This is a genomic window from Shewanella sp. A32 (genome assembly GCF_029167175.1).
GTDB lineage: Bacteria > Pseudomonadota > Gammaproteobacteria > Enterobacterales > Shewanellaceae > Shewanella > Shewanella yunxiaonensis.
Genome location: NZ_JARFTS010000002.1, coordinates 57353 through 115023, shown reverse-complemented (window position 1 = coordinate 115023; position 57671 = coordinate 57353). Strand labels below are relative to the sequence as shown.

At 50.1% G+C, this 57671-nt stretch carries 51 protein-coding genes and 1 pseudogene (2 of these 52 running past the window's edge); 20 read left to right on the top strand and 32 right to left on the bottom strand.

Going from position 1 to position 57671, the window contains the following annotated elements; all coding sequences use genetic code 11:
• The 3 genes from PY479_RS02450 to PY479_RS02440 form a co-directional block, all read left to right on the top strand.
• Positions 1-580, top strand: partial view of a hypothetical protein gene (locus PY479_RS02450; protein ID WP_275482769.1) — the 3' portion only. The gene continues 71 nt to the left of window position 1, outside the view; the window shows 580 of its 651 coding nt (coding positions 72-651); its start codon lies beyond the left edge, outside the window; the stop codon is at positions 578-580.
• A gap of 6 nt (positions 581-586) precedes the next feature.
• Positions 587-916, top strand: coding sequence for a hypothetical protein (locus PY479_RS02445; protein WP_275482768.1), 330 nt, complete (start codon positions 587-589; stop codon positions 914-916).
• A gap of 73 nt (positions 917-989) precedes the next feature.
• The gene (locus PY479_RS02440) at positions 990-1778 is read left to right on the top strand and encodes an ion transporter (RefSeq protein WP_275482767.1); all 789 of its coding nucleotides are present in this window, start codon (positions 990-992) and stop codon (positions 1776-1778) included.
• 31 nt (positions 1779-1809) lie between these two features.
• Here PY479_RS02440 and PY479_RS02435 read toward each other — a convergent pair whose 3' ends face one another.
• Positions 1810-3291, bottom strand: coding sequence for a CYTH and CHAD domain-containing protein (locus tag PY479_RS02435; protein ID WP_275482766.1), 1482 nt, complete (start codon positions 3289-3291; stop codon positions 1810-1812).
• 230 nt (positions 3292-3521) lie between these two features.
• Between PY479_RS02435 and PY479_RS02430 the strand changes: the two genes are divergently transcribed.
• The 4 genes from PY479_RS02430 (at position 3522) to putA (ending at position 9625) form a co-directional block, all read left to right on the top strand.
• Entirely contained in the window at positions 3522-4202 is a 681-nt protein-coding gene (locus PY479_RS02430) for a TIGR00153 family protein (protein WP_212595494.1), read from the top strand.
• Between the two features lie 19 nt (positions 4203-4221).
• Positions 4222-5490 carry an inorganic phosphate transporter gene (locus tag PY479_RS02425; RefSeq protein WP_212595493.1) on the top strand — a complete coding sequence of 423 codons (1269 nt, stop codon included), beginning with the start codon at positions 4222-4224 and terminating at the stop codon, positions 5488-5490.
• Between the two features lie 152 nt (positions 5491-5642).
• On the top strand, positions 5643-6191 hold the full coding sequence (locus PY479_RS02420; RefSeq protein ID WP_212596505.1) for a TIGR04211 family SH3 domain-containing protein: 549 nt from the start codon (positions 5643-5645) through the stop codon (positions 6189-6191).
• Between the two features lie 242 nt (positions 6192-6433).
• Positions 6434-9625, top strand: a complete 3192-nt coding sequence (putA, locus tag PY479_RS02415) for a bifunctional proline dehydrogenase/L-glutamate gamma-semialdehyde dehydrogenase PutA (RefSeq protein ID WP_275482765.1) — start codon at positions 6434-6436, stop codon at positions 9623-9625.
• A gap of 63 nt (positions 9626-9688) precedes the next feature.
• Here putA and PY479_RS02410 read toward each other — a convergent pair whose 3' ends face one another.
• From PY479_RS02410 to PY479_RS02390, 5 genes are all read right to left on the bottom strand, one after another.
• On the bottom strand, positions 9689-10936 hold the full coding sequence (locus tag PY479_RS02410) for a dicarboxylate/amino acid:cation symporter (RefSeq protein WP_275482764.1): 1248 nt from the start codon (positions 10934-10936) through the stop codon (positions 9689-9691).
• A 216-nt stretch (positions 10937-11152) separates the two neighbouring features.
• Positions 11153-11647, bottom strand: coding sequence for a NifB/NifX family molybdenum-iron cluster-binding protein (locus tag PY479_RS02405; protein WP_275482763.1), 495 nt, complete (start codon positions 11645-11647; stop codon positions 11153-11155).
• Between the two features lie 197 nt (positions 11648-11844).
• Positions 11845-13569, bottom strand: a complete 1725-nt coding sequence (cydC, locus tag PY479_RS02400; protein ID WP_275482762.1) for a cysteine/glutathione ABC transporter ATP-binding protein/permease CydC — start codon at positions 13567-13569, stop codon at positions 11845-11847.
• Positions 13566-15365: a cysteine/glutathione ABC transporter permease/ATP-binding protein CydD gene (gene cydD / locus PY479_RS02395; RefSeq protein ID WP_275482761.1), complete on the bottom strand. Its 1800-nt coding sequence runs from the start codon at positions 15363-15365 to the stop codon at positions 13566-13568. The genes cydC and cydD overlap by 4 nt, the downstream gene beginning before the upstream one ends.
• 194 nt (positions 15366-15559) lie before the next feature.
• Positions 15560-16609: a DUF3626 domain-containing protein gene (locus PY479_RS02390; protein ID WP_275482760.1), complete on the bottom strand. Its 1050-nt coding sequence runs from the start codon at positions 16607-16609 to the stop codon at positions 15560-15562.
• A 207-nt stretch (positions 16610-16816) separates the two neighbouring features.
• On the opposite strand from PY479_RS02390, the gene PY479_RS02385 reads away from it, so the two are divergent.
• On the top strand, positions 16817-18217 hold the full coding sequence (locus PY479_RS02385; RefSeq protein ID WP_275482759.1) for a DEAD/DEAH box helicase: 1401 nt from the start codon (positions 16817-16819) through the stop codon (positions 18215-18217).
• A 75-nt stretch (positions 18218-18292) separates the two neighbouring features.
• Here PY479_RS02385 and PY479_RS02380 read toward each other — a convergent pair whose 3' ends face one another.
• From PY479_RS02380 to ggt, 4 genes are all read right to left on the bottom strand, one after another.
• A complete protein-coding gene (locus PY479_RS02380) occupies positions 18293-18979 on the bottom strand; it encodes a 2'-5' RNA ligase family protein (protein ID WP_275482758.1) in 687 nt (228 codons plus the stop codon).
• A 31-nt stretch (positions 18980-19010) separates the two neighbouring features.
• Positions 19011-19892, bottom strand: coding sequence for a VIT1/CCC1 family protein (locus PY479_RS02375; RefSeq protein ID WP_212595484.1), 882 nt, complete (start codon positions 19890-19892; stop codon positions 19011-19013).
• A gap of 153 nt (positions 19893-20045) precedes the next feature.
• The gene (locus PY479_RS02370; RefSeq protein WP_275482757.1) at positions 20046-22733 is read right to left on the bottom strand and encodes a pitrilysin family protein; all 2688 of its coding nucleotides are present in this window, start codon (positions 22731-22733) and stop codon (positions 20046-20048) included.
• 394 nt (positions 22734-23127) lie between these two features.
• A complete protein-coding gene (gene ggt / locus PY479_RS02365; RefSeq protein WP_212595482.1) occupies positions 23128-24912 on the bottom strand; it encodes a gamma-glutamyltransferase in 1785 nt (594 codons plus the stop codon).
• Between the two features lie 366 nt (positions 24913-25278).
• Here ggt and PY479_RS02360 point away from each other — a divergent pair, with 366 nt between their 5' ends.
• Complete coding sequence (locus tag PY479_RS02360) at positions 25279-25791, top strand: GFA family protein (protein ID WP_275482756.1); 513 nt, start codon at positions 25279-25281, stop codon at positions 25789-25791.
• Here the strand turns inward: PY479_RS02360 and PY479_RS02355 are convergent, their stop codons facing one another.
• Both PY479_RS02355 and PY479_RS02350 read right to left on the bottom strand, forming a co-directional pair.
• Positions 25792-26496: a DUF3581 domain-containing protein gene (locus tag PY479_RS02355; RefSeq protein WP_275482755.1), complete on the bottom strand. Its 705-nt coding sequence runs from the start codon at positions 26494-26496 to the stop codon at positions 25792-25794.
• 106 nt (positions 26497-26602) lie between these two features.
• A complete protein-coding gene (locus tag PY479_RS02350) occupies positions 26603-28432 on the bottom strand; it encodes an ABC transporter transmembrane domain-containing protein (RefSeq protein ID WP_275482754.1) in 1830 nt (609 codons plus the stop codon).
• A 107-nt stretch (positions 28433-28539) separates the two neighbouring features.
• On the opposite strand from PY479_RS02350, the gene PY479_RS02345 reads away from it, so the two are divergent.
• On the top strand, positions 28540-28869 hold the full coding sequence (locus PY479_RS02345) for a DUF2956 domain-containing protein (RefSeq protein WP_228730407.1): 330 nt from the start codon (positions 28540-28542) through the stop codon (positions 28867-28869).
• On the opposite strand, the gene PY479_RS02340 is transcribed toward PY479_RS02345, so the two are convergent.
• From PY479_RS02340 to PY479_RS02330, 3 genes are all read right to left on the bottom strand, one after another.
• Positions 28866-29174 (bottom strand): winged helix-turn-helix domain-containing protein, encoded by a 309-nt coding sequence (locus PY479_RS02340; RefSeq protein ID WP_275482753.1) that lies wholly within the window; start codon positions 29172-29174, stop codon positions 28866-28868. The two genes, PY479_RS02345 and PY479_RS02340, sit on opposite strands and share 4 nt — an antisense overlap.
• A 239-nt stretch (positions 29175-29413) precedes the next feature.
• Complete coding sequence (locus PY479_RS02335) at positions 29414-29845, bottom strand: universal stress protein (protein ID WP_212596499.1); 432 nt, start codon at positions 29843-29845, stop codon at positions 29414-29416.
• A 92-nt stretch (positions 29846-29937) separates the two neighbouring features.
• Positions 29938-30321 carry an STAS/SEC14 domain-containing protein gene (locus PY479_RS02330; protein ID WP_212595436.1) on the bottom strand — a complete coding sequence of 128 codons (384 nt, stop codon included), beginning with the start codon at positions 30319-30321 and terminating at the stop codon, positions 29938-29940.
• A gap of 162 nt (positions 30322-30483) precedes the next feature.
• Here PY479_RS02330 and PY479_RS02325 point away from each other — a divergent pair, with 162 nt between their 5' ends.
• Positions 30484-31914 (top strand): coniferyl aldehyde dehydrogenase, encoded by a 1431-nt coding sequence (locus tag PY479_RS02325; protein WP_275482752.1) that lies wholly within the window; start codon positions 30484-30486, stop codon positions 31912-31914.
• A gap of 182 nt (positions 31915-32096) precedes the next feature.
• The gene (locus PY479_RS02320; RefSeq protein ID WP_212595434.1) at positions 32097-32312 is read left to right on the top strand and encodes a hypothetical protein; all 216 of its coding nucleotides are present in this window, start codon (positions 32097-32099) and stop codon (positions 32310-32312) included.
• A gap of 73 nt (positions 32313-32385) precedes the next feature.
• On the opposite strand, the gene PY479_RS02315 is transcribed toward PY479_RS02320, so the two are convergent.
• The 4 genes from PY479_RS02315 to PY479_RS02300 form a co-directional block, all read right to left on the bottom strand.
• Entirely contained in the window at positions 32386-33225 is an 840-nt protein-coding gene (locus PY479_RS02315; protein ID WP_275482751.1) for a cobalamin-binding protein, read from the bottom strand.
• Between the two features lie 154 nt (positions 33226-33379).
• Complete coding sequence (locus tag PY479_RS02310; RefSeq protein WP_275482750.1) at positions 33380-35299, bottom strand: methyl-accepting chemotaxis protein; 1920 nt, start codon at positions 35297-35299, stop codon at positions 33380-33382.
• A 353-nt stretch (positions 35300-35652) separates the two neighbouring features.
• On the bottom strand, positions 35653-36357 hold the full coding sequence (locus PY479_RS02305; protein WP_275482749.1) for an LrgB family protein: 705 nt from the start codon (positions 36355-36357) through the stop codon (positions 35653-35655).
• Positions 36350-36718 (bottom strand): CidA/LrgA family protein, encoded by a 369-nt coding sequence (locus PY479_RS02300; RefSeq protein WP_275482748.1) that lies wholly within the window; start codon positions 36716-36718, stop codon positions 36350-36352. The genes PY479_RS02305 and PY479_RS02300 overlap by 8 nt, the downstream gene beginning before the upstream one ends.
• Positions 36719-36943: 225 nt before the next feature.
• Between PY479_RS02300 and PY479_RS02295 the strand changes: the two genes are divergently transcribed.
• The 3 genes and pseudogenes from PY479_RS02295 (at position 36944) to PY479_RS02285 (ending at position 38652) form a co-directional block, all read left to right on the top strand.
• A complete protein-coding gene (locus PY479_RS02295) occupies positions 36944-37486 on the top strand; it encodes a glutathione peroxidase (protein ID WP_212595423.1) in 543 nt (180 codons plus the stop codon).
• A gap of 90 nt (positions 37487-37576) precedes the next feature.
• Positions 37577-37843: pseudogene (locus PY479_RS02290) on the top strand (IS3 family transposase); the annotation flags it as partial.
• Between the two features lie 20 nt (positions 37844-37863).
• Entirely contained in the window at positions 37864-38652 is a 789-nt protein-coding gene (locus PY479_RS02285; RefSeq protein WP_275482747.1) for a methyl-accepting chemotaxis protein, read from the top strand.
• A 108-nt stretch (positions 38653-38760) separates the two neighbouring features.
• Here PY479_RS02285 and cobO read toward each other — a convergent pair whose 3' ends face one another.
• From cobO to PY479_RS02255, 6 genes are all read right to left on the bottom strand, one after another.
• On the bottom strand, positions 38761-39366 hold the full coding sequence (cobO, locus tag PY479_RS02280; RefSeq protein ID WP_275482746.1) for a cob(I)yrinic acid a,c-diamide adenosyltransferase: 606 nt from the start codon (positions 39364-39366) through the stop codon (positions 38761-38763).
• Positions 39367-39387: 21 nt separating this feature from the next.
• Positions 39388-40179 carry an adenosylcobinamide-GDP ribazoletransferase gene (locus tag PY479_RS02275; protein WP_212595420.1) on the bottom strand — a complete coding sequence of 264 codons (792 nt, stop codon included), beginning with the start codon at positions 40177-40179 and terminating at the stop codon, positions 39388-39390.
• Positions 40179-41234, bottom strand: coding sequence for a nicotinate-nucleotide--dimethylbenzimidazole phosphoribosyltransferase (cobT, locus tag PY479_RS02270; RefSeq protein ID WP_212595419.1), 1056 nt, complete (start codon positions 41232-41234; stop codon positions 40179-40181). Before cobT ends, PY479_RS02275 begins: the two co-directional genes overlap by 1 nt.
• Before the next feature lie 22 nt (positions 41235-41256).
• Positions 41257-42297 carry an iron ABC transporter permease gene (locus tag PY479_RS02265; protein WP_275482745.1) on the bottom strand — a complete coding sequence of 347 codons (1041 nt, stop codon included), beginning with the start codon at positions 42295-42297 and terminating at the stop codon, positions 41257-41259.
• Entirely contained in the window at positions 42284-43123 is an 840-nt protein-coding gene (locus tag PY479_RS02260; RefSeq protein ID WP_275482744.1) for an ABC transporter ATP-binding protein, read from the bottom strand. The genes PY479_RS02265 and PY479_RS02260 overlap by 14 nt, the downstream gene beginning before the upstream one ends.
• A 103-nt stretch (positions 43124-43226) precedes the next feature.
• Positions 43227-43889: a histidine phosphatase family protein gene (locus PY479_RS02255; RefSeq protein ID WP_212595416.1), complete on the bottom strand. Its 663-nt coding sequence runs from the start codon at positions 43887-43889 to the stop codon at positions 43227-43229.
• Between the two features lie 246 nt (positions 43890-44135).
• Between PY479_RS02255 and metH the strand changes: the two genes are divergently transcribed.
• The gene (metH, locus tag PY479_RS02250; protein ID WP_275482743.1) at positions 44136-47849 is read left to right on the top strand and encodes a methionine synthase; all 3714 of its coding nucleotides are present in this window, start codon (positions 44136-44138) and stop codon (positions 47847-47849) included.
• A 218-nt stretch (positions 47850-48067) separates the two neighbouring features.
• On the opposite strand, the gene PY479_RS02245 is transcribed toward metH, so the two are convergent.
• From PY479_RS02245 to PY479_RS02230, 4 genes are all read right to left on the bottom strand, one after another.
• A complete protein-coding gene (locus PY479_RS02245) occupies positions 48068-48340 on the bottom strand; it encodes a hypothetical protein (RefSeq protein WP_275482742.1) in 273 nt (90 codons plus the stop codon).
• Positions 48341-48473: 133 nt separating this feature from the next.
• Positions 48474-49622, bottom strand: coding sequence for an energy transducer TonB (locus PY479_RS02240; RefSeq protein ID WP_275482741.1), 1149 nt, complete (start codon positions 49620-49622; stop codon positions 48474-48476).
• Positions 49623-49729: 107 nt separating this feature from the next.
• Entirely contained in the window at positions 49730-50080 is a 351-nt protein-coding gene (locus PY479_RS02235) for a diacylglycerol kinase (RefSeq protein WP_212595414.1), read from the bottom strand.
• Between the two features lie 30 nt (positions 50081-50110).
• Positions 50111-50650, bottom strand: a complete 540-nt coding sequence (locus PY479_RS02230) for a phosphatase PAP2 family protein (protein ID WP_275482740.1) — start codon at positions 50648-50650, stop codon at positions 50111-50113.
• A 334-nt stretch (positions 50651-50984) separates the two neighbouring features.
• Here PY479_RS02230 and PY479_RS02225 point away from each other — a divergent pair, with 334 nt between their 5' ends.
• Positions 50985-52247 carry an MFS transporter gene (locus tag PY479_RS02225; RefSeq protein ID WP_275482739.1) on the top strand — a complete coding sequence of 421 codons (1263 nt, stop codon included), beginning with the start codon at positions 50985-50987 and terminating at the stop codon, positions 52245-52247.
• 77 nt (positions 52248-52324) lie between these two features.
• On the opposite strand, the gene PY479_RS02220 is transcribed toward PY479_RS02225, so the two are convergent.
• A complete protein-coding gene (locus tag PY479_RS02220) occupies positions 52325-52900 on the bottom strand; it encodes a TetR/AcrR family transcriptional regulator (protein WP_275482738.1) in 576 nt (191 codons plus the stop codon).
• Between the two features lie 88 nt (positions 52901-52988).
• Here PY479_RS02220 and PY479_RS02215 point away from each other — a divergent pair, with 88 nt between their 5' ends.
• The 3 genes from PY479_RS02215 (at position 52989) to PY479_RS02205 (ending at position 54632) form a co-directional block, all read left to right on the top strand.
• Positions 52989-53600 carry a glutathione S-transferase N-terminal domain-containing protein gene (locus PY479_RS02215; RefSeq protein WP_275482737.1) on the top strand — a complete coding sequence of 204 codons (612 nt, stop codon included), beginning with the start codon at positions 52989-52991 and terminating at the stop codon, positions 53598-53600.
• A gap of 17 nt (positions 53601-53617) precedes the next feature.
• Positions 53618-54286: a glutathione binding-like protein gene (locus PY479_RS02210; RefSeq protein WP_275482736.1), complete on the top strand. Its 669-nt coding sequence runs from the start codon at positions 53618-53620 to the stop codon at positions 54284-54286.
• A gap of 70 nt (positions 54287-54356) precedes the next feature.
• Positions 54357-54632: a hypothetical protein gene (locus PY479_RS02205; protein ID WP_275482735.1), complete on the top strand. Its 276-nt coding sequence runs from the start codon at positions 54357-54359 to the stop codon at positions 54630-54632.
• A gap of 64 nt (positions 54633-54696) precedes the next feature.
• On the opposite strand, the gene mtgA is transcribed toward PY479_RS02205, so the two are convergent.
• Both mtgA and PY479_RS02195 read right to left on the bottom strand, forming a co-directional pair.
• Positions 54697-55404, bottom strand: a complete 708-nt coding sequence (mtgA, locus tag PY479_RS02200) for a monofunctional biosynthetic peptidoglycan transglycosylase (RefSeq protein ID WP_275482734.1) — start codon at positions 55402-55404, stop codon at positions 54697-54699.
• A 153-nt stretch (positions 55405-55557) separates the two neighbouring features.
• On the bottom strand, positions 55558-57671 hold the 3' portion of the coding sequence (locus PY479_RS02195) for an EAL domain-containing protein (protein WP_275482733.1). 427 nt of this gene lie beyond the right edge of the window; only the last 2114 of its 2541 coding nucleotides appear in the window; its start codon lies beyond the right edge, outside the window; it ends in the stop codon at positions 55558-55560.

The following is a 57671-nucleotide window of genomic DNA, read 5'->3' as shown; positions in this document are numbered from 1 at the left end:
GCGCGTAGGTGATATGGTGACGCTGGACGATAGCTTTGCCCTGCCCCCGCAATTGCGAGGGCAGCAGTTCAGAGTAGAAGCGGTAAACACCTACGAGTATGAACATAGCCAGGAACCCGAGTTTGTGCTGAAAGGCAACTCGGGTGACGCTGTTTATATGGGGCTGGAGCAGGATGACGAAACCTGGCTGGCATTTTCCATTAAATTGCATCGCTCGCAAGTGGAAGCGCTGTTTGATCTGGACGCTTTTGCTGAAATCTTCGAAGAACCCGGTAAAGCCACACTCAACACTATGCCGCTCACCGCTGCCACAGAACCCTATGCACAGTGGTTGGCAGATGCATACCATCAGGTTGCCTTTGCGCAATTTGGATATTTTCATCGACAGGATTATCGTCATGGTAAACCGTCGCAATTTATGGAAAATAACCCAGGTGACGCATTTGAAGCCTACGAGTTACTGGATGGCGATGAAAGCCGAGCTATCGATATCGAAGTCTACCAAGATGGAGATACCGATGTGTTACTGACCCTTTATCGCCCATTAACAGACATTCGTGAATATTGGCCAGGAGACTAGCGCCAGATGAGTAAAGACCACCCGTTTCCAGAAAAATGGCTGCAAAACCAAAAAGCTGCCAAAGCAACTCAGGTAGCGTTTGACCTGGATGAGCGCTTTCAGTACTCCATCCGCAAAGCCGCACTGGACCGGGGGGTCAGTCCCTCTGATCAAATTCGCATGATCCTCGGATTAGACGTAGCAAAACGGCCCAAACGGCCACGCTTGACCGTTTCGCTGAGTACAGAGGATTACGTTCAGTTGGCGGAAAAATATGGTCTGCCAGCGGAAGCCCAGTTAGAAATCAAAAGACGGGTACTGGAAGATCTGGTTAACTTCGTCGACGACAATGCATAATCCATAGATTTACAGAGCGCGGTAGCTTTTTTACCCTGTGGTTACCGCAAGGACTTCCCCTCAGGGATTTACCATGAAACTGAAAGGACGCTGGGCTAATAACATTCAATTGTCACCATTTGAACTGGTGATGATGTTGCTATCGCTGTTTTCAGTGGTACTCATCTTGTGCATGGTGTTGCTGCCCATGGACAAAGAAACCCGCAAACTGTTGTTCTTCCTTGACACCAGCATCTGTTGCATCTTCCTGATTAATTTTTTCGTTGGCCTGATAAAAGCCGATAACAAACCCCTCTTTTTAAAAGAACACTGGATTGATTTTGTTGCCAGTATTCCGGCGATCGAACCGCTGCGATTTGCCCGGTTATTTCAGATTTTACGCGTTATTCGTCTGCTACGGATGAGCCGCTCTATTTTGGGCTCATTGTTGAAACAACGGCGCCAGACCACGCTGGCAAGTCTGTTGTTGGCGATGGTCACTATCGTGGCGTTTTCCTCGGTACTGGTACTATTAGTAGAAAATGGTGAACCCGGTTCGAATATTAAAACCGCAGAAGATGCCATCTGGTGGTCGCTGGTCACCATCTCTACCGTGGGATATGGTGATTTTTACCCGGTAACGACTGTGGGCCATATTATTGGTGGATTGGTGATCCTCTGCGGCGTGAGCTTTTTCGGGGTAATTTCCGGTTATATGGCGTCACTTTTTGTCGCGCCGGATGAGCAGGAAAACCTTGAAACACAGCGGCAGCAATTTAAACAGCAGATGGATGATATGCTGCTTCGCATAGAACAAAATCAGCAGCAGATGTTGCAAGAAATTACTGAGCTTAAACAACAACTCGACCAACAACATAAATAAGGCGGCACATAGCCGCCTGCACCATTGGGCATTAACGCCAATACGGTATTTTTTGCAGCGCCGCTAACCGTGAATGCTCCATCGCAAAACGCAGACTTTGTTGCTTAACGGCTAATGCTTCCGCAGCATCAGGAACCAATTGCTCGGCGCAATGGTAAGCCCCGAGGATCACAATCCCATCGCTCAGATCCTGCCATGGCGCACGAAACTGATCCCGCGCTTTCTCTGGATAAAGACTACCAAAGGCCAGCCCGACCAGAATGGCCTCATCCAGGGTATTAGCAAGTGCCAGGTACGCTGCGGTGGACAACGCTTCCGGCATTGCCGATAACAATTGCTGCCAGGAAGTCTCCTGCAAACGATCGCTTAATTGTTGCAGGTTGTCGCCTACATCTAGCAATACCTCACTGCCCTGCAATTCGATCAGCAACCGTACCAACGCCAACTGTAGTTCACCATATCGATTGTCTTGCCAAAGTGATTGCAGCTGTTGTTCGAAGTCCATGCGCTGCAACGTCTGTTGGGCAGCCGCTTTTATGGTTGCCAACTGTGGCAGCTCATTCAGTTGTGCCCGATCAGAGCATAAGCAGGCGAGATAACGTCCTTCATCGATAAACGCTAACTGCTGTTCCAGCCATTGAAAATCCTTCAGCGTAATCTCGGAATGCAAACCAAATTGCGTCAACGTCAATCGCAATAATCTGATGCAGGCACGTAAGCGCTGCCATAGTGCGGGTTGTTGAATAGTGTCGGTTAAGCTCTGCTGGATCATATCTTCCAGCAGCTGCCATCGTTCAAGCGCAGTTTCCAATACGGTAATGAGACTGGCATTAATATCACCGCCTGCTGGCAACTGAATAAACTGCAGCGCCTCTAACGCTAACGGGCTACTTTGATTGGCCAGCCGGTAACCACGCTGAGCCTTACTGGCTTTGCCAAGCCGCACCGGAACTTGCTGCGCCACTTTCTGTGCCAGCGGTAATAAGTCCGCCGTCACCCCCGAAATCAGCTCAAATTCCACTTCACACAGTGGCTCACTGTCGCCATTGGCAGCAATAGTCCCTTGATCCAAGGCGACCTCTATCAGGCTCTGACCTTCGGTTATCATCCAGCGACAACGTTGAAAGTCAGTACTGAACAGACACCGCAACTGTTGTTGCAACACTGAAATGTCTTGTGTGGCAGGCCAGATGTCAGCCGGGAACAGCGCTAACTCTGGATGGGTACCGCTGATATCAACGTTATATTCTGGTCGAGAATGTAAGCCGCCAATCACCCTGCCAGCAGTCTTAATCGTCTGTTCGTATTTGCCGTCACAACCTCGCACCCGTAATCCCATATCCAACTGTCTTAGTGCCAGCCGTGGTGTATCAAAGTAACTGTTGCTGAGTTGGCGACACCCTTTGGCATCACTCCCGGGCAATTGATCAAGATAATGAGTCAATAACGCTTTATATTGCGGCAGAATAAAAAGTTTCAGCTCAATTTCAGTATGATTACTGTCATGTTCCATCAGTTAAACGGCCTGTTTTGTCATTAAAAATTCACTTATATGTCATCAGGATGTCTTAATGTCACAATGCTGTCATAAAAGTGTCTTACTATTTTGCACCGGGTGTTATATAACCCGTTAATATAAAAGCTGTGATGTTTTCGCTGAAAACACAGTTTCAATACGCGGACGCTTAAGGTACCATTCCGCCCGCGTTTCCAATAGTGGAATGAGCTCATAGGTAAACGGCTATGCCAGTAAACTCTATTTTAGGCGTGTTTGCAAAATCGCCGATCAAGCCTCTGCAGGAGCATATAGACAAAGTTTTTGACTGTGCTTCTCTGCTGGTCCCCTTTTTTGAAGCAACGTTCGCAAAGGATTGGGACAGCGCGGTTGCCATCAGAAAGAAAATTAGTCAGGAAGAGAAAGACGCTGACAACCTCAAACGTGAAATACGTCTTACCCTACCCGGCGGATTATTCATGCCGGTTGAACGTACTGACCTGCTGGAACTTCTAACCCAACAGGACAAAATCGCCAATAAAGCCAAAGATATCTCCGGTCGCATCATCGGCCGGGAATTGCTGGTTCCCGAAGCCATTCAGACTCCTTTCCTCGCTTATCTGCAACGTTGTCTCGACGCAGCAGCGCTGGCCAAGGAAGCGATTAATGAATTGGACGATCTGCTGGAAGCAGGTTTCCGTGGCCGAGAAGTGGATCTCGTAGCCAAAATGATTAGTGAACTCGATGTCTTGGAAGAGGACACTGACGAGCTGCAAATCCAGGTGCGTCGACAGTTATACGCCATCGAATTGGAGTTAAACCCCATCGACGTCATGTTCCTCTACAAAATTATTGAATGGGTGGGAGACCTGGCAGATCTTGCCGAACGTGTGGGTTCCCGCCTAGAGCTGATGCTGGCTCGCGTCTAATAATAAAGGTATACACAGCATGGTTGATGTATTGATCACTAGCGGTCCCTGGCTTATAGGAACTGCGGCCGTAGTCGGCTTTTTGATGGCCTGGGGTATTGGGGCCAACGACGTAGCAAATGCGATGGGGACTTCGGTAGGGGCAAATGCCGTTACCATCAAGCAGGCAATTGTTATTGCCATGATCTTCGAATTCGCCGGGGCTTACCTGGCGGGCGGTGAAGTAACCAGCACCATCCGTAACGGGATTATTGATCCTTCCTACTTTACCGAATCGCCTCAGTTGTTGGTGTATGGCATGATCGCGTCATTGCTGGCAGCAGGTATCTGGCTAGTCGTGGCATCGGCCCTTGGTTGGCCAGTGTCAACCACCCACTCTATCGTCGGTGCCATCGTCGGTTTTGCGGCGGTGGGTGTCGGACCTGATTCGGTGGCGTGGAGTCAGGTAACCGGTATCGTAGGTTCCTGGATCGTCACCCCCGCAATTTCCGGCTTTATTGCCTTCTGTATTTTCCAAAGCGTTCAAAAACTGATTTTCAACACTGATAACCCGCTCGCTAATGCCAAACGTTATGTTCCTTTCTACATGGCTTTCGCAGGCTTTGTCGTGTCATTGGTGACTATCACTAAGGGGCTTAAGCATGTCGGTTTGAAGGTATCGGCTGGTGAGGCTTATCTACTGGCGATATTGATTGCCGTGCTCATTGGGATTGCGGGTAAAATTGCGATCTCCCGCTTGCAACTCTCCAATGCCCCTGGCAAACAGACTAACTTTAATAACGTTGAAAAAGTATTTGCCATTCTGATGTTGATGACCGCTTGCTGTATGGCATTTGCACACGGTTCTAACGACGTTGCAAATGCTATCGGCCCATTGGCAGCAGTCGTTTCAGTGGTCAACAGTGGTGGTATTATCACGGCTAAATCTCCCTTGATTTGGTGGATTTTACCATTGGGTGGTTTCGGGATTGTGCTCGGTCTGGCGATTTTCGGTAAGCGCGTAATGCAGACCATCGGTAAGAATATCACCCACTTAACACCGAGCCGCGGCTTCGCCGCTGAATTAGCGGCTGCCAGTACCGTGGTGATTGCCTCTGGTACCGGGTTACCTATCTCTACCACACAAACACTGGTAGGTGCGGTACTCGGCGTTGGTATGGCGCGCGGCATTGCCGCAATTAATATTAACGTGGTGCGCAATATTGTGGTGTCATGGGTGGTTACACTGCCTGCCGGAGCCGGATTATCCATCCTGTTTTTCTTCACCATCAAAGGCATTTTTAACTGATTTATTCCGTGCAACCCACGGTAAATCAGCATGATAGAGGGACGTCAGATGACGTCCCTCTTGCATTGGTAAGCACAAATCCATAGCATGTTGGCAATATTTTGCGACAGAGAAGAATTCCCGTGCTGAGAGTATTGATACTAGTCGGAGCTATGCTCCTTTCCCCGTCCCTGTTGGCCGAAGGCCAGACCCGTTATATCTCTGACGATATTTATATTTTTATCCATGGAGGTCCGGGCAACCAGTACCGAATTCTCGGCAGTATTGAAGCCGGCGAAAAAATTACCCTGTTGCCGGAAACTGATGGCGATTATGCCAAAATTGTCGACCCCAAAGGTCGTGAAGGCTGGGTACGCACCGATAAACTGCAAACGCAGGTATCAATGCGCTACCGTATGGCCGATATGGAAAAACAGTTAGCCGATGCCCAGTCAAAACTGCAGACAATTTCCAGCCAGAACAGTGATGTCAGCACGCAGCTAGATAACCTGCAAAGCAAACTGAATAAAACTCAGGCCGACCTGACAAAAGCGACCACTGAACGTGATAATGCTATCGCTAAACTCGAAAACATGCAGGACAATGCACGCTTTCACATGTGGCAACAAGGTGGCCTGATTGCCGCTGGCGGTCTGATCCTTGGGGTGATCCTGGTCTACTTGCCACGACCACAGCGTCGCCGCCGCAATCGCTGGATGTAAGCCGTACATATTTACTGACAGGCCGCTGCTTTCAAACAGCGGCCTTTTTGTTTGCCTAGTACCTGCAAGTGCTCAAACCAGGTGTTTAAACAATTGTCACATTTGATTTCCAGATAGTGCCGCAGATCACATTTTGTTTGTATAATCGGCCCGCGCACGCGCCTTCTTAATGGTATACAACAACGATAAGCGCCCTTTGCGTCTGAGATGTTCCGCAGCCCTTAACTGCCTAACCGGCTTAGATGGAAACGATAATTATGTTTAAAGCGAGTGAAGTACTGGCTGGCCATTATGATAATGCCACTCTCGACGACCTCTTTTCTGCCATCAGTGACAACTATATTGTCGACGAAGCGCAATATCTGTCAGATCTGATAAAACTTGTTCCCGCCGACGATACCACCATCGAACGCGTTACCCGTCGCGCCCACGAGCTGGTCACCAAAGTTCGTCAATATGATAAAAAAGGCATGATGGTCGGCATTGATGCTTTTTTGCAGCAATACAGTCTGGAAACTCAGGAAGGTATCATTCTGATGTGTCTGGCTGAAGCATTACTGCGGATCCCCGATAGCGAAACCGCCGATGCACTGATTGAAGATAAACTGTCCGGCGCCAAGTGGGATCAGCATCTGTCTAAAAGCGATTCCGTACTGGTTAACGCCTCCACCTGGGGACTGATGTTGACCGGTAAAATCATCCAACTGGATCGCAATCTGGATGGCACGCCCAGTCACTTGTTAAAGCGTCTGGTCAATCGCCTCGGCGAACCGGTTATCCGCCAGGCGATGTATGCGGCAATGAAAATCATGGGCAAGCAGTTTGTCTTAGGGCGTACGGTAAAAGAAGCGCTGAAGAACAGTGAAACACGCCGCAAAGACGGCTATACCCATTCTTACGACATGCTGGGTGAAGCAGCGCTGACGCGGCAAGATGCACAAAAGTATTTTGCTGATTATTCCCATGCTATTAGTGAATTAGGCGCACAGCAGTACGATGAAAACGATGCACCACGGCCCACAATTTCCATTAAGTTATCAGCGCTGCATCCGCGTTATGAAGTGGCAAACAAAGACCGAGTAATGACCGAATTATATGCCACAGTGGTTAAGCTGATAGAACAAGCGCGCGCGCTAAATGTGGGGATCTCAATCGATGCCGAAGAAGTCGATCGCCTCGAATTATCACTGCAACTCTTTCAGCAACTGTATCAATCCGAAGCCGCTAAAGGTTGGGGATTACTGGGCTTAGTCGTGCAGGCCTATTCAAAACGCACGCTGCCGGTGTTGCTGTGGATCACCAAGCTAGCGAAATCTCAGGGCGATGTCATTCCCGTTCGCCTGGTAAAAGGTGCCTACTGGGACAGTGAACTGAAGTGGGCGCAGCAAGCGGGGGAACGCGGTTATCCGCTGTATACCCGCAAGGTAAATACTGACCTATCCTATTTGGCCTGTGCCCGTTATCTGTTATCCGAGCGCACTCAGGGGGCTATCTACCCTCAGTTTGCCACGCATAATGCGCAGACGGTGGCCGCTATCAGTGATATGGCCGGAGATCGCGCATTTGAATTTCAACGTTTACACGGTATGGGGCAGGAACTATACGATACCGTATTGGCAGAGAATCGCCGCCAGGCAGTGCGCATCTATGCGCCGATTGGCGCCCATAAAGATCTGCTGCCCTATTTGGTGAGACGCTTATTAGAAAATGGTGCCAACTCCTCGTTTGTGCATAAATTGGTGGACCCTAACACGCCGATAGCGTCGCTGATCACCCACCCGATGATTACTGCCCGTAGTTATGCTTCACTGGCAAACACTAACATCGCTCTACCAGCGGATCTCTACGGCAGTGAGCGTAAAAACTCCAGAGGGTTGAACATGAATATCATCTCTGAAGCTGCGCCGTTCTTTAAGACACTCGAACCGTTCCTGCATCAACAATGGCAAGTCGGGCCCTTGATAGGCGGAGAAACCCTCGGCGGAGAATCACAATCGGTCGTTAGCCCCTATAACACCCAAGAGCAGGTCGGCCGCGTCGTCTGGGCCGATGGTCTGGCGGTAAAGCAGGCGGTCACTAACGCCGTTGCCGCTTTCCCGCAGTGGTGTCGGACGCCGGTCGCCACTCGTGCTGCGTCGTTACAAAAGCTGGCCGATTTATTGGAAGAAAACCGTGAAGAGCTCATCGCACTTTGCACCCGCGAAGCCGGTAAAAGTCTGCAAGACGGCATTGATGAAGTCCGCGAAGCGGTAGATTTCTGTCGCTATTATGCACTTCAGGCGAAAAAGCTAATGGCAAAACCCGAGCTGATGCCTGGCCCTACTGGCGAACTGAACGAACTGTTTTTGCAAGGCCGCGGCGTCTTTGTCTGCATCAGCCCGTGGAACTTTCCATTGGCAATTTTCTTAGGACAGATTGCGGCAGCACTGGCCACAGGCAATACAGTGGTGGCAAAGCCTGCCGAACAGACTTCGATTATTGGTTATCGGGCGGTACAGCTGGCGCATCAGGCTGGCATTCCGGCAAACGTGCTGCAACTGTTACCTGGCAAAGGCGCGGAAGTTGGTGCAGCGCTGACAGCTGATGCGCGGATTGGTGGTGTTTGCTTCACCGGTTCAACCGCTACCGCTAAAGCGATTAACCGCACCTTAGCTAACCGTGATGGAGCGATTATCCCGCTGATTGCTGAAACTGGCGGTCAGAATGCCATGGTGGTGGATTCGACCTCACAGCCCGAACAGGTTGTGAACGATGTTGTGGCCTCAGCCTTTACCAGTGCCGGTCAGCGCTGCTCGGCATTACGAGTTCTCTATGTGCAAGAAGACATTGCCGAGCGCGTCATCGAGCTCCTCAAAGGCGCAATGGATGAGCTGACACTTGGGCATCCTGGAGAATTGAAAACCGATGTGGGGCCAGTTATTGATGCCACGGCTAAAGCCAATCTCAATGCGCATATTGAACACATCAAACAGGTTGGCAAGTTGATTAAGCAGGTTGAATTACCCAGCGGCTTTGCCCACGGGCATTTCGTTGCGCCCACCGCCGTCGAAATCAATTCCATCAAAGTGTTGCAGAACGAAAACTTCGGTCCAATACTGCATGTGATCCGCTACAAAGCCAGTGAGCTGCAACAGGTAATTGATGATATCAACAGCACCGGCTTTGGCCTGACACTGGGTATTCACAGCCGTAACGAGGGCCATGCGCTGGATATCGCCGATAAGGTAAATGTGGGCAACGTCTATATCAACCGCAATCAGATTGGCGCGGTAGTGGGCGTGCAACCATTTGGCGGTCAGGGATTATCCGGTACCGGACCCAAAGCCGGTGGCCCACACTATCTGCCACGCTTTATGACCGAGAAAACCCGTACCAACAACATCACCGCAATTGGTGGTAACGCCACCTTGTTATCACTCGGTGATGCGCAATAAGCCCCGCAGTAACAACAAAAAAGCCACCGTTTAAGGTGGCATTTTTGTTTTAATAATCAATCATTAATCAGCATCTGCGATAATCACCGGCTTCGCTTTAGCAGGTGCATATTTATCCATAATCACGGCACAGGCGGCATCCCCGGTGATGTTAAGTGCGGTACGGATCATGTCGAAAATTCGATCCAACGCGAACAGCAATGGCAAACCATCAATGGGAATACCCGCAGACAATAAGACAGCTACCACCAGGAAGGTTGGCCCCGGCACCCCGGCCTGCCCCACAGCGCCTAACGTGGAGGTAAGAATAATCGCGGCATAGGCGGTCATATCCAATGGGACGTGGTACATCTGTGCGAAGAAAATGGCGACCAGCCCATAGTAAATGGCGTTGCCACTCATGTTCACGGTAGCGCCAAGCGGCAGCACAAATGACGCGGTGGCATTACTGACCTTCAGATCCTGCTCACAGGTTTGCATATTCACGGGCAAGGTGGCCATTGAGGATGCAGTAGACAATGCCATTACCTGTGGCTTTTTCATCACCATAATGAATTTTAGTGCTGACACTGGTGACATCAGTTGCACCATTGCCGGGAAAAACAGGAAGGTATAAATCACGATCCCCAGCAGATACACCCAGAACAGGTTTAGCACTACGCGCATGGCATCGAAACCGAAGCTACCAACCGCATCAGCCATCAATCCAAATACCCCTAATGGCGCAATCAGCATCACCTTAGTGATCATCCACACCAACGCCTCCAGCACCGTCGCTAACGCCGATTGTACCTGCTTGGGGCCATCGCCTTTCACTTTGGTCAGCGCAATGCCAAAAAAGATACTGAATACCAATATCTGCAGGATGTTACCGCCGGTGAGCGATTCAAATACGTTGGTGGGGATCATGCCGATAATCGTATCGACAGCCCCCGGTAGAGCGCCCTGCTCTGCAGTCACCGCCTCAAGCCCTTTAGCATGCGCGGTAATGTCAGTGCCCATGCCAGGTTCGAAGACATGCCCTAGCACCAGAGCTAATACAACCGCGAGTGCGGAGGTACCGATAAAAAAGATAAACGTACCAAGGCCGATTTTACCGGCAGAGGGGGTGTTTCCGAGACTAGCGGAACCCGCGATAATCGCCACCAACACCAGCGGGATCACCAGCATTTTAATCAGATGGATAAACAGCGTTCCGAGAGGCGCAAATATCGATGCACCATCCCCCATGGCCCAGCCAACTATGGCACCAAGGATCATGGCAAACACCACTTGCACGCCAATATTGCCTAGCCAATGCTTTCTTTTCATTATTGTTATCTTCCTGTTCTGGCCTTCGGGGAACCCCGGAATGGCAAACTGTAAAAACAAGTTAAGTTACCACAGAAAATTCCGCAGATGCATAAAAAGGCCGGCACGAAAGAGGAAAATTACATTTTCGGGCCGGCAACAGAGAAGAGATAACAGAAAATGACAACTTACAAGCGAATGGCGTTTTGCCTCATCACTAAATCGATCGTCCTCGGACTATTTCTGCGGTCTAAATCCGCTGAAGTGAGCTTCGCTAACATATTGCTTCGATTGCAATAACACACTCTGGGTCGTGTTGTGATGGTGACAGCCGCCGCTACCATGACAACCACACGGCTCACCACAGCCGCCCTTGGCCTGATGATGCAGCGAAGGTCTGGCGCTGCTGGTATCTAACAATCGCAAACTGGTATCTTTTGCCGCTAACAACAGTTGCTCCAGTGAACTATTGCGCTCTTTAGGCCGGCAAACACTGATCCCAGCATCCAGCAATTTGCCAAGCATACGCTCACCTATCTGATTGACGATAACCACCTGCGCTCCTTGTTGCTTGATATGATTCAGCATGGCGCTTTTATCCGCACAGTTACCGCCCAGCGCCGGATTATCGATTAACTGTTGCAACTGCCCTTGAGCATTAAAAAATGCCAGTTGCTGCGCCTTGGTAAAATGGCCAGCTAAGTGACCGCGTGTCATCGGGATAACAATCATCGACTTCTACTCCAAATGCTTCAGTGCTGCTCAGTCACAGCATTTAATTTATTGGCATATGCCAATAAATGCATTATTGGAGATCTGGGGAGGCAGTTCTGTGATCTATGACGAATTTACCGAGGTGATTTGAAGATAGCGCTTCAGTAAAAAAGGGATGCAGCTGACATCCCTTTCATTGAGGAGGATATGACTTACTAGTCACGCAGTTGACGGTATAACGCCGCATACGCCGGGGTGCTACTCAGCAATTGTTCGTGAGCACCGCTAGCGACAATCTGCCCGGCGTCCAGCAGATGGATCGCATCCATCTGTGCCATCCCCGTCAACCGGTGACTGATCATCAACAATGTCTTGTCTTTAGCATGTGCCAACAATAACCGCAGGATCTCCTGCTCGGTACGTCGATCCAGGCCTTCGGTTGGCTCATCCAGCAATAACAATGGCGTGTCCCGCAACAATGCTCTGGCGACGCCGATACGCCGCTGCTCACCACCAGATAACTGCCGGCCACCTTCACCAATCCAGGCATTCAATCCTGGTTCCTGCAGCAGATTAGCTAATCCTACTTGTTGCAACACCTGGGACAGTCGCTCGTCACTGACTTTTTCCGGCAGTGCTAGCTGTAGATTTTCGCGTAAAGTTGCACTGAGCAGTGCCACACGCTGACTGACCACAGTCATCGAAGCGCGCAGACTTTGCTCGTCATAACTTTCTAGCGGTAAACCCGCCAATTGAATGGTGCCGTGCTGTGCCTGCCACTGACGGGTAATTAACGACAACAAGGTGGATTTGCCACAACCGGTCTTACCCAGTAGCGCAACTTTGCTACCCGCCGCGATCTTCAGTGACAGATGTTGCAGCACCGGCGGAGTTTGTGAGTAACTAAAGCCTAAGTCGCTAATCAGTATCTCCCCATTGGCCGCTCTGCCATGACTCACCGCCGGAAAGTTGATATCTGGCGTTTGCTCGGTAATATCGGCCACTCGCCGGGCAGCCAGCATGGTGGCGGACAATTGCTGAAATGCACCGGCCAGAGGCATCATCAGTTCAAAACTGGAAAGGACACAAAAGACCACTAACGCCAGCAATGGTCCTGGCGGTATCGCGGAGCCTACGCCACTGGCAGCGTACCATAACATCAGCAACACCAGGCTGCCGTGGAACAGGATCAATAGCCCCTGACTTAACCCCGTAATCGTGGCCATGCGCTGTTGGCTATTCAGCCAATGTTGCTCCACGCGCGCCAATGCTTGCCGATAATCGTTCGCCGCCCCAAAGAGGGTCAATTCGGCTTGGCCTGACAACCATTCCAGTAAACGGATCCGGTAATGGCGTCGCTGCTCAATGATCTGTCGTCCTGGTGCTTTTCCTAGCTGATAAAACAGTGATGGCAACACGATGGCTGCCAGCAACAAACCACCGCACAGCAGAAACGCCAGGTGCAAATCAAACCAGCCGACAAACGCAAACAGTAACAACAGCATCAATACATAACTGGCGAGCGGAGTCATTAACCGCAGATACAGATGATCCAGCGTATCAATATCCGCTACCAGCCGATTCAATAGATCGCCGCGACGCATACCACTCAGGTTGCGTTCACTTAGCGGTAGCAGCGATTTCCAGGCCCAGCAACGCAGTTCGGTAAGAATACGGAAGGTGGCTTCATGCGTCAGCACCCGGTCGCCGTAACGACTAGCGGTACGCATAATCGAAAACATACGTACGCCACCTGCCGGGGTAAAATAGTTCATGCCGACACCCGCCAGCCCGGCAACCGCCGTTGCGGAAAGAAACCAACCCGAAAGTGACAGCAAACCAATACCGGCAATCAGGGTCAGCACGCTCAGCAGCAGCCCTAAGGTCATCATCAACCAGTGGCGACGGAACAGCATTAAAAATGGTAGTAACAGTTTCATGCCTGCACGCCTCCCGCGATTTCCACATCATCCAGCGATAGAGCTAACGGTAGTTGTGCCAGCATGGTTGCCAGTAGTCCTGGCTGTTGTGACAGCTCAGCAAAATTGCCCTGCTGTACCAGCTTTCCATGATCCAGCACTAAGATTCGATCCATGCGATCCAGCTGATCGAGACGATGCGTCACCATCAGACAACTGCGCTGCTGCATAGCCTGCCACAGTGCATCCAAGACCCATTGCTCATTCTGACTATCGAGACTGGCACTGGGTTCATCGAGCAGATACAGCTCAGCATTGCGCGCTAAAGCACGCGCTAATGCAATACGTTGCGCCTGCCCCACAGATAAACCACCACTGAATTCCTGTACGATGTGCGCTAAGCCTGCTGGCTGTGCCCGCACAAAATCCGCGACTTTGGCTCGCTCCAGCAGCGTCCAGAGCGCGGCATCATCCAATTCGGGTTGGCCTAAGCGCACATTGTCAGCAATCGAGCCCTGAAAAAGTTGGGGATTCTGTCCCAGCCAGGCGAGCTGCTGGCGCCAACTTGCGGGCGCTATCTGATGCAGTTCAATGCCGTTAACTTTGAGGCTGCCCTGATAAGGTAAAAATCCCAGTAACGCATTAAGCAAACTGGTTTTACCCGCCCCACTTGGTCCCACCAATGCCAGCTTTTCGCCTGCTCGCATTGAAAAGCTCAACGGACCAACCAACGGTTGCCCATCCATGCTGAACACTTGCAGATCGCGCGCTTCGATGCTGAGCACACTACCTGTCAGCATTTCATGTCCCTGATTGAGTGGCTCGGGAGCTTCCAGCAGCGCCATCAGCGATTCTGCCGCGCCAATGGCCTGCGCCTTGGCATGGTAGTGTGTACCGAGATCACGCAGTGGTTGATAGAATTCCGGCGCCATAATCAGTATGAACATGCCGGCGAATAAACTGATAGGTACGCCATAATGGCCGAAATTCAGTTCACCCAGATAAGAGAAACCAAAGTACACTGCTACCACGGCAATCGACACCGCTGCAAAAAACTCCAGTACCGCAGAGCTCAGAAATGCCAGTCGCAGCACCGTCATAGTACGCTCGCGGAAATCTTCGGAAGCCTTGGCAATCGCTTTTTCTTCGGCAGCCGCACGGTAAAACAGCTTGAGTGTCGATAGCGCCTTGAGGCGATCCATAAAATGCCCACTCAACTGCTGCAACGCACTGAAATTTTTTCGGTTAGCATCAGCAGCGCCCATCCCCACCAGGATCATAAACAGTGGAATTAACGGCGCAGTGGTCAGCAGGATCAACCCTGCCGCCCAGTTCAACGGAAAGGTACAGCAAAGAATGATCAGCGGAATAAATCCGGCCAGCGTCATCTGCGGCAGATAGCGGCCATAAAAATCCTGTAGATCCTCAATCTGCTCCAGCACAATACTGGCCCAGGCACCTGCTGGTTTACCGTTAACCCAGGCAGGCCCCAAACGACCCAACTTGTCCAGTACCGCGGCCCGCAGAGTACTGCGCAGACGCCGTCCGGCAGCAAAACCGGCGCGCTCTCTTCCCCAGGCCAATGCCCCGCGCACGAAAATCAGTACGGCGAAACCAATAAAATAAGGAATGAACTGCTGCCGCGGCAGATTATCGATGATCAGCCCCTGCAGCATAGTGGCCAGTAACCACGCCTGCACCACCAACGCTACGCCATTGGCAACCCCGAGCGTCATGGAAAGTTTCAGATAAGGGCCACAGGCCCCCTTTTGTAGCCTTAGCCATCCGGCCAGTTGTTTTTCCAGGGATTTATCCATGAATATCCAAACTATTTACAGCGAAAGAGAGGAACACGTAATCGGTGTCAAAAGCATCATGCGATAGCTTGACCGAAGCGTTTAAATTCGCTAGGCAGTATCGCAGGCATTGCCATGAGAATAAACCATCTCATCACTCTTTTTACGGGGAATTTTGTACGGTGAGATTGCCGCGATGTCAGGGATTTTAGGGATCAGGCGCCCACGGCACCAAAACGTACCAGCACGTGCCACAGCAGTTTGAACTGCTGTAATAATTCCGCTTCGTTACCCAGTCCACGCCAACGTTCTGGTTCACGCCGCACCGAGACTTCTGCTTCACCGAGAATTGCTGGCGTCAACAAGCCATCCCGGGCGACTTTGGCAGCCAATTGCGGCATAGAGGCCCCTCGGAAATCTGCCGGCACGTCGGCCGCTTTCATCACAAAGCCCTGATGCCAGCAAAGACGCAACTGATAGCGATCACACAGACGTTGCATTAACACCTCGATCGCGGTGTCTTTATACGAGGGGTCTGCCACCAGCACATCCATGTCCTGCGCCAACGATAATTCGCCGTGACACTGCGCTTCAATGTAATGATCCAGATCCCGGCTCATTGGCCGCAAAAAGCGGGCGTCAACACCACGGGGCAACTCGTCACACAAATAGTCCACCAAGGCGGGCGGTCGTAGTGCATTAACGCCCAAAGCCGCGTCGCGTTCAAAAGATTCGTTGAACAACGCCGCGAAAACATCTTCAAAACAGGCAAGAGTGCCCTTTGCTCGCGGTTCGCGACAGGAGTCTAGGTAGCAGAAGGTACATTGGCTCAGCAGTTCCGGCGATGACAGCAGATAACAACTGCCAAAGCGCGCTGAAGGACCACTCTGGTGTAAACCGATATCCAGTGCACCATATTTTGGCCGCAACTTGGCACCGACATAACAGTGACCGAAAAGCTGGTTTTCCCAGTGATCACGGGCACCGCCAAGCTGCGGTGACAATTTGCCATTAGATACGCGGGTTTCAAACTGGCTGCGATACTCGCCATCAGACAGCAAACCGGCGATCACCGGCCAACCGCGATAATCGAGACGATCGGGATGAAAATGAAAGGCAATACGACCATGTTGCGCTAAATTCAGCAGACCGTGATTGAGTCTGGGCGTGGCAATCGCGGACATCTGCTGCACATTACGGATCAGCCCGATAGCGTTATCCCGCCGAGCCTGTGCCTGAGTGCCGATAAAATCAATTGCTGTCATTGCCCTTATCCTTTGGTTGCAACAGCATCAAGATACTGCAAATTTCCGGGTATTGGCAGCCTGAACTGTGATCTGGTTCAGCAAGCTGACAGCCGCGGATGAATTATGCGCTGCTCATGGTACTACCAGCGCTTTTGCTGTACACTTGCCGCCCGCCTGAAATGGCTCCAGCTTCCGGCTTACATGCCACCTAATTGAGACTATTGCATGAGTTTTGCCTCTCTTGGCTTATCTACCCCGATTCTAAATGCGGTTATCGAACAGGGTTACAACGACCCGACCCCGATTCAACAACAGGCGATTCCCGCCGTGCTGCAAGGCAATGATGTCATGGCTGCCGCGCAGACCGGTACTGGCAAAACGGCAGCGTTTACTTTGCCCATTTTGCAACTGTTGAGTGGTGGCGTGCGACCTAAAGCCAATCAAATCCGTACACTGATCCTGACACCTACCCGGGAACTGGCGGCACAGATTGCTGACAATGTCCGCGATCACGGTAAAAACCTTAGTCTGCGCAGTGCGGTGGTGTTTGGCGGAGTTTCCATTAATCCACAGATGCTGGCACTGCGCCGCGGCGTGGATATTCTGGTGGCAACCCCGGGACGCTTGCTGGATCTGTATCAGCAAAACGCCGTCAAATTTGACCGTCTGGAAATTCTGGTGCTGGATGAAGCCGACCGCATGCTGGACATGGGCTTTATTCACGACATCAAAAAAATCCTGGCGTTACTGCCTGTGAAACGGCAAAACCTGCTGTTCAGCGCCACTTTCTCCGATGATATCCGGGCACTGGCCAAGGGGCTGGTAACCAATCCAACCGAGATTTCGGTAACACCGCCTAACAGTACTGCCGAGCAAGTCACCCAAACCTTATATCCGGTTGATAAGTCGAAAAAAACGGCGCTGCTAATCCAGCTGATCCAACAGCAGCAGTGGTCACAAGTACTGGTATTTTCTCGAACCAAACACGGTGCTAATCGTCTGGCTAAACAGTTGGAGGCGGCACAGATCAGCGCTGCGGCGATTCACGGCAATAAAAGTCAGGGCGCTCGTACTCGCGCGTTGGCCGATTTTAAAAATGGTGCAGTAAAAGTGCTGGTCGCTACCGATATTGCGGCACGCGGCCTGGATATCGACCTACTGCCACAAGTGGTGAATTTTGATCTGCCTAACGTGGCCGAAGACTATGTACACCGTATTGGTCGTACCGGCCGCGCCGGAGCCTCTGGGCATGCCGTATCACTGGTCTGTGATGAAGAATTGAAACAACTGGCTGATATCGAAAACCTGATTGGACAGCATATTCCCCGCGAAACAGTTGCGGAATTTGCGCCTAACAAGCCGCTACAGGAAACCCGTTTGCGTGCTAATGGCCCGAAAAAGCCCAAGAAACCGAAAAAGCCCAAACAGCCAAGAGAAGCCCAAGCAGGCGAAGCCACTGCTGAACGTCCGGCAAAGACCAAACCACCCCGCCATAAACCGGCCAATGATGGGCAACCGCGTCCCAATGCGCCCAAGCCTGGAAAACCCGGCGAACAACGGCGGCCATCAGGTAATCGCAGTGGCAATAATCCCCGCCGCAGCAATCACAATCCCGCCCGAGACTGATCGCCAGCGAACAAGGTGTTGTCCCGAGTTATCGGGGCAATACCTGATACATCAATAACCAATGACGGGTAGTTCTCAGCGCAACAAGGCCGTATCCAGCAGTGTTGTCTGTTGTTGCTGTTGGTACCAGTTATTGAATACCAGTGACAGTTGCGTCACCGCATGACAACCAAAAGCATAGTCACGATATTGCGTCAGATAATCCAATAGTCGCTGAGGTTGCTGCAATGGCGCGTTAAAACGCACTAAAGTGGCATGAGCGGTGGCGATTTTGTAGCGACTGTCGATACTACAAGGCAAACCGGAGTCACGGTAGGCTTGACGCAAGCGTTGTCGAAGTTGCGATAACTGGTCGGTATCAGCCACAAAGCCTTGCAACAAAATGCAGCTTGGTGATGCGGTAATTCCGCGAAATACCACCTCGAAACGCTCTACCTCTGCCAGAGCCTGCTGAAATACCTCACAGTAGGCAGCAACGTTAAGATCCCGCAGTTGCAATCCAGCAATGCAGGAGATAATCGACAACATCGTCAAATGCATATCCGCAACTGGCTGCCGGTATTGCCGCGGCTCCAATTCGCTAATGCCTTGTAAAAACTGATTAATCTGTTGCAACAGCGGCACACTCGACTGCAGATACGACAGCGCCGTAATCCCGCGCCTGTCATCGGCGGGATTATTGATGAGGGCGTCAGTCTGATAGTTGCCGCTGCCAATGGCGGCGGTGGCCTGTTGCCACATGCTTTGATAAATTGCCTGCATTACTTAATTGTGATCCAATCAATCGGTATGTTTATACATCAACGCCGAGAAAATACTTCACCGCATAACCAATAAAGAACGAGATAATTGCTACCCCGAAGGTGATCGATGACATCTCTATCACGCGGCTTTTAAAACTCAGATCTTTGGCAACAGAGATGTAAAAGGTGTACAGCACAATCGCAATCAGTGCTAACGCAAACATCAGCGACAATGCCGCTAGCATCGATTGCAACACAAAAAATGGCAGCACCAGTATCGCCGTGGTGATGATATAGGACACTCCGGTATAGGCTGAATACGACAATGCGCTGATATCCGGATTGGGATTTTCTTTCGACTCCAGATAAGCCGAGCCTGCCATCGACAGCGAGGCGGCAATCCCCATGATCAAGCCAGTTGCCCCCACCACCAGCGTTTTATCAAATGCCAGCGCAATACCACTGAGCGTCCCGGTCAGTTCCACCAGGGCATCATTCATCCCCAAGACGATGGCACCGGTATACAGCAGCTTTTTGTCATGGAGCATATCGATCAGCTCCAGTTCATGGCTGACCTCTTGATGATAAATCGTCTTTGCTTGCGGATAGGTATCGAATAACTCTTTATAAAACTGCTCCGCTCCAAGCTCTTTTTTCTCCAGACTTTTCAGCGCAAAAGAGGTGCCGAGCAGTTTCACCAGAAAGACATACCACATCACCAGCCAGTTCTGTGGCGCTAATTCCCGTTGTGTAATGCCCACCCAAAACTGGTAATGCTGCTGTTCTTCTCTGGCAATTTTTTCAAAGATTTTCTTGTTCTTATCTTCCTGTTGCAAGGCGGCCAACACGGTATAAATAGTGAAATCATTAATTTCATTCTGTTGTTGCCGCAGCGCTTTTTGCAGGTCGGCCTGGCTGAATCCCTGAGTCATCTCGTTCACCAACGCGTAGTTTCATTTACGTACTGCGGTTGTAAACCCCTAAGTCACAACCTGTCAGCGTTATAGTCTTGATTTTGAGGCGAGATGGCAGAGAGATAAAGCGCCTTTGTACAAAAAGGCGCTTTAGAGACCATATTATGCGACTTAGGCCTGCGGCGCAGGGCCTTTAACCGCAATAACAAAGTCATCCGGGCGGAGGTATTGTGCATAGGCCTTGCGGACGTCTTCTGCTGTCAAACGGAAATAGGCTGCAGCGGCTTTGGACATGGCATCCAGTGGTTTACCTTCTATCGACAACTGCAACAATTGCTCAGCAATCCCATCGAAGCTGGATTCACCCAAAGGGATCTGTCGCAGCATAATGCCTTTCGCTTGCTTCAGTTCGGGTTCAGTCACTGGCGTTTGCTGCATCTGTTGCAGATTTTTCACCACCAGCGCCTTAGCTTTCATCACTTTGTCAGGATCACAGCCATAATAAACCCGATAGGTACCACGATGTTTATCCAGCGAAAAACCGGAAGCGACGGTATAAACCAAGCCATTTTTTTCACGCAGATCTTTCACAAAACGCGAGGCATAAAAACCACCGCCGAGCACTTCGTTCCCCAGATTCAGCGCAAAGCGCGCCGGGGCATTCTCGGTGACGGGCACGGTCTGCACCAATGCAACACTGTCCTGCACGGCTGACTTATCCGGCGTATTAAACTGCGCCGCCTTATTGTTCGGAACCGCGGGATAATCAACATTCGGTTTAGCGCCGGTGCTATGCCAGCTTCCAAAATACTGACTGACGACCTGTTTTACCTGTGCCGGGTTCACATTACCGACGACTACCAGTGTGGTCATATCCGGACGGAAAGTCCGCTGATAATACTGAGTTACATCCTGATAAGTCAGCTGCATCAAGGAGTTCGGTGTTGGATGTCGCAGACTCGGGTCGGTCTTAGGATAAAGCGCCTGTAACAGATGTTGACGATTCAGATAATCGGGCGACTGCAACTCCCCGGCAGTACTGGAGGCTTGTTGCTGCTGCACAATCTTAAATGCCTGCTGTGGCAACGCCGGATGTAGTTCGTTATCTGCCAGCAATTGCATACCTTGGGTGAAATTTGCCGCAGGAACCGACAGCGAAAAGCTGCTGCCCGCCACCGCCTCAGCCGAAATATTATCCAGCGCCTGCTGATACTGCAGGCGATTGAGATCTTGTGTACCAAAGCGGAATAAACCGTCGAGAATATCGCTGATCCCTTCCTGTCCTGCTTTAGCCTGCATATCCTCATTGGTTTTCACTTCACCAGTCACTAACACTGTATCGCTGACGGTTTCCGGCTGAACTATCACCCGTAAACCGTTAGGCAAGGTGAAATCATCAGGATGCAAATCGGAGCTTGGCACCGACAGCTTGGCGAACGCCTGCTGTGCCCAATCGGGCAACACCACCGGTTTATCGGGTGCACTACTGAAGTTTTCCGCCCCCCCAAAACCCTTGCTGGCAACTGGCTTACCGGAACTCTGCGGCGTTAAGGTAGTGCTGATCATCGCCTCCGTCTTAAAGGTCCGTGCGGCTAACGCATTGACTGCCGCGGGTGTGACTGCCGCAATGGCATCACGAATAGCATCCGGAGATGTCAATCCTTGTTCAACCAGCGCATCAGACCAGGCGTTTGCCAGGCCATTGACCGAGTTTTTGGCAAATTCCAGACTGGCGATGGCATTTTGTTTTGCCGCTTTGACTAATGCAGGGTCAATCCCCTGCGTAGCGGCGATATGCAGAATACTGTCGATACGATGCCCCAGTTTGATGGCGTCGGCTCCCTTCGGGAAAATCCCGATGGCGTAGCCAATCCCGGCATGAGGCAGGAACTCGGTGTCGAAGCCTCCTGCCAGCGCACTACCATCCATTCCCATGCCATACAGAGCGGCACGTTGAGAACCCAACGCCTGACTCAACACCAGCGCAGTAGCATATTCACTGGAGGTTAATCCAGGCATACGAAACGCCCGGATCTCATACCCATAAGGCGTGTCGGTATCCAGACTAATCTGTTTCGCTGTTACCGGCTGAAAATGGAATGCTGCTTTCGGTGGTAATGCCCCTGCCGGAATATCACCAAACAACTGTTGCACTTCTGGCAAGACTTGCTGCGGGTCAACATCACCGGCGATCACCAACACCGCATTGTTGGGCACATACCAGGTATCACGAAACTGCTTGAGCGCAGCGGCAGTGGTTTTATCAAAAGATAGCCGCGTTCCTAAGGGGGAATGCACATAAGGGGTACCAGCGAACAACGACTGACGAATGTCGGTCATCGCCTTAAATATCGGACTGGACATATCGCTGGAGACTTCCTGCTCAATGGCACCGCGCTCATCGTTCCATTCCGCGGGGCTCATATCCACACTCTTCATCCGGATGGCATGAATACGCAACGCGACATCCAAATCCTGCTTGGGCACCGTGAAAAAGTAGCGGGTCAAATCCTCACGCGTTTCGGCATTGAAATGGCCTCCCATATTGGCTGCCAATGCGGAAATCTGATCTTTGTTCAGCCCCGGACTCCCCCGGAACATCATATGCTCCACCGCATGAGCGGTACCCGGAAAGCCATCTGGCACTTCATTGCTACCGACCAGGTAATTCACCTGCGTGGTGACTACCGGTGCCAATTTATCCTGAACAATCACCACTTGCAGGCCATTTTTTAACGTGGTGCGGGTGATTTCCTGATGTTGCTGTTGAGCCTGTGGTTGAACTGCGGCCAGCGTTGGAAAGGTAACGGAGCCAAACGCCAGCGCGATGGCTACCGCTAGTCTAAGTGATTTATGCATAACTCTTCCTTTATGGGAACTGATGCAGAATAGGGAGGTGAAGCACCAGTTACCGTACCGTATTTGGTGGTGACCACGTTTAGGTTTGATGCAGACGGTTGCTGCGGACACTCTGTCACCACAAGACGCTCACGCACTGGCTTAAGGGGTAAGCAACAACTTACTCACGGCACGACCCAATATCGCCGCATCTATCGCTATCTCATTCGGACCTATTTCACTGCATTCACAAACCAATGAAGATTGTTTTAGGTCCATGTTATCTACGACCAATACAATCGCCGTCAGTTCAGCCAAGAAAAAATTTGTTGTGATTTCTAAGGTAAAGGCGCGCCGGTTAAATAAAAAAAGCCCGGGTCATCATGCCCGGGCTTCAATGCCAAAATTGCTGCGGTTAGTAGCCGACAGCAGCACCTTGTGGCCGACGTGCATCGTTAGCGCCGTAGATATAGCCTTCACGGATTTTACCGGAGACAGAAGCATCGCTGACGTTAGAGTGTTCATCACCGCTGACCACGCTGGGTAAACCGATCATAATTGCTTCCGCAGCCCCCCACTGGCCTTTTTCAACCATGTTGTAGCCACGTTCTTTGAGGATTTTCAGCGTATCAGGTGAAATACCACGCTTTTCATAGAGCACAACATCAGGCAACCACTGCTGATGAATACGTGGTGCATTCACAGCTTCCTGTAAGTTCATCCCATAATCGATCACGTTCATCACGGTGTTCAGGGTGATGGTGATGATCAATGAACCGCCTGGAGAACCAACCACCATAAAGGTTTTTCCATCTTTGGTGACAATGGTAGGCGACATAGAGGATAGAGGCCGTTTGCCCGGAGCAATGGCGTTAGCCTTACCCTGTACCAGACCGAACATGTTTTTCTCACCGACTTTCGAGGTAAAATCATCCATCTCATCATTCAGCCAGAAACCATAACCTGGAGCCATCACACCGGCACCAAAGCGACCATTGATAGTGTAAGTGGTCGACACTGCATTACCGGCCTTATCCAGCACCGAGTAGTGTGTGGTCTGCGGCTTTTCATGAGGAGGCACCCCTGCCGCTAATTCACTGGAAGGGGTGGCTTTTACTGGATCGATAGTTTTACGGATCTCAGCGGCATATTCCTTACTCAGCAATTTCTTCATCGGGACTTTCACAAAATCTGGATCGCCAAGCAGACTGTTACGGTCCACAAACGCATGACGCATCGCTTCAGCAGTGAAGTGAATAGCGTCTGCAGAACCATAGCCCATGGATTTCAGATCGTAGCCTTCCAGAATATTCAGAATTTGACACATGGTGGTGCCACCTGAGCTTGGCGGTGGGGCTGATATAAAGTCATAGCCACGATAAGAACATCTGACGGGTGTACGTTCCTTAGCCACATAGTTGGCAAAATCTTTGGCTGTTAAATAACCCCCATTGGCTTTTGAGGCTTTCTCGATTGCTTTAGGAATATCGCCTTTATAGAAGGCATCCGGGCCATTTTTCGCAATTTTTTCCAGTGTGTCTGCCAATGCAGACTGCACCAGCCGATCGCCCGGTTCTAACGGCGTACCATCCGCATGCAAAAAGATTTTGGCAGCCTGTTTGTCACCACGCATCTTGCTTAAGCTGGAGTCGATCACATCCGTATCACCGCGAGTCAGGACGAAACCTTCACGCGCCAATTTGATCGCCGGCGCCATAATTTGTGCGCGAGTCAGTTTGCCTGAGCCATATTTGGTCAGCGCCAATTCCATACCGCGCACCGTACCGGGGACGCCTACTGCGCCCCAACCTAACGTGCTGGCATGTGGAATAAGATTGCCGTCTTTATCCTGGTACATCTTGGCACTAGCAGCTGCCGGCGCCATTTCACGAAAATCAATAAAGTGATCCGAGCCATCAGCAAGATGCAGTGTCATAAAACCACCGCCACCGATGTTACCGCAGCAAGAGTTGACCACCGCCTGGGCATAGCCCACTGCGACAGCGGCATCTACGGCATTACCGCCCATTTTAAGAATTTCTACCCCGGCTTCTGAAGCAAAACGCTGAGAAGACACCACCATGCCATTTTTGGCTTCAACAGGTGGTAATGAGGCAGCAAGAGAGTACGTAGTAACGAAGGGCGAAATAGTGGACAAAGCCAACAGCGAAGCCTTTAACAGGCGTTTTTTATAATACATTCCTTATTCCTGGCATTGATCTCAGATAGCCAACCCTATGGCAGTGCGTTCAAAATAGCAATAAGCCATTATTCATTTAAACTGTAAATGGCAAAATCTACTTAATATCTACAGCTAATCCACCAAATTTTTAGTGATCATTTAGCTTTTGAAACGATTGGTTAGTGCACTGCCGTTGGTTAAATGAACGAATACACATTACCTTAGTGCCTGACCGCTGAGTTTTCGGTTTCTCGAAAATGGCAACAAAACTCATTGGCAGAGAAATGCACGGTGTTGGACCAAAGTCAGGCTTGTATTTGCCGTCGGCAAATGAGTAAGTTGGATGCTAGATCCTGTCTATCAAAGTGAGAAAAAGGACGCGCCATGCCAACACAATATCCTATAGCCGGTGGTTGTGACTGTGGCTTTATCCGCTATCAACTGCAGTGCCAGCCTTTAGTAGTCCATTGCTGCCACTGCACTTGGTGCCAGCGTGAAACGGGTTCCGCTTTTGCACTCAATGCCATGATTGAATCTGATCAGGTGGAGTTATTGAGTGGTGAGCCAATGATTGTTGACACCCCGTCCGCCAGCGGTCAGGGACAGCAGATTGCCCGCTGCCCAAAGTGCCAAGTCGCGCTGTGGAGCCACTATGCGGGTAGTGGTCCACTGACAACATTCGTGCGCGTTGGCACCTTAGATACCCCGCAGCAGTTGCCGCCGGATGTACATATTTTTACTTCGACTAAGCAGCCCTGGGTACTATTGCCGGAATCAGTGCCAACTTTTGCCGAATATTACGATCGCCAGCAGGTGTGGCGTGACGACAGCTTAAAACGCGCAGAAATACTGCGACCCAAGATCAAAGCGTATCGACAGTCGCTGAATAACGCGTAATTACAACCGCGCTTCGCTGCGACGTTGGTATTCAGTGATCATGCCGTTAAGACCATTCTGTTCATAAGGGCGTAAACCACTGAGCACCATAGTTTTACGACCAGTACCTACCTGCTGCTCACCGCTCAGCAATGCAAACTCTAACAACACGTCACCGCGCTTGCCATCGACCTGTAACTGCTTGTTGACCAGTTCCAGTGTCATCTCTTCAAATGCCAGGATGTCTAATTCAAAACTCATGGTTTCATAAATAACCAGCGGCCGTTCCGGGTTAATCATCACCTGATATTCCTGCATTAGCGGCACCAGCACATGAATAAAATTGAGACCGGAAAACGCCACATAACTGCGAATAAAGGCTTCCAACTGCTTTTCACAGTATCGCTGCTCGCCTTCGCGGCTTACTTTCAGATAGCTTTTGCCCTTTTCGTCTTCGATGCACACCTGCTCACCACAAGCATCGGGGAAATGCAGAGGTACTGCATCGCCAACCATACCTTCAAAGCGAAATTGCATCTTGCTACTGAGCCCGTACTTATCCAGCACTAAGGCAAACAGCAGATCTCCAGGAACGCAAAAACGCTTGGCATCTTCATCATGTAAGGGGTTAAAGTCGCCGGCAATATCCTTGGCAAAGTCACTAGCCTGTTTACGGCTGATTACAATGTTATTATTTTCTTTTTTAAAATAATTAGTTAGAAACATCTATCGTCAATACTCTATTGCTGGCTGGTGTGATTAAACGGGAAACTGCCGCACAGTCTATACGCAAACAGCAAAATAACTCACCCGATGACTTGGCCAACCGCCATTACTGCAGTATCGAGGGAGTACCAACGGCCTCGGGGGCCAGCAATTGCAGAGTGGCAAATTCTCGATATAACGGGCTTTGTTCCAACAGTTGCGGGTGAGTCCCACTGGCAACTAGCTGCCCTTTCTCAAACACCAAAATGCGATCCGCGTTTAATACCGTCGCTAACCGATGCGCAATCACTAAGGTGGTGCGCCCGGCCATCAGTCGGTCTAAGGCCTTTTTCACCATCACTTCACTGACCGCATCCAAGGCACTGGTGGCTTCATCCAGCAACAACAAAGGCCGATCTGCCAGGATTGCACGGGCAATAGAGATCCGTTGTTTCTGACCGCCAGACAAGCGCACTCCGCGCTCTCCCAGATATGTGTGGTAGCCATCGGCAAATTCACGGATAAATTCATCAGCATGGGCGGCTTCGCATGCGGCAATGACTTCAGCCTCACTTGCTTGTGGACGTCCATAACGCACATTTTCCAGCACACTGTCCGCAAAGATCACCGACTCCTGAGGAACCAGCGCAAACTGGGCACGCAACTGTGTTAGCGAGACTTTTGAAATATCCACACCGTCCAGGGTTATAAACCCCGATGTGGGCAGGTAAAAACGTTGCAGCAACTGAAACAGGGTGGTTTTACCGGCACCACTTGGGCCGACTAAGGCGACGCGCTCTCCCGGTTTCACCGTAAAATTCAGTTGCTTCAACACTGGATCTCCCACCTGATATGCAAATTGCAGATCGTGAGCGGCCAATTCCCCGCTAAGTGGTTGTGGTAAGGGTAGCGGACTGAGCGGCTCCTCAATCGTGACCGGAGTATTAGCCAGCTCTAACAACCGCTCCGTCGCCCCGACGGCACGTTGGATATCGCCCACGACCTCACTGATAGTCGCCACCGCGCCTGCCACCATCACAGCGTAAAACATGAAAGCAGAGAGTTGTCCGGCAGAAATCCGTCCCTGCATGACATCATGCGCCCCCACCCAGGTAACAAAGACAATGGCAGCGATACTCAGTAACATCACGCCAGAGATCAGCAGTGCCCGATAATAAATCCGGCCACTGGCCGCTTTTAACACTTCAGCCAAATGCTGGTCAAAACGCACTTTATCGCTGGGTTCATGCCCATACGATTGCACGGTATGGATCTCGTGCAAGGTTTCATCCACAAAGGCACCTAAATCCGCAACCTTGTCCTGACTGCTACGAGCCAGCCGCCTAACTTTACGTCCGAGCACACCAACCGGCACTAATACCAACGGCACGGCCAGCAATACCAAGGCGGTCAGCTTCCAACTGGTCACGCCCATCATTACCAGCCCCCCAATCACAGTGACAGATGAACGCAATGCCATCGACAAACTGGAGCCGACAACGGTCTGCAATAAGGTGGTGTCGGCGGTAAAGCGAGAAATCACCTCACCGGTGCGCAATCTGGCAAAGAAATCGCGGCTTTGTGACAACAGCTGTTGATAGACTAAACGACGGATATCATTGCTGACTTTTTCGCCGAGCCAGGTCATCAGATAAAAACGGCAAAAGACTGCGGAGCCGCTTACAGCGGTAATCGCCAAAATAAACAGAATAATTTGGTTGAGTCGTTGTGGATTTCCGGCAGCAAAGCCCTGATCCACCATCAGCCGCACCCCCTGCCCTAATGACAGCCAGGCTAACGAGCCGATAAGCAAACATACCAAGGCCGCGATGACACGCCAACGATAAGGCTTAAGGAAACTAAAAATCCACGGCAGCACCTTGGCAGATGCCGCACTATTGCTTAGGACTGTGGCATCATCGCTGCCAGAATATTGTTGGTCGGACAAACTACTCATCCCGCTGATAAATCCTGAGATGATTGTCGCGGTAATTTGCGCTGGCGTCCAGCAAGACGGCAGAATGGCAGTATAATGACGAGCAACGCCAAACTTATGGAGTGGTTATGCCCACTAAAATGCCTATTTCGGTTGAAACGCAGGAACAAGCACTGCAGATTGCGCGCGCGACGCAGAAGCCTGGTCAAACTAAAGAACAGACCAAGCTGATTGCTCAAGGCATAGAAAAAGGGATCGCTGAATATAAAAAGCAGCAAAAAGCCAAGGCCAGAGAACGCGACAGATTAGCCAAAAAACTGCGCGCCAATAAAACAGCACTAGCCGATGACGACATCGCGGAAGTTACCGAAATAGCTCCGTCCACTGTCCGCGTGTGGCTGCCTTGGGCATTACTGTTATTAAGTTGGCTGATTTTCGCTGCCAGTTGGCTGTTTTAAGCTTTAGGCAACTGTAATATCGACTCGATCTGAACTAAATGAGTCCCCACCCAGGCGCTGTTAACCGGTCCCCAGGTTTTGATGTGATAGTGGCCGGAGTTGTTGCGCCCGCCATCCTGTACAAATTCCACCGCAATACCAATATCACCAAATGCGGCAATAGCGTCCTGCAGCGTGCGTCGAGGCATCCCGGTTTGTTTCTGCAATGACAACAGGTTGTGCTGCTGATCATCGATAAGATGAGCCAGATAAAGTTTTCGCAAAAATGCTATTTGTTGTTTGGTGACATGCTCAGACTGCAACATACACTTGATCCGCTGTGTGCGCCCCAAAAGGCTGCGCCAACATTTTGTTATAAGTTCAATCGACTAACGCTAATAGATAAGACACCTGAAATACAAGCGCAAAGTTCACACAGCAAGCGCTGGCTCACACCGATACGCACACTCCCTCCGGCAATATGATTGCCGGTAAAGATAGGTTATAGCCGTGACTGCCTGGCGTGGAACCGTGGCGTTAATCCGCGGCTCCATCCACATTCAAGCTACTTCACTACCAGCACAGGGCATGTTGCCTGATTAGCAATATCTTCCGATACGTTAGTATTCAGAAAATGGCTCAGGCCGCTACGACCATGGCTTGCCAGTACAATCATCCCAACATCCGCGTCTTTGGCTTCGGTTAAGATCTCTTCTACCGGATCACCACGACGAATGATGGTTTCGACATGCAGCGAAGTATCCAGCTCTGCCAGCAGCTTGTGCATACTCTCTGCCGCAGCTTTTTCCATGCTCTCCGCCAACTCTTCCGGTGTTACCACCAGCAGTTGGTAGCTAGCATCTGCCACGGGCTGATCCACAACATGCAGGATACGTAATCCCACTTTGTAGTGATTCGCCATATCAATGGCGTATCTGAGAGCATGAGATGCCGTATCAGAAAAATCTGTCGGCCATAGGATATCTTTATCGCGCATCATGACCTCCTTGCGGGATTGTTTCCCAGAGTATCAATTGCAAGGTTGCCGCCGAGACTCCGTCTGGCAACTACCTAGTTTTGGGTTGCTATTTACTCCTGCAACCAGACCACGGCCTCCTGCCGATCATTGAAAAACTTCACTTCCGAAGGCGTAAACCAGTCAGCCATGCGGGCCATCCATTCGTGCCAACCACGATTACCTAAAATGGCGATCTTTTTAAACTCCCGGCCATGTTTCAGTCCCAGTTTCAGATCATCCCACATTGCTCTGGCTTCCCAGCCATCCATCTCTGTTACATCCATCAAGGCAAAGATCTGCGGCTGAACAACACCGCCAATCGCAGCTTCAAGTACCGGCACCATATACTCATAATCGTCATGGGTCAGCGTACCGGTTGCTTTGATAAACAGCACAAAGTCATCTCCGCCATAGTTCTCAATACCAACGGAAATTCCATGAACTTTCATATTCATAGTCAACTCCTTGTACGCCGGTTTTGCAACTTCTATAAGTATAAGTCTAGTCAGCGAACTGTGCGTTTTCCGTGATAAAGATCAACATCATTTCGCGGTTGTCAGCTCACTGGAACTGTCTTAGCATGAATCCTGTCAGACGGGCTAAACGGGCACTAGGACATGGACTCATCTAACGCTTCCAGCTCATCAGAAACTACACTGTTCCAGATATGGCAACGCCAGCAACAGGCGTTTCAGGCGTTGCCTGTTCCGTCCTTAGCACAACGTCGTGCAACCTTGGGGGCGTTAAAAAAGGCGCTGTTAGCCGCATATCCGCAATTACTCATTGCCATGAGCCAGGACTTTGGTCACCGCAGTGAATACGACAGCCTGCTGGCCGATGTAGTGCCGGTACTCAACAACCTCAAGTATTGTCAACGCCAACTGCCGCGATGGATGCAACCACAGCGACGCCACAGTGGACTGTTATTGTTCCCCAGTAAACTGCAAGTTCATTACCAACCTAAAGGCGTGTGCGGCATTATCGTGCCCTGGAACTTCCCGGTCATGTTGTCACTCAGCCCTCTGGTGGCGGCGTTAGCGGCAGGCAACCGGGTAATGTTGAAGCTTTCTGAATTTACCCCGCACACCAATCGGGTACTAAGGCAACTGCTGGCACAGGCATTTGAGGAATCCCAGGTAGCGGTGATCGAAGGCGATGCCAGCGTCGCCGCTGAATTTTCAGCCCTGCCATTTGATCACTTGCTGTTTACTGGCGCGACTGACGTTGGTAAAGCCGTCATGCGCACCGCCGCTGCCAACCTGACGCCCGTCACCTTAGAACTTGGTGGCAAATCACCCGCAATCATCGCTGATGATATGCCAATATCTCTGGCGGTTGAGCGGCTGTTGTATGCGAAAACGCTCAATGCCGGACAGACCTGTGTGGCACCGGATTATGTGCTGTGTCCGCATGCCAAGGTGGCCGAGTTTATTAAGTGTTGGCAGCTCAAATTCAACCGTATGTACCCAGATTTTGCCCACAACGCTGATTACAGCTTTATTGTTAACGAGCGTCACCATCAGCGATTACGAACACTGTTGAATGATGCTCAGGTGCAGGGAGCTCAATGTGTACCAGCATTAGGCAGTCTTGAGGCACTAACACAATTGCGCAAATGGCCTACAGTGTTACTTACCGAGGTCTCTGACAACATGGCCGTGATGCAACAGGAGATCTTTGGCCCGTTATTGCCGGTTATCGGTTACCAATCCTGGGAACAAGCACTGCGTTACATTCAACAAAAACCGAGACCGTTAGCGCTTTATTTACTGACGTTCGATAAACAACGACAACAACAGTTGTTACAGCAAACTCATTCTGGCAGTGTCTGTATTAATGATGCGCTATACCATGTAGCGGCAGACGATGCCCCCTTTGGTGGTATTGGTCCCTCAGGTATGGGGCATTACCATGGCAGGGAAGGCTTTCTTGAGTTTAGCCATGCCCGCACAGTGCTAAGCAAAAAGCGCGTCAACCCAGCAAAATTGATGCAACCACCCTATCATCGTTGGTGGCAAAAGCTGTTGCTGAAGTATCTGCTACGTTAATTGGAGTTTCATGCAGGCATCCAGCAGCCGCTGATAACCAATAAAGTGGACGAAATCTCGCAATAGTTGCGAGAAATAACTAAAGATAACGTGATTAATTATATAATTGATTGAAATTTATCGTTTATATACGGCATCTGCGTTGCTTAATATCCATTGTAGATAAAAACAGGGAGTGAACCATGGGACCGTTTGAAGTGGCGGTTGTCGCCATTGTATGTGGCATCATCTATAAGATTGCCAACACGTATCTGCAACATAAAGGTGCTTTCGCAGCGGAGCAGGAGCTGACCCAAATGCGTGAAGAAATGAATGAGATGAAACAACGTCTCATCACGTTAGAAAGCATTGTTACCGATGAAAGCTATCAGCTTAAGCGCAAAATCGACGATCTTTAAAATTGCGTCACGCCAGCAAAATTCAGCAAAGGCCAGTTATATATGGTGTTGCCGACGATACCATCGGCAACAATTATGATTGGCTATCAGGCTTACGCGCCTGTTCCAGATCCCGGCACAACTGCTCCAGTCCCACCAGCAATCGCGGTGTTGGCCGCTGCAGTAAATCCGCATCAATAGTGTAAATTTGCTTGTACTTGACTGCAGGGATTTCGGGCCATTGCTGCCAGTTAACAGTCTGCGGATTACCTGCTTCGGCAGTGAGAATAATCACCTGTGGCTGGCGTAACAGCACCGCTTCAAGACTCACCTGCGGATAAGCGGTGACAGCATCAGCAAACACGTTTTCTCCATGACAGACCTCTAGCAGCTGCTGCATCCAGCTTCCTTTTGCCACCGTCATCAATGGATTCGACCATAACTGATAGAAGACCTTTACCGGTGTTTTATCCACATTTTGCTGCCGGATAGCTTGCAGTTGCTGTTGGTAAGCAGTTGCTGCTTTTTTAGCTTCTGCGTCATGCCCCGTAAGCTTGCCCAGTTGCAACAGCTCGGTGGTCACATCCTGCAATTGTCGAGGCTGGCTGATATACAGATTCAGACCCAATTCTCGCATTCTGGCAATATCCTGGGGCTGATTACCATCGCCCCAGGCCACGACCAGGTCTGGAGAAAGCGTCAGTAGTTTATCAAGCTGAATACCATAATTACCGCCAATACGCGGAATCGACTTAGCCGCGTCCGGATAATCGGCAAAATCCGTGGTTGCCACTATCGCATTACCGGCGCCAATGGCATACAGCAGCTCCACAATATGCGGCGACAATGCCACAATGCGCTTAGCTACAGGGTCCTTAGCCGATACCGGCAGCACACAACAACCCAACATCAGTAGCAGCAGTAAAGATTTCATCGACATCCTTTGCCCAACAGTTAGCCAGAACCCTATTTTGGGGAAGAGATGGGACAGTATAGTGAAGCAGAACAAAGATCAACGCGTAGAGACGTGAGCATCATTGCAAGGCGTCAGGCGACAAACACAAGTTGTCGCCTGCATACCGCGACCGCTATAACTTAAAGTGACCTAATAACGATTTCAATTGCATCCCCAAAGATGCTACGCCCTCAGTTGCCTGCGCAGTTTCTTCAGATGCTTGTGCAGTTTGTTCTGCGATATCGCGAACTCGGACAACACTTTGATTGATATTTTCCGCAACCGCGCTTTGCTCTTCCGCAGCGGCGGCAATCTGATGGTTCATATCCTGAATTTTGGCAACGGCCCTGGCGATATCATTCAACATATTGCCCGCATCGCGTGACAAACCAACGGCCTCATCACTGAGTTCGCGGCTGCGATCCATCTTCTGCACTGATTCCTGTGTGCCATGCTGCAGGTTAGATATCAGTTTTTCAATCTCTTCGGTGGATGCCTGGGTACGGCTAGCCAGACTGCGCACCTCATCGGCGACCACTGCGAAACCACGCCCGGCTTCACCCGCGCGAGCCGCTTCAATCGCGGCGTTCAGCGCCAGCAGATTCGTCTGTTCTGCCACAGATTTAATCACATCCAGCACCGAACCTATGTTGTCACTCTCAGCCTTTAACTCCGACATCGCTTCAGCGGTACTCGCAATTTCAGCCGATAGCCGCTCGATATGTCGCACGGCCTCAGCCACTTTTTTATTGCCGGTTGAAGTCACAGTATCGGCCTCGATTGCCGCCTGCGCGGCCTGCTCGGCGTTACCGGCCACCTCTTGCACAGAGGCAGTCATTTCATTGATAGCTGTCGCTACCTGATCGGTCTCGCTACGCTGACTTTGCATGCCGGCACTGTTCTGTTCTGATACCGCCGATAACTGTTCTGCCGAACTGGCTAATTGCACCACACTGCCGTCAATCTGCCCCAACACATCTTTTAGGGTGTCATTCATTTCCCCCATGGCGCGCAGCAAGGTTCCTAATTCATCCTTGCGTTCACTGCCGATACGGTGAGTTAAATCGCCATCAGCAATCCTTCTGGCAGCCGTCACGGTCAGGTGTAACGGATTAACGATTTGACTTGAAATCAACAATGAGCAGCCAATGCCCAGCAACAGCACCAGTACTGACACAACAATCACCAGCATTTTTGCCCTTGCGCCATCAGCAAGGCGTTTAGCTGACTGTGAATCAACCAGACCGGTCACACTGGACAGCAATACAGTAGCATCTTGATCCAAGGTAGATTTAACATTCTCAATTTGCTTGTCCACGGCAACTAGCTGGTCAAGTTTGGCGGTATAGTCATCAAGCGCAGTCAGTGCATTACTCAGCAAAGTTTGCTGTGCAGTGGGAACCGACAATGTTTTACCTTGTTGCTGGATATTGCTGATCTGCTGTTTTGCGCCATCAAGGTTTTTCTGCGAGGGTTCAAAAATATAACCGCGCACGTAGTAACGCATCATGGCCACTTGCTGGTTTATCTGAGACGCACCGATGACGACTTGCCAATCACCGGTTTGCTGTGCCTGTTGTGTCAGCTGTTGCTCCACCTGCGAAAAATTATTGATAACAGCATTACCCGTCGCCACCCAGGTTTTACGCAACTCGGCTCTATTAGTTTTGAGTTGTTTAACCTGATTAAACCCATTTTCATAGTGGCCTAAGGCGGATAGTGCATCGCTAATGAGTTTCTGATCCGCCACATCCAGATAGAACTTGGCTTCTTGAGTCAGTGTTTGTCGTGTCTTTTCGACAAGAGAATCAAATTGTTGTAAATCCGTTTCATTACCAGTTTGTAGAAAGTCCTGACGGATAATTTTAGCCTTGTACAGGGTATCAGTCAGTGATGAGGCAATTGCCACTTTATCGCTACGATCAATCATCATCTGGACACCACTGTAACCCATCCCGGCGACGAAAAATGTCAATAACAGTACCAGGCCAAACCCCAGCCCTAATTTTTTCGATACAGCAATGTTATCTAATAAACGGGTCAGTAATCTCATAAACAATATCCCTTTGGCTGGCAGTTATCCTTTGATGGAGGGAACTCACTGTGTTAAACAAAACATGTTTATTATTAAAAATTACAACTTATTAACTGAGGTAAACGTCACACTCTAGTTTATGGAGAACAAAGAGCGTGACGAATTAGTCTCAAGTATAACGAATAAAAATTAACCGCAAGGTAACTATGAAATCTTTATCGGCTGGAGCACGGTAAAACTGTAGTAGGTAAGAGTAACTTGCGGGTAAAACTCAACGTTCAACGGGGATTTAGTATGCGTTATTGGCCAAGACACCGGTGTCCACCAGCAAATGTTGGGCAACTAGTGCGTCAATATCCCCAGATAATTGACTAAAGCAGCAATGGCAAAACTACTGCCATTAGCACACCAAACAGCCCCATTCCCAAGGCCGAAAAGGCACCACATTCTTCGCCCTCATCCAAGGCCTGTACTGTGCCCATCGCATGCGCATTTATGCCATAACTCAGGCCACGCGCGGCGGGCTCTGTCACTTGAAACAATTTAAATAACCACGGCGCCATTGCCGCCCCAAATACGCCGGTAATCATCACAAACGCCGCCGTTAATGAAATATTGCCGCCAATACTGTCGGATACCAGTATCGCAATAGGCATAGTAACGGACCTTGGCGCTAGACTCATCTGCAGTACTTCGGACCCACCTAACAACCAACAAAACAGTACGCTTAAGGCAACCGTCAGCCCCCCGCCACAGACCAAAGTGATCAGAATCGGTCCAAATAACTGGCGAATACGTCGCAATTGACTATAAAGCGGTACAGCCAAGGCAATGGTTGCTGGGCCAATCAGAAACGCCACCGGTTCTGCTGCAACACGATAATCGGCATATGGCACATCTAATATCAGCAGCACCATGATCACAATCGTCACCGCCACGATGACCGGCTGCAAAATAGCGATTTTAGTTTTGCGATAAAACCACAATGCTATTTGGAACGCTACCATGGTCAGGCCTACGGCAAACTCTGGTGTTGCTTTCAATGACTGCAAGCTGGCTAACAAGCTGTCAATCATGCTTGCCTCCCCTCAGCCTTTGTTGACGCCGGATCATTCGTTGCATCAGCCAGCCACAGAAAGGAATGGTGATCAACATAGCCCCCAACAATGAGACGGCAATAATCGGCAATTGTGACCAAAGCGCATCCAGGTTACTCATGAGTCCCACGCAAGGAACCACCAGCAACATCGGCAAGTACTGCAACAAGGGAGATGCCGCTGCCTGCAAGGTCGGGGGAAGCCGGCCATAAAGCAGCAACCAGACGAATAGCAACAACAAGCCAATGATTGGACCGGGGAGCGTTGGCAATAGCCATTGATGCAGCAAAGCACCGAGTAATTGCAGAACTACCAGCCAAGTTAAACCGTTAACAGGCAATTTGTCCTCCCGTGACTGACATAGAGCATTTTCGAAAGAATAGTTTCAAGATTACCTTGTTTAACAACTACTGCGAAGCGCTTGTAAGGTCCCCAAAGCGCGATTAATTACATGGGCAACGACCATACGCAGATTGTTGCAATCAGGAATACGGTCATCTTACTTGCGAATGACAATCAACTCAGGCAATGTGATCTCGATCAAATATCAAAGAAGGTAAATATCATGAGCATCTATGACATCCAGGTCAAAACTATTACCGGTGAGCAACAAGCACTGGCTGATTTTCACGGTAAAGTACTACTGATTGTCAACACTGCCTCCAAATGTGGTTTAACGCCTCAGTACGAACATCTGGAAAAACTCTACAAAGATAAAGCCACTGAAGGGTTGGAAATTCTTGGTTTTCCCTGCAATCAGTTTTTGGGACAGGAACCAGGTGATGAAGCAGAGATCCAACAATTTTGCAGTTTGAATTACAGCGTCACTTTCCCAATGTTTGCCAAGATTGATGTCAACGGACCAGCACGGCATCCATTATACCAAGCCTTGATTCTGTCACAGCCCAAGGCTATTGCAACGCCTGATGGCAAACTCAAAGCTAAGTTAATCGAACTTGGTCAGGCGCCGAAACATCCAGAAGATGTACTGTGGAACTTTGAGAAATTTTTGGTAGGAAAAGACGGTACGGTACTGGCCCGCTTTGCGCCGGATATCACCGTGACAACTGAGGTTTTCCAAGAAGCATTGGCAAAAGCGTTGGCATAAAGAGAATTAAATAAAGGATGGCATCCGCGCCATCCTTTTTATCGCTGACTGTCCCGTCCTGAAATACGTTGACATAAAGAGGACTTCTTTATGGCGACATCAACTAACTCAAGCCGTAAGCGCACGCAACGTGATTACACCTTAGCCTTTAAATTAGGTGTCGTAGAGCGTGTCGAAAAAGGCGAGATGACGTACAAACAAGCCCAGCAGCGCTTTGGCATTCAGGGTAAGACAACCGTACTCGTTTGGCTCAGAAAGCATGGTAGACTCAATTGGTCGAAACCTTTTCAGCATCCCCTTATGCCTAATTCAAAAGAAACCCCAGCACAAACTATCAAACGCCTTGAGCGTGATGTCCCGTCCAGAATAAACAAGCGATGGCACAGCAGCACATTGAAACCGAGCAGATTGAAACCGAGCAGATTGAAACCGAGCAGATTGCCTCAGCAATGAATGAAATGACGGCAACAGTCAAGGATGTGGCCGCCAATGCCGAACAAGCGGCTGCGGCCACAACCAATGCCGAGCAGATCACTAAAGCTGGTAATGCGGAGATCTCCGGAGCGTTAGTCTTGGTGAGCGAATTGAGTAATGAGGCCAATAGTTCTGCCAACGCCATGTCGGAGTTAGCCACCCAAACCGAAGGGATCAGTAAAATCATGGAAGTGATTAAAACCGTGGCTGAGCAGACTAATTTGTTAGCACTTAATGCTGCCATTGAAGCCGCGCGTGCCGGAGAAGCAGGACGTGGCTTTGCCGTAGTGGCTGATGAAGTTCGCAATCTGGCCCAGCGCACGCAGCAGTCCACGCTCGAAATTGAGGATCTGATCCAGACGTTACAACAGGGTTCACAGGCAGCATTAGTAAAAATGCAGCGCAGTCAGGAGATTGCCAGCCAGAATGCTCAAAATGCCTCGGGTTTAGGCACGCTGTTTGCCAATATTGCAGACTCAGTCACCATAGTGCAGCAAATGAATCAGCAAATCGCTACCGCATCTGAGCAACAAAGCATTGTTTCTGAAGAGATTAATCGACGTATTAGCCAAGTGAATGACATTACTGTGCAAACCGCAATGTCCTCTAATGAAACTGCTGCAGCGACTGAAAGGCTGGCGGCACTAGGTGTGCAATTAAAGCAATCAATTGCCGGGTTTAAACTGAATTAAGTCATCGACTTTTAGCCGCCATAACAGGGTGGGGCCTTCCGCTCCACCATGCTTCCAATCATCACTAAAACTAATTAGACCGCGGATAATCACAGCCAATATATGGCACTAATAATCAAAACCTGGTTGAGCTTTTACGCCATGATCAAAGGCGTGCCTGACATTACGAATTTCACTAATGGTATCGGCCAGCGCTAACAGCTGTCGATGACAATTACGGCCAGTGACAATCACATGCTGCAGAGGCGGTCGATTTTTCAACGCGTTCAACACTCGTTGCAAATCCAGATAGTGGAAGCTCAGCATGTAAGTGAGCTCGTCCAGCAGCAGCACGTCTATTGCTGGATCTTTTAACCACTGTTCAGCAACGGCCCAGGCTTTTTCTGCGGCGGCAGTGTCACTGGCACGGTTTTGGGTATCCCAGGTAAATCCGGTTGCCATAACCTCAAAGCGAACACCGGCATTTTCCAGTAATTTACGTTCGCCGCAGTCCCAGTTGCCCTTGATAAACTGCACCACTGCCGCATTCTTACCATGCCCCACAGCACGTGCGACAGTGCCAAACCCCGACGTGGACTTACCTTTACCATCACCGGTCACTACCAACAAAATACCTTTTTCTTCGGTAGCGGCGGCGACTCTGGCATCCACAGCTTGCTTGAGTTTCTGCTGCCGCGCCTGGTGGCGGGCATTGTCATCACGTTGGTCTGTCACAACATTGTCCTGAAAATTGGGTTAACTACGAGTGGCGGCATTCCAGCCAGCCAGCACAATAATGTAGACCAACACCTCTGCCAACTGTTGCCCGGCGCCTAAGGTATCGCCAGTGTATCCGTCGATTTGATGACGAAACCAACGCGCCAGAATAAACCGCAGTAACACTAACCCCACCAGTAACGGGATGAGTTGGCCGCGCGAAAACAACAGTGTCACAAGCAGACCAGTGACCAACAGAAAACTTAGCTCATTGACACTTTGACGCTGTACCGGGTGACGGCTGAGCCCCTCTTCATGCACACAGGTTTCACCGAAAATCAGGCTGGCGGCGGTAACGCGGCTAAGCGTATGCCCGAGCACTAACGCCAAAGCGGTCAGTGTTGGATCGTACAATGCCAGTTCCATCAACAGCTCAAATTTGAGCAATAACGCCAGCACCAACGCCAGTACGCCATAACTGCCAAGGCGTCTTTCTTTCATCATTTGCAGTTTCTGTCCGGCTGAATCACCAGCACCAAAACTATCGGCGGTTACGGCCAGCCCGTGCTCATCAAAACCACCGGTAAGCCAGACACTGGTTATCATCGACAGCACAATCGCTACTGACAACGGCAAATAGATCGAAAGCAGCCACAACACCAGTGCTGACAAACCTCCCACCAAGGTTCCCACCAGCCCATAATAACGGCTGGCGCGGTTGATGGTTTCATTGTCAGGACTGATGCGTCGCAGTAAAGGAATACGGGTAAAAAAGCCAACGGCAATGACAAACAGCCGCAGCTGCTCTAGCCAGAAAGCCCATTTGCCCATTAATTTGCTCCGGAATCGTTGCCTTGAGCAGCGTCAACACCGTCGACGGCAGCCATTTCATTGTAAAAGTTCACCGCAGAGTGCAGCAGCGGCATCGCCAACGCAGCCCCAGAACCTTCACCCAGACGCAAATTCAGATGCAACATAGGATGAGCATCCAGACGTGCCAACAGTTGTTTGTGACCATAAACGGCTGATTGATGGGCAAAAATCAGATACTCACGCACTCCAGGAGCCAGTTTCACCGCCGCCAGTGCAGCCACAGATGAAGTGAAGCCATCCACTACGACAGGAACACCGAATTCGGCAGCCGCCAGCATCGCACCGGTCATCTGTACGATCTCGAACCCGCCGAGACATGCCAACACACGCACCGGATCAGTCAGATTGGAGTAATGCAGCTGCAATGCGCGTTCAACGATCATACGTTTGTGTTTCAGGGCATCTTCATCAATACCTGAGCCACGGCCGGTACATTCAGCAACCGGAATGCCAGTCAGCGCCGCCATCACCGCAGAGGCGGAAGTGGTGTTACCAATACCGATTTCACCGACAGCCAGCATATTACTGCCATCATAGATATGGCGCTTCACCAGCTCCTTCGCCATTTTGAAACCTTCAAATACGGTTTCAATGGACATGGCTTCTTCCTGATGGATAGGCTTAGTGGCATCCCCCAGACGCTGGTTGACCACCTGTGGCAGGTCCAACTGATGGCGAGTACCACAGTCAATCACTTCCAGATCCAGACCATTCTGACGGCAGAACACATTAATTGCAGCGCCGCCTTTAACAAAATTCTCGATCATTTCGGCGGTCAGTTCACTGTCGCCGACGGAAACGCCAAAGTCAGCAACACCATGGTCTGCAGCAAATACCAACATCACTGGTTTTTTAATCGCCAGCTTATCTTCGGGAGATTTAAATTGAATGCGGGCGAGCTTTAACGCCACTTCTTCCAACTTGCCAAGAGAACCACGTAACTTAGTTTTATGGTGTATCCGTGATTTGATGGCTTCATCAAATGAGTGATTAACGGGAGTTACCGAATACATAATAAATAAACCTTTATCCTGATTAATACTGCCTGCGCCGATGCAGAACAGCCAAGAAAAACACACTGCCGATTGCCGATGTAATAATACCGACCGGTAGTTCCTGGGTAGGTAACAGACTGCGCGCAAGCACATCCACCCACACCATAAATAATCCGCCTGCGAGCGCGGTCAGCATCATGGGATGCCTACCAGGCAACAGCAAACGCAGCAAGTGAGGTACCATCAACCCCACAAAACCTATACCGCCACACTGCGCCACCAGTGTTGCCGTTATCAGTGAGCACAATAACAGCATTCCCAGGCGTAACTTCATCACCCTAACCCCCAAGGTGTGAGCGGTCTCATCGCCGCCAAGTATCGCCAGGATCTGCCGCTGGTACCCTAATATAAGCACCAGTGCCACGACCACCACTAGTGCCGGCATGCCTAAACTGCTCCAATCCGCCCGGGCAAAACTCCCCAGCGTCCAAAACAGTAGCGATGCAGTCGCCTGCGGCGTAGAAAAATACAACAATAAACTGGTAAATGCGCCAAACATAAAGGACACCGCCACACCGGACAATAACAGCCGTTCAATCTGACTGTCTGCTCGTGAACCCGCCATCGCCAGTACGATTAATACTGACAAGCAGGCACCGACAAATGCCCCTAATGGCAATGACATCCATGCCAGCCAACTACCACCCAACAATGTCAGTGCCAGCACACCACCAAAAGAAGCGCCAGCACTGATCCCAAACAGGTACGGGTCAGCCAATGGATTGCGAGTCACACTTTGCAGCACATAGCCACAGATTGCCAAACCGCTCCCGGCAATAAAGGCCAACAACACCCTTGGTAACCTCAGTTCCCATACAATCCGCAAACTGATATCAGGCACTTGCCCCATGCCCAATATTTTATGGCCCAGTACCCGAGCCACATCCAGCATACTGATATTATCAGCCGCACCGAATGCTGTCGCTGCCAGTGGCGTCACCAGCAGCAATAACAACATACTCAACCAACAGACTTGCAATCGCTTATCCACCGGCGATGGCAAGCGCTCACTTATGGGCATAAGCATTACCCATTTGGCGCTGAGCGACGCCGTTACTACCCGCCATTATCGGCGAATAACCATAAAAATAATGAATGAGTGGTTTCGCTGTCTGTGGATGACGAGTAATCTCGCAACAGACACCAAACACTTCACTGAGACGCTGTTCCGTCAATACATTCTCAACCGCGCCGACAGCAACGACTTCGCCTTGATTCAGCAACAACAGTTCATCACACATTGCTGATGCTAAGTTAAGATCGTGAATCGACGCGATGACGGTCACACCCAGGCTTTTAACCAACTCAAGGATCTGGATCTGATATCGGATATCCAGATGATTGGTTGGCTCATCCAACAATAGTAATTTTGGCTTTTGAACAATGGCCCGGGCGATCAGCGCACGCTGCTTTTCACCACCAGACAGATGCTGCAATGCGGCATCGGCCTTATCGCCTAATCCCACCTGCACCAAAGCGGCAGCAATGGCGCTATTATCCTCTGCTGAATCCCGCTCGAAAAGCCTTTTATAAGGGGTCAGACCGGTGGAGACTAACTGCCACACACTCACATCCGCTTGTGGTGGTATCTCCTGCAACACAACCGCAACTTCGCGGGCAAACATTTTCAGTGGCCGGCTAAAAATATCGGTGCCATACAAGCAAATATTACCGGCATCCGGGTGGATATACCGATACAGACATCTCAATAAACTGGACTTACCGGCACCATTCGGACCAATCAATCCCAGCATTTTGCCTGGCATCAAGTTAAAACTGACACCAGAGAGTATCTGTTTGTCTGCTACCGACCAGGAAACATCAACTGCCGTCAGGGCCGGCACCATGGGCCGCCTCCACCAAAAATATCATTACATGTGCAGTAGGCTAACAGTTTAAGACTGTCTGCTGCCAGCAATCAGTGCTGGCAGCAGCACATTTGGGCATTTTTTACAGCTGCCAATGCAGTTTTGGCTGGCATTCCCATTCGCCATCCACTTCATGAGCGTCTACTTCTATCTTCAGCACGGAACCATAAGGCAGTTCCAGACCGTTGAATACACCATTAAGCGGTAATTCGCCTGGATTCAGCATTTCGCTGATCAATGTGCGCATCACACCACCGTGAGTGATCAAAAGTGCGGTGTGCTGCTCACCATGCAGCAATTCCTGGATTAACGATTCCCAACCGCGGGTTACCCGGCGATACAGTTCTCGCACGGTTTCACCCGCTGGGGGCGTATGGTTTAACGGATCAGCCTGATAGGCGGCAGTGGCCTTCGGATAATCTGCCTGCAGCGACGCATAGGACTTACCGTCCCATTCACCGAAATTCAGCTCCTGCAACCAGTCGGCTGTTTGCAGCGGACTGTCAAAAAATTCCGGCATCTCGCTGGCCAGTCCATCGGCGAACTGGCTACAACGTTGCAGTGGAGAACTCAGCAACAACAATTTACCTTCAGGCAGATGCTCACACAGCTCTCGCCAAGCGTTCCACATTTCTGCCTCACCTTGCTCGCTCAAAGGCGACTCGGTACGGCCTCTTAGAATATCGCCATCGGCGCAGCTGCCGTGACGCATCAGATATACTGTCAATTTTCTGTAGCAGGACATGATGGTTCCTTCGATTTAACTACCCGGGCTAAGGGGCAACAATTTCACCTTGCCGCAGAACGCCGGAATCCTTATTATGGACGTCTATACGTATAAACATCCAAAACAACCCTGTAGTTATTCCGCAGCCATACTATGATGCAAGTTTACTATCATAATCACAGTAATGTGATCTGGATCATAACTCAAATTTAAAAGTTTGTATTTGTTAATTTTTATTTTAGGAACAAGTAATTAAGGCTTCCAATGATTAGCAATTCTGCCATCGCTGCAACACAGCAAATCCACAATGCGCTAACCCAGCGTATTTTGATTATCGACGGTGCAATGGGCACCATGATCCAGAGCTTCAAACTGGAAGAAGCAGATTATCGTGGTGAACGTTTCCGCGACTGGCATTGCGACGTCAAAGGTAACAATGATCTGCTGGTATTAACTCAGCCGCAGATTATTAAGTCTATCCACCGCCAATATCTGGAAGCCGGTGCAGACATCATCGAAACCAACAGTTTCAATGCCACCACCATCGCCATGGCTGATTACGATATGCAGGCGCTGGTGAGCGAAATTAACCAACAAGCGGCCCAACTGGCACGCGAAGCCGCCGACGAAGTCGCTGCGGCTACTGGGATTCCGCGTTATGTCGCCGGGGTTCTAGGTCCCACAAACCGTACTTGTTCCATTAGTCCCGACGTCAACGACCCAGGCTTTCGCAATATTCACTTTGATGCGTTAGTGGCGGCATATGTGCAAGCCACTGAAGCGCTTATCAAAGGCGGCGCGGACATGCTGATGGTCGAAACCATTTTCGATACCCTCAATGCCAAAGCGGCGCTGTTCGCGATTGATGAAGTGTTTGACAAACTTGGTATTCGCTTGCCAGTAATGATTTCCGGCACCATTACCGATGCCTCAGGTCGTACGCTGACAGGCCAGACAACCGAAGCTTTCTACAACTCACTGCGCCACATCAAGCCGTTGTCATTTGGCCTTAACTGCGCGCTTGGACCGAAAGAATTACGCCCTTACGTGGAAGAGCTGGCGCGCATCAGTGAAACCTTTGTTTCCGCACACCCTAATGCCGGTTTACCGAATGAATTTGGCGGTTATGATGAAACGCCGGCGCAGATGGCCGAGGTGATTGGTCAGTGGGCCAAGGAAGGACTGGTTAACTTAGTTGGTGGCTGCTGTGGGACGACTCCGGCTCACATCAAAGCCATCCGTGAGGCCGTCAGTCCATATCAACCGCGACAACTGCCGGAGCTGCCAGTGGCCTGCCGCCTGGCCGGACTGGAACCGCTGACCATTGACGCCAACAGTTTGTTCGTTAACGTCGGCGAGCGCACCAATGTCACCGGTTCAGCCAAATTTCTGCGGCTGATCAAAGAGGGGCAGTTTGAAACTGCACTCGATGTGGCTCGTGAACAGGTAGAAAGCGGTGCACAGATCATCGACGTTAACATGGACGAAGGCATGTTAGACGGCGTGGAGATGATGCAGAAGTTTCTCAACCTCATCGCCTCCGAACCCGACATCAGCAAAGTGCCGGTGATGATCGATTCCTCCAAATGGGAAGTGATTGAAGCCGGATTAAAGTGCATTCAGGGTAAAGGTATCGTCAACTCAATTTCGCTGAAAGAGGGCGAAGCAACCTTCATTGCACATGCGCAGCTGGTAAAACGTTATGGTGCAGCCGCGATCATCATGGCATTCGATGAACAAGGCCAAGCCGATACCCACGCGCGTAAAATCAATATCTGTACTCGCGCCTACCGCATTTTGGTCGATCAGGTTGGCTTCCCACCGGAAGATATCATCTTCGACCCGAATATCTTTGCCATTGCGACCGGTATTGAAGAACACGATAACTACGCCGTGGACTTCATCAACGCGGTGAAAGATATCAAGGCCACCTTGCCACACGCGATGGTGTCTGGCGGGGTGTCTAACGTTTCGTTCTCCTTCCGTGGCAATAACCCGGTACGTGAAGCGATTCATGCAGTTTTTCTGTATCACGCCATCAAGGCGGGCATGGATATGGGCATTGTCAACGCCGGTCAGCTGGCGATTTACGACGATATTGATCCGATGCTGAAGCAACGCGTCGAAGCGGTGGTGCTGAATTTGCCGTGTCCGGTTGTCGGCTCCAGTAACACCGAACAGCTGCTGGATATTGCCGAAAAATACCGTGGCGGACAAAGCGGTGCCAATAAGCAGGAAGATCAGGCTTGGCGGCACTGGCCAGTAAACAAACGACTGGAACATGCGCTGGTCAAAGGGATTACTGAATTTATCGATGAAGACACCGAAGAAGCACGTCTAGCCGCGACTCGCCCGCTCGACGTTATCGAAGGTCCGTTGATGGATGGCATGAATGTGGTCGGCGACTTATTCGGTGCTGGCAAGATGTTCCTGCCACAAGTGGTGAAATCAGCGCGAGTGATGAAAAAAGCGGTCGCCTACCTTAATCCGTTTATTGAAGCGGAAAAGGTGCAAGGCTCCAGCAACGGTAAGGTATTGATGGTTACCGTTAAAGGTGATGTGCACGACATCGGGAAAAACATTGTCGGCGTCGTGCTAGCCTGTAACGGCTATGAGGTGATTGACCTGGGTGTCATGGTGCCGGTAGAGCAGATCATCGAAACCGCGCGTAAGGAAAAGGTCGATATCATCGGCATGTCCGGACTTATCACCCCAAGTCTGGATGAGATGGTGCATAATGTGAAAACCTTCGCCCGAGAAGGCCTGACTATTCCGGCGATTATTGGTGGGGCTACCACCTCAAAAATTCACACGGCGGTGAAAATTGCCCCGCACTACCCTCACGGTGCCATCTACATTCCCGATGCTTCCCGCGCAGTGCCAATGGTCAGCAAACTGATCAACGATGACACTCGGGCTAAGACAATTGCCGATATCTATGCCGAATACGATGTGATGCGCGAGAAACGCCTGGCACAGACCAAACGCAAGACATTAGTGCCGCTGCAAGCTGCTCGCGACAACAAAGTACAACACGACTGGCAGGCCAATCCACCGGTGAAGCCACGACAGTTAGGCATTCAGGTATTTGAGGATTATCCATTGGAAGATCTGGTGAGCCGCATTGACTGGACGCCATTCTTCCGCGCCTGGGAATTGCACGGTCACTTCCCGGATATTCTGGACGATATGGTCGTTGGTGAAGAGGCGCGTAAGGTGTATGCCGATGGTAAAGCCATGCTGCGCAAAATCATCGATGAAAAATGGCTCACCGCCAAAGCAGTGTTTGGCTTATTCCCGGCCAATAGCATCAATGATGACGATATCGAGCTGTACGACAGTGAAGCGCGTCAGCAAACTTTGCTGACCACGCATCACTTACGCATGCAGTTGGAGCGTGTGGGTAACCACAACTTCTGTCTGGCAGATTTTGTCGCGCCCAAAGACACTGGCGTTGCGGACTACATGGGCGCATTTGCAGTCACCGCGGGGCACGGTATCGAAAAACAGCTGGCAAAATTTGACGCTGCCCACGATGACTACAGCGCCATCATGTTGAAATGTCTGGCAGACCGACTGGCAGAAGCCTTTGCTGAACGCTTGCATGAGCGCGTGCGTAAGGAATTTTGGGGCTATGCTGCCGACGAGGATTTCGATAACGACGCACTTATTCGCGAGAAATACAAAGGCATTCGCCCCGCTCCCGGTTATCCCGCTTGCCCAGATCACACTGAAAAAGGCTTGTTGTGGCAACTGCTGCAACCAGATCAACGCATCGATCTCAGACTGACCGAAAGCTATGCCATGTATCCCACCGCCGCGGTGTCTGGCTGGTATTTTGCCAATCCGCAATCACGCTATTTCGGCATTACCAATATCGGTCGCGATCAGGTAGCGGATTACGCCCAGCGCAAAGGCATGACGATCGCCGAAGTGGAAAAATGGCTGGCACCGGTGCTGGACTACGACCCAGAGTAAAATCAGCATAATATCGTTAGTAGTGGATGCTATCGAGCAAACATAAAATAAGGCACCATATCGGTGCCTTATTTTTCAGCGTTGTTAGCACTAGAACCAGCAAGACTCATCGAAATGAGCCCATTTCATCAAGCAATCGATTACTCCACCAACCAAACAGATGGGCTAATGCGGCACCCGGTCTTTTGACTTATGCACGTTCCCCTCGGAATCCGCTGTCAGCAAGACGGAAACAACAACGTATCGATGATCATGCCAGGAAGAAAGTCAGCCATTGCTAAATACCCATACAATTCCCAGTTACTATTGCAATTCGGTAAACCGCAGCGGCGGTGTTCACCACTAACAGCCTTAATTGTCTGAATATTCTGAGTCGTTCCAGAATAAGGTGCTGTTTCGCCGTTAGAAATGGAATACACCGTAGAGCAACCTGCTGCCATAAATACACTAATAAACACCACAATTATCATCCATGACTTTTTCATATCCATCCACATAATTCATGTATTTGGGTGTTATACCAAGTAATGTATCAGCTCGAGTGTTTGCACTAGCAATCAAGTCGTTACAATACTTTTACTAACAACACACGATTTTCACCTGAATCCTATTACTGCCTTGCCGTTAGCGGTTAATCTTGTAGTCTAGCTGGACGCGACTGATCGCAGCCACTGGTTCACCGTTCTCAAATTTAGGCGCGTATCGCCACTGCTTCAGCGCTTTTATGCTGGGGGCTTCAAACGCTTTACTGCCTTCCCATTGCAAGACTTTTGGATCTTTGACAAAACCGCTCTCATCAATAGTAAATTCCAGTTGCACCCACCCGCTTTGCCCCCTTTTAGCTACAGATTGTGGGTATTGAGGTGCAGCTCTAAAAATCGGCGTTTGCTCTTGATTATCTTGCCACGGTGTCATGCGGCCGATCGCTTGGCAATGCTCTGTCGCTTTATCGGGACTATTTTGTTGCTGATAAAGCCTAACTAACATCGCATGAGCCGAAAGTGCATAGGGATGAGAATACTGCAATGCTGAAAACTGCTGAACCACATCCAGAAATAGTGGTTCAGCCATCGTATAATCCTTTTCTACAAAGTGTATTTTGGCAACTTCATATTCAGTTTCAACACGACTAATAGCATCTACCGCTAGTTTATCTTTATATATCTCATAAGCTTCAAATGCATAATCACGAACCCTACGGGTGTATGCCCTTGAACCGTAAAGGTCATGAAACGCTACCATCTTGACGTCAGCAATTAACAATTGATCTTTACTTTCCTCAGCAATATCAATTGCATCTCGAAATACAGTGTCAGCAGTAACCGCTTTTTTTTCGGTTTTTGCCATACCCAATAAAGCATCAACTAACTTTACCGAATCGTCACCATAATGTTGTTGGTAGATTTTTAGCGCTTGTTGATACAAGACATTTGCTTGCTTGCGCCTATCATCGTCACGGTCAAATGATCGAAGTGAGTGATGGCTCAATGCTTGAGCCCAATTCATCGTCAGCGCTGCGAAATCAAGGCTGTCTTTAGCATAAACAGCTCGACCTAACTTATACACTTGCTCTGCAGTTGTCAGGATCTGCTGGTTATCCTGCGACTGAACTGCGGATTTATATGCTTCATAGGCAGCATGAAATTGATTGTCATCAGCCCGTGCTGACGAAAACATCGCAACTAATACTACCAATAAACTACAGTGAAGTGCTTTTCTGGAAAAAAAAGATAGGGGGTTCTGAAACAACAATGCATCAATGCGATCTTTCACAGCTATATCCTTATAATAACAACCTCAGTAACAAACTAACTGAATAGTTACATTGATTCAACTCGTTGTTGCTTATAACCCCAGATGAGTAGTGATAGGAAGATAAACTATAGACAGGAATACAACGCCAACAAGCCGATGATGACAGCGGCAATACTCAGTACCAACACCATCGCCGCCAGCATATCTTTGACATGTTTTATTTGAGGATGGATCTGGGGATGCAGGTGATCAATCAACGCTTCTAGAGACGAGTTAATCAATTCCGCCGCCCACACCAACGCAATACAAAGACTTATTAATGCCCACCAGATAGCCGCCGGTTGTGCCCAGGCGAATACCCATATCGCCAACAGCGCCGCAACCAAGTGACGGCGCATATTATGTTCCTGCTTTACCGCATAGATAAAACCACTAAGGGCATATCCTAACTTTCTGATGAAAGACTGATTTTTCACTCAGCATTCCAGTTAACAAACGTGATGCTCTTAGAATGCCATATGCAAATTCAGACCGATACTCCCCGCATCAGAATATGCTGAAACTTGCACGCCATGATAAGGCTCGGTGAAATAACGCGCATTCAGATAGCCAATTAACGCCCCAGCCAGCACATCTTTGGTGTAATGCTTGTCGCTATCGACCCGACTCCAACCGACATAGGTCGCCGCGGCATAGAAAGGTAGCGACGTTTTCCAACCATAACGCTGCTGTACATAAGTCGCGGCGGAAAATGTCAGTGATGTATGGCCAGAGGGGAAACTGTCATTGCCGCTGCCATCCGGGCGACGTTCATGAATGGCGTATTTCAATAATTCAGTAGTTACCAAGGTACTTCCGAGAGACCAGTACAGTTGGTGCTGACCTTCACTATCTTCTTTCCATTGGCTCAATCCCCAGGCAATGGCGGGGATCAGTACCAAGCCAACATCACTGGAGGTTTCAACGGTACTTTTTGCCTGAGTATTGAAGCTGAAGAGTAATACGCCACACAGCAGAGAAGCTTTTAGCATTGACAGGGATTTCATCGCTTTCCTTGTTATTGAGAAGAAACTGCACCGCTAAAATCTTCCATCGCGGCACCTAGATCAGGAGTGTCACACTAGGCGGGAAAAATTAAGTGATGATTAACGCTCGCTAAAACTCGCCATGCTTTTACTGACACAACAAACAATAATTAACGCAAACTGCAGCCACAGTCTTAAATGGCAACTGTTCAATAACATTGGAAAAATAACCATATTGCTATAAAAAGTCACGGCCCTATGATTTGCAAGCGCTATTACTGGCTATCTTAAAGTCGGCGGGGTCGATACAATCTCAACTCATTTTCATTTTATTAACATTCCAGGTTGCAACAAGGTGTACAGCGACGTCTCTTTCTCCCGGGTGAAACAGTTTCCACCGCTAATGTGGGTGTTGTTATTGGGTTCTTTTTTTACCCGCGGCAGCTATTTCATGGTGTGGCCGTTTTTAGCGGTGATCCTCTATGAGAAGTTTACCCTGAGTGCAACGCAGGTCGGGCTGGTATTGTCCAACGCGGCGATTATTTCCGTTTTCACCAGCTTTATTGGTAGTTCGCTATCAGACCGTATCGGTCGCAAGACCTTGATGTATCTCACTGGCGTACTGTATATCGTCTCTTTTTCACTGCTGGCACACGTGGATTCGGTTAAAGGCTATGTCGTGGTGATGACATTGTGCGCCATTGCCACATCACTTTGGCGGCCGCTAACCGCTGCCACGATTGGCGATATCATTGACGACCCACAAACCCGCGAACTGGCGATGCAATCTCTGTATTTTATGGTCAATGCCGGTTGTGCGGTGGGTCCAATGGCAGGCGTCTGGCTGGGACTCACCGGACAGCAATCCAGCTTTTACATTACAGCGGTGGCATTTGCGCTGTTGTTAATCATGTTGTACTGGGGATTTCGTCAACAACGGTTAGTACGTAAAATCGCCGCTGACACCACCAGCGACAGCGCCGTTAACTTACGCATGACGTTCAAAGTATTATTGGCCGACCGGCTGCTGCAATGCCTGATCCTCGCCAATATTCTCTGTATGTTTATTTATGCCCAGACCGACAGCTCACTGATCCAGTACCTGACCAGGGCCAAGGCACCACAACTGTTAGCGCTGATCTCCGGCATTATCTTTACTAACGCTTGTGTGATTATTACGTCACAGTTTGTATTGCTGAAACTACTGGCATCTTACCCGCTGACACGACGGATCCAGATCGGGCTGTTGCTGTTATTACTGTCGCAGCTGTGGTTGGCACTGAATCCCATAGAACTGTTCTGGGGTTGGATTGGCGCGATTGTTGTGTTGAGTCTTGGCGAAACGATTCTGTTTCCGACCATGAATGTCCACATTGACCGCCTGGCACCCGATCATCTGCGCGGCGCCTATTTTGGTGCGGCGTCCGCGTACGATTTTGGTTTCGCACTGGCGCCATTGGGTGGCGGCATTATTTTGGATCATTGGGGCGGCCCGGCATTATTCACTACCGCGGCATTGCTTACGTTGATAGTGATTTACCTTTACCGCATTTTGGATCGCCTGCCGCGTCCGGACTTTGCTCATCTGGCAGCAACGAAATCAGACTCAGAATCGTAATTTTCAGCCGTTGAGCCAGCGGCTGGCGTTAAGGCGAAGCAGCGATGGTCGGTGCATGAGTGTCGCCGCAACCACCATCAGCGGCGCAGGATACATAACAGGCTCTCAACCGCCGTCGCAATATCCTGATACCGCTGTGCTTTACTCAAAACCCGCATGCCCTGCATCTGCACTAGAATCAATGAAGCCAGCGCATCGGCGGTCATGCTCTGGCTGATTTCGCCTTGCTGCTGTCCGTTGGCTAATGCTTGCTTTAGTGCCGCTTTGACCTGATTGAACAGTTGCTCGCCTTGGGCAGTTACCCGTGCCTGGTTTCCGGCATGCTCCACCACGGCATTTTGAATAAAGCAGCCAAACGGATTGTCTTTCTGGCACTGTTCAAACTGGCGCAGAAACATTTCTATCTGTGCCAATCCGGCACCGTCCTGCCATAACGGTTGCAGATGGGCGTTGCTCACCTTAATAAAATAGTGTTGCAACGCTGCTTCATATAACGCCTGTTTGTCACCAAAACTGTTATAGAGGCTGAATCGGTTAATTCCTAACTGCGCCACCAGATCAGCAACAGAAGTGTTGGCAAAGCCTTTCTCCCAGAACAGCTGCATCGCCTGCTCCAGCTTTTGTTCGCGGTCAAAACCACAACTGCGTGCCATAACATTTCCTCAGGTTATTCTTGACTGATCGTTCCGATATTATTTAGAGTCTAATCTAAACGATCGTTCTGAAAAAGGATTGCTTGGTATGAAACTCTATGAAGTTGCCGCCACCCCTAGCTGTCGCCGGGTCAATATCTTTCTGAAAGCCCTTGGCGTAGATGTTGAGCGCGTGACGGTTGATATTCGTGGTGGAGAAAACCTGTCCGAGGCTTATCGCCAGATGAGTGTCAATCTGAAGGTACCGCTGCTGGCAATTGATGCCGATACCCATCTGTGTGAAAGCGTGGCGATCTGCCGTTACTTTGACGAAATTACGCCCAATCAACGCTATCTTTTTGGCCGCACCGCGCTGGAAAAAGCGCAGGTGGAGATGTGGAATCGCATCGTAGAATGGCAAGGGTTGATCCCGGCATTCCAGGCATTTCGTAATCTTTCTGGTGTCTATAGTGATCGGGAAACCTGCATCAGCGCCTGGGGGGAAGAAAGCAAAAAACGAGTGACTGAATTTCTGCCCGTATTGGAACAACAACTTAAAGAACATCATTACCTGGCCGGAAAATCGCTGACGATTGCCGATATCAGCGCTTATGTGTTTGTCACCTTCTGTGAGACCAGACTGCAACTGCCCATCGTCGGCGAATATCATCACCTCAGCAGTTGGTATCAGGCATTACAACAGCATGATGCATTTTTATAACCGTAAGCGGAGTTCACATGATTGAGTTATATACGGCAGCTACGCCCAATGGTCACAAAATCTCGATTGCCCTGGAAGAATTGGGGCTGGATTACCGTGTTCACGCGCTTGATTTAGCTGCAAAAGATCAGAAACGGCCGGAGTTTCTCCAGATAAATCCCAACGGCCGCATTCCCGCCATCATCGACCACGATAACGATGATTTTGCGGTGTTTGAGTCAGGTGCCATTCTCATTTATCTGGCCGAAAAAACCGGAAAACTGCTGCCAAACGATATCAAAGGTCGCACACAAGTCATGCAATGGCTGATGTTCCAGATGAGTGGCGTTGGCCCAATGATGGGTCAAGCCAATGTCTTTTATCGATATTTCCCGAAAAAAATCCCTGAAGCCATTGAACGCTACCAGAATGAAGGGCGCCGTTTGTTTGAAGTCCTCAATCAACAGTTAGCACAGCATAGTTTTCTGGCCGGTGAAAACTACAGTATTGCAGATATCGCCACCTGGCCTTGGGTCAATATTCATGAATGGAGTGGTGTAGCGATTGACGGACTGCCCCATTTGCAACGCTGGCTGGCACAAATTGCGCAGCGTCCTGCGGTACAACGCGGCATGCAGATACCGCAACCGAATGTTGAGACTCCCGAGGAGAAAGCAGCACGTATTTGCCATATGGTCACCCGTTAATTCCCACCGGGAGGCAGTAACTGCCAGAAGTCGTTGCCTCTGGCATTTTTTCGCACATTCAGTATCAGAGATGGCAATCACGGCACCGCTACAAGAACCGATGTTGTGCTTTATGAGTGATGCTGCCCTTGGAAATATCACGATCGAAGACAATAACGATCGTCTAAACAAAACCCAGGGCGGCACTATTACCTTTGGACAGCAAGTAATTTCAAGCGGCTTTAGTCTGGCTATTTCACCTGCAGGAATACAGACCAGTATCAACTTCGCCTATAGCCGAATCGACTGGACTAGCGCAGACGGCGAAACTGTCAGTTATGACTTATTAACGGGCTCCTCACCTTAATACAGGTAGCATCACCTAAACACAAAAAACCACCCTGGGGTGTTTTTTTATTGTGGTTAAATTGTCAGTCCAGCTTTTGCAGGGTGATTTGCCCCAGTTGTCGCATCTGGGTAGTGATCCAATCTGCGCGTTGCTCCATGTAGGGTGACGGTGGCGCAATGCGATAATGCCAGGGGTTTGGTAACATTGCCGCTAGTAAAGCCGACTGATAACTGCTCAGCTTTGCCGCGGGCTTGTGGAAGTAATACTCAGCCGCCGCTTCAGCACCATAAATACCGGGGCCAAACTCAACCACATTGAGGTAAACCTCCAGGATCCGCTGTTTGTCCCAGCACAGTTCCAACAATACAGTAAACCAGGCTTCCAACCCCTTACGTACAAAACTGCGCGATGGCCACATAAACAGATTTTTCGCCGTTTGCTGACTGATAGTGCTGGCCCCACGCAGCCCATCCCCTTTACGAGCATCCGCAATAGCATCATTTATCTGCTTGAAATCAAATCCGAAATGTTCAGGAAAGCGCTGATCTTCACTGGCGATCACCGCCAGTTGCAAGTTATGGGAGATAGCAGATAGTGGCCGCCAGTCGTGGCGTATCTGACTAATTTTGGCGGGGGGATCAATGGCGCGGGCCAACCGCCAACTCCAATAGGGAGGATTAACAAACCGCAGTAGTAATACCGACAGCAGTGACAAGCCCAGCCATAATAACAGCAGACGCCAAAGCCAACGTCTTAATTGCCGCCACCATCCGTTTCCGGCCGATGTCATCCAGAGCCCTCAGTTACCAATTAAATTTGAGAGCAAAAGCTTATGCCGGAAGCTGATGGCTTGCAACCAGCGACCTTAGAGTGGATTGCGAGACACCTATCCGACATGGAGCTAGTTGGCACCATGCGCCATTAACAGAGCCAAAAGCCAGCACTAGACTTTGAAAAAGCGATCCATCAGCTCATTCATCGGCACCGGGCGCCCAAACAGGTAGCCCTGGAAGCGGCAACAGTCATGCTGCTGCAAAAATTCCAGTTGGGCCTGCGTTTCTACGCCCTCCGCGATAGTTTCGATTGCGAGCGTGTTACACATCGCCAGAATGGCCTGCACAATGGCAGAATCGCCTTCATCCTCGGTGACATCTTTGACAAATGAACGATCAATTTTGACCTGATCCACCGGCAGTTGTTTTAAATATGACAGTGACGAATATCCGGTACCGAAATCATCCAGCGAAAAGGTTAATCCGGCCGCTTTTAGCTGCAAGATTTTCTGTTTCGAGGCTTCCACATCTTGTAGCACAGCACTTTCCGTGAGCTCCAGTTTTAGTCTGTCAGCCCGGGCACCGGTTTCCGACAATACCGACAGCACCTCATCTGCGAATTTACTGCGTAAAAATTGGCGCGCGCTGACATTCACCGAAATCGAGATATCTTGGGTGAGTGACGACCGCTGCCAAATTACCAGTTGCTGGCAAGCTTGCTTTAACACCCAATGGCCAATTCCAGTGATCAGGCCGGATTCTTCGGCAACGGGAATAAACAGGTCTGGTGGTATCAGTTCATCAGGTGTTTTTTGCCAGCGAAGTAATGCCTCAACCCCAAAAATACGACCCTGCTCATCAACCTGTGGTTGATAAAACAGCCTGAACTCCTGCTGCTGCAACGCATGCTTTAACGCATTTTCGATTTCACTGCGCTGTGACAACTGGCGTTGAATACTGGCATCAAAGCACTGGATATTGTTGCGGCCGTTCAACTTTGCCTTATTCAACGCCATATCCGCATGACTCATCATCTCGTCCACCGAGATGCCGTCGCCACAAAACAGCGACACACCGATACTGACAGTTGCCAAATAACCATTTAACGAAGCTTCAATATCAAAGGGATACTGCAGCTGCATGCGGATCTCGTTGGCAGTTGCCAGTGCTTTGGCGACCGCCTCTACTTCACTGGTAGCCAAGCCTTCCAGCAGGATCACGAATTCATCGCCACCGATACGGGCCAAGGTATCCTGCTTGGGCAGCACTTCGAGCAATCGATGTGCAATCGCCACTAACAAGTGATCGCCCACACTGTGGCCGTGGGTGTCATTGAGTAATTTAAAGTTATCCAGATCCAACATCAGTAAGGCACCAAAACGGCCGCTGCGGACGCTATTGCTGCGGGCAATTTTCAGGCGCTCCAATAATAAGCGTCGATTTGGCAATTCAGTCAGCGGGTCGTAAAAAGCCAGGGTACGGATGCGCTCTTCCGCCAGTTTACGCTCAGTGATGTCTCGCATCACCGCCACATAATAGGTCTCACCCTGTTGTTGCCAGCTATTCAGCGCCATTTCAATCTGGATTTCATGGCCATCCCGGTGCATACCAATCACTTCGCTGATGCGGCCGACATAACTTGCAGAACGACCGAGCTTCAGTCCTTGCGCGGCAAAATTTTGCGGTAGGTAACGACTGGGGATCAGCTTGGATAAAGATTGGCCGACAATCTCGGGTTCTGGATAACCGAAGATCGCTTCTGCGCCGTGATTACAGAAAATCACTTCGCCAAACTGATTGGTTTGTAACACGCCATCTTGTGCAGCAGCCACCAAGGTGCGGAATTTCGATTCGCTGTCTTTTAGCGCCGCTTCTTTGGCATTGATACGGGCAACCATCAGGTTGAACGCTTTACCGATATGGTTAAATTCACCCGGTAATGGCTCTACCGAATGACCACTGAGATCGCTGCCGAGACTGTCGATACCACTTCGCAAACGGGTAATCGGCAGAATGACATTGCGCTTAATTAACAAAAAGATACACAGTAACAAAAGAGTGCCGGAACCGAGAACCCACCAGAACTGCATATTGAAAATACGCTGAACTCGACGCTCAATAATAGAACCGGGAATTTTAATACTCACGATACCGCGTAGATCGCCGACGTTGTAATCATAAGCTGAGTCATAGTGCGCGCGAATGGTTTCTGGTGCGGTAGCTTTGCTGCCATGGCAATTCAGACAGTAGGGTTCAATCCAGATAGGCCGCGCATAGTGGTAGA

What these genes read in the sequence shown, in the direction of transcription:
- putA (WP_275482765.1), top strand. Translation starts at nt 6,434, where the DNA reads ATGGAAACGATAATTATGTTTAAAGCGAGTGAAGTACTGGCTGGCCAT.
- PY479_RS02205 (WP_275482735.1), top strand. Translation starts at nt 54,357, where the DNA reads ATGGCAATCACGGCACCGCTACAAGAACCGATGTTGTGCTTTATGAGT.
- PY479_RS02345 (WP_228730407.1), top strand. Translation starts at nt 28,540, where the DNA reads ATGCCCACTAAAATGCCTATTTCGGTTGAAACGCAGGAACAAGCACTG.
- PY479_RS02220 (WP_275482738.1), bottom strand. Translation starts at nt 52,900, where the DNA reads ATGGCACGCAGTTGTGGTTTTGACCGCGAACAAAAGCTGGAGCAGGCG.
- PY479_RS02215 (WP_275482737.1), top strand. Translation starts at nt 52,989, where the DNA reads ATGAAACTCTATGAAGTTGCCGCCACCCCTAGCTGTCGCCGGGTCAAT.
- PY479_RS02405 (WP_275482763.1), bottom strand. Translation starts at nt 11,647, where the DNA reads ATGATTGTTATCCCGATGACACGCGGTCACTTAGCTGGCCATTTTACC.
- PY479_RS02260 (WP_275482744.1), bottom strand. Translation starts at nt 43,123, where the DNA reads ATGGTGCCGGCCCTGACGGCAGTTGATGTTTCCTGGTCGGTAGCAGAC.
- PY479_RS02330 (WP_212595436.1), bottom strand. Translation starts at nt 30,321, where the DNA reads ATGAATATGAAAGTTCATGGAATTTCCGTTGGTATTGAGAACTATGGC.
- PY479_RS02360 (WP_275482756.1), top strand. Translation starts at nt 25,279, where the DNA reads ATGCCAACACAATATCCTATAGCCGGTGGTTGTGACTGTGGCTTTATC.
- ggt (WP_212595482.1), bottom strand. Translation starts at nt 24,912, where the DNA reads ATGTATTATAAAAAACGCCTGTTAAAGGCTTCGCTGTTGGCTTTGTCC.
- PY479_RS02370 (WP_275482757.1), bottom strand. Translation starts at nt 22,733, where the DNA reads ATGCATAAATCACTTAGACTAGCGGTAGCCATCGCGCTGGCGTTTGGC.
- PY479_RS02420 (WP_212596505.1), top strand. Translation starts at nt 5,643, where the DNA reads ATGCTCCTTTCCCCGTCCCTGTTGGCCGAAGGCCAGACCCGTTATATC.
- PY479_RS02230 (WP_275482740.1), bottom strand. Translation starts at nt 50,650, where the DNA reads ATGAAATCCCTGTCAATGCTAAAAGCTTCTCTGCTGTGTGGCGTATTA.
- PY479_RS02315 (WP_275482751.1), bottom strand. Translation starts at nt 33,225, where the DNA reads ATGAAATCTTTACTGCTGCTACTGATGTTGGGTTGTTGTGTGCTGCCG.
- PY479_RS02275 (WP_212595420.1), bottom strand. Translation starts at nt 40,179, where the DNA reads ATGGGCAAATGGGCTTTCTGGCTAGAGCAGCTGCGGCTGTTTGTCATT.
- PY479_RS02425 (WP_212595493.1), top strand. Translation starts at nt 4,222, where the DNA reads ATGGTTGATGTATTGATCACTAGCGGTCCCTGGCTTATAGGAACTGCG.
- PY479_RS02245 (WP_275482742.1), bottom strand. Translation starts at nt 48,340, where the DNA reads ATGGATATGAAAAAGTCATGGATGATAATTGTGGTGTTTATTAGTGTA.
- PY479_RS02265 (WP_275482745.1), bottom strand. Translation starts at nt 42,297, where the DNA reads ATGCCCATAAGTGAGCGCTTGCCATCGCCGGTGGATAAGCGATTGCAA.
- PY479_RS02445 (WP_275482768.1), top strand. Translation starts at nt 587, where the DNA reads ATGAGTAAAGACCACCCGTTTCCAGAAAAATGGCTGCAAAACCAAAAA.
- metH (WP_275482743.1), top strand. Translation starts at nt 44,136, where the DNA reads ATGATTAGCAATTCTGCCATCGCTGCAACACAGCAAATCCACAATGCG.
- PY479_RS02320 (WP_212595434.1), top strand. Translation starts at nt 32,097, where the DNA reads ATGGGACCGTTTGAAGTGGCGGTTGTCGCCATTGTATGTGGCATCATC.
- PY479_RS02310 (WP_275482750.1), bottom strand. Translation starts at nt 35,299, where the DNA reads ATGAGATTACTGACCCGTTTATTAGATAACATTGCTGTATCGAAAAAA.
- PY479_RS02440 (WP_275482767.1), top strand. Translation starts at nt 990, where the DNA reads ATGAAACTGAAAGGACGCTGGGCTAATAACATTCAATTGTCACCATTT.
- PY479_RS02355 (WP_275482755.1), bottom strand. Translation starts at nt 26,496, where the DNA reads ATGTTTCTAACTAATTATTTTAAAAAAGAAAATAATAACATTGTAATC.
- cobT (WP_212595419.1), bottom strand. Translation starts at nt 41,234, where the DNA reads ATGTATTCGGTAACTCCCGTTAATCACTCATTTGATGAAGCCATCAAA.
- cydD (WP_275482761.1), bottom strand. Translation starts at nt 15,365, where the DNA reads ATGGATAAATCCCTGGAAAAACAACTGGCCGGATGGCTAAGGCTACAA.
- PY479_RS02385 (WP_275482759.1), top strand. Translation starts at nt 16,817, where the DNA reads ATGAGTTTTGCCTCTCTTGGCTTATCTACCCCGATTCTAAATGCGGTT.
- PY479_RS02295 (WP_212595423.1), top strand. Translation starts at nt 36,944, where the DNA reads ATGAGCATCTATGACATCCAGGTCAAAACTATTACCGGTGAGCAACAA.
- PY479_RS02375 (WP_212595484.1), bottom strand. Translation starts at nt 19,892, where the DNA reads ATGACTCAGGGATTCAGCCAGGCCGACCTGCAAAAAGCGCTGCGGCAA.
- PY479_RS02255 (WP_212595416.1), bottom strand. Translation starts at nt 43,889, where the DNA reads ATGTCCTGCTACAGAAAATTGACAGTATATCTGATGCGTCACGGCAGC.
- PY479_RS02410 (WP_275482764.1), bottom strand. Translation starts at nt 10,936, where the DNA reads ATGAAAAGAAAGCATTGGCTAGGCAATATTGGCGTGCAAGTGGTGTTT.
- cydC (WP_275482762.1), bottom strand. Translation starts at nt 13,569, where the DNA reads ATGAAACTGTTACTACCATTTTTAATGCTGTTCCGTCGCCACTGGTTG.
- PY479_RS02350 (WP_275482754.1), bottom strand. Translation starts at nt 28,432, where the DNA reads ATGAGTAGTTTGTCCGACCAACAATATTCTGGCAGCGATGATGCCACA.
- PY479_RS02210 (WP_275482736.1), top strand. Translation starts at nt 53,618, where the DNA reads ATGATTGAGTTATATACGGCAGCTACGCCCAATGGTCACAAAATCTCG.
- PY479_RS02285 (WP_275482747.1), top strand. Translation starts at nt 37,864, where the DNA reads ATGGCACAGCAGCACATTGAAACCGAGCAGATTGAAACCGAGCAGATT.
- PY479_RS02325 (WP_275482752.1), top strand. Translation starts at nt 30,484, where the DNA reads ATGGACTCATCTAACGCTTCCAGCTCATCAGAAACTACACTGTTCCAG.
- mtgA (WP_275482734.1), bottom strand. Translation starts at nt 55,404, where the DNA reads ATGACATCGGCCGGAAACGGATGGTGGCGGCAATTAAGACGTTGGCTT.
- PY479_RS02305 (WP_275482749.1), bottom strand. Translation starts at nt 36,357, where the DNA reads ATGATTGACAGCTTGTTAGCCAGCTTGCAGTCATTGAAAGCAACACCA.
- PY479_RS02430 (WP_212595494.1), top strand. Translation starts at nt 3,522, where the DNA reads ATGCCAGTAAACTCTATTTTAGGCGTGTTTGCAAAATCGCCGATCAAG.
- PY479_RS02390 (WP_275482760.1), bottom strand. Translation starts at nt 16,609, where the DNA reads ATGACAGCAATTGATTTTATCGGCACTCAGGCACAGGCTCGGCGGGAT.
- PY479_RS02335 (WP_212596499.1), bottom strand. Translation starts at nt 29,845, where the DNA reads ATGCGCGATAAAGATATCCTATGGCCGACAGATTTTTCTGATACGGCA.
- PY479_RS02435 (WP_275482766.1), bottom strand. Translation starts at nt 3,291, where the DNA reads ATGGAACATGACAGTAATCATACTGAAATTGAGCTGAAACTTTTTATT.
- PY479_RS02380 (WP_275482758.1), bottom strand. Translation starts at nt 18,979, where the DNA reads ATGCAGGCAATTTATCAAAGCATGTGGCAACAGGCCACCGCCGCCATT.
- PY479_RS02340 (WP_275482753.1), bottom strand. Translation starts at nt 29,174, where the DNA reads ATGTTGCAGTCTGAGCATGTCACCAAACAACAAATAGCATTTTTGCGA.